Genomic DNA, 56,577 nt, shown 5'->3' with positions numbered 1-56,577 from the left:
GCCGCCGGTCCGGTGCCCGCGCGACGAGCGCCCGGTCCAGCGCCGCACCGGCCTCGTAGGCCACCAGGCCCACGGCCCAGCTGCCCGCCGCCACGGCCGCCTGCACCTCCTGCAGGGCCGGGACCACCTGGTCGAGCTCGTGGGCGGCGACCACGCGGCGGGGTGGGTGCGCGGCGTCGGCGAAGAGCAGCGCGCGACCGGCCTGGAGGTCGTCGGTGCGCAGCACGCCGGGGATTCTGCCCGACCGCCGCCCGCGGCCCGGTCGCTCGCCGGCTGGCCGGGTAGCGTCGACGGGGTGCCGGCCTGGACCGACGGCGCTCCGTTCTGGGGGCTGTTCGCCTTCTTCTTCGCCGTGGTCCTCGTCCGCACCCAGGCGACGTACTGGCTGGCCCGGCTGGTGGCCGCGTGGTCGGCCGACGACCGCCGGCGCGGCCCCGCCACCCGCCGCCCCCGCTGGCTGCTGCGCGCCGGCGGGTGGCTGCGCCGGGCCTCCGAGGGGACGGGCCTGCGGGCGGTGGAGCGCTGGGGGCTGCTCGCCGTGCCGGCGTCCTTCCTCGCCACCGGCACCAAGACGGCCGTCAACGGCGCCGCGGGGCTGCTGAGGATGCCGTTCGGGCGCTACACCGCCGCGATGCTCGTCGGCTGCGCGCTGCACGCGGCGATCTACGCCACGGTCGGCTGGGCGGCGTGGACGGCGGCGCTCTCGGCCGCGACGGGGTCGGTGTGGGGCGCAGCAGCGCTGACCGGGGTCGCGCTCGTCGTCGTCGTCCTGGTGGTGAGAGCGGTGCGCAGGGGCCGGCGCGGCTCAGGAGCCCGCTGAGCGCAGGTGGTCCAGGAGGGCGGCCACGTGGCGGGCGCGCGTCTCGGGGCGCTTGACGGTGTGCATGCGGTACAGCCACGGGTACCGGTCGCCCCGGGACATCGCCTCCCACGCGGCGGCGGACGCCGGGTCCGCGGCCAGCGCCTGCGCCAGCTCGGGCGGCGGCTCGATGGTGGCCGACCCGGCGTAGGCGCGCTCCCAGCGGCCGTCGGCCTGGGCGGCGGCCACCTCGGCGGCGCCTCGGGGCCGCATCCGGCCCGCGGCCTCCAGCGCGGCGACGCGCCGCACGTTCACCGCGGACCAGTTCGAGCGGGGACGGCGCGGGGTCATGCGGATGGCGTAGCTGACGTCGTCGCGCTTGGTCACCTGCCCGTCGATCCAGCCGTGGCAGAGCGCCTCGAGCACGGCCTCCTCGTAGACGAGCGCGGTGGGCTCGGTGGCGCCGCCCTTGGCGAGGGCCAGGCGGACGCCCGCGGAGGTGGTCGCGTGCTCGTCGAGCCAGGCGCCCCACGCGGCGGCGTCGGTGACCACGAGGTCGGGGAGCGGAAGGGCCACGGCAGGAGTGTGCCGCGCGGGGCCGACCAGAGGAAGCGTGTCGGGTTCCCCTGACTTCTTGTCGTGTCTACTTGACACCGTGTCAGGTCTACTCGACATTAGGGGGGTGGGCAGGATGTCGGCGCGAGGCCGCAGCAACGGAGTCCGCGCCGCGCGGGCGGTGCTGGGGCTGACCCAGGCGGACCTCGCGGCGGCGGCGGGCGTGACCCGGCAGACCGTCGTCGCGGTCGAGGCGGGCGACTACGCCCCGTCGGTGTACCTGGCCCTGGCGATCGCGGACCGGCTGGGCCGGACCGTCGAGGAGCTGTTCGGCGAGCACGAGGCGCAGGGGGCTGCCGGTGCGGCAGCAGGGAGGGAGCAGCGGTGAGCGAGCAGGTGCGTGACGGCTGGTTCGTGCGGGCGGCGGCGCGCGTGGGAGACCTGGGGAGCCCCTTCTACGACGAGGAGCACCAGCGCGACGTCTGGAACGAGGCCAGCGCCATCGGGTTCCAGCTGCTGCTGTGGCTGCTGCCGCTCACCGCGGTGGTGTCGGTGTGGGTGGGGGGCGCGACCGCGGTGCCGTACGCACTGCTCATGTTCGTCGCGCCGGGTGCGGCGTCGTGGGTGGTCTTCGGCTACGCCAGGGCCCACGGGGTGCTCGGGGAGGACACCCGCGGCGTGAAGCCGCTGCGGTGGCGCGTCCTGGCGTGGCTCGCGCTGGGCATCGCCCTGTGCGCCGGCGTCGTGCGGGCCCAGGGGGGCGGCGACGGCTTCGCCGGGGGCATGGCCACCGGCTTCGTCGTGGGCGGGGTCCTGGCGGCCGTGGCGATCGCGGTGAGCGGGCTGGTGGGGCGCCGGAGGGCGCAGCGCCTCAGCGCAGGTGGGAGGAGCTCATGACCCGGTCCACCGCGACCTCGACGACCACGCGCAGCGGGTCCTCCCGGGGCTCGCGCTCGTAGCGCACGGCGTAGCGGGCCACAGCGTCGGCCACGACGTCCGGCTCGTCCCGGACGCGCACGGGCCCCTCGAGCGTGAGCCACTGCGCCCGCTCGAAGGAGCACAGCACCGCCCGGCCGCCGGAGGTCTCGGCGAGCCGGGCGTTGCGCACCTTGCGGGAGGTCGACCGCGCGGTGACGCGGGCGACGCCGGCCTCGGCGTCCCAGGTGAAGCCCACCGGCACGACGTGCGCGGTGCCGTCGGGCCTGTGGGTGGTGAGGGTCGCGAGGCGCCGCTCGGTGACGAAGGCCAGCGCTGCCGGGGTGAGCTCCACGCCGTCCAGGGTGGCCGACCGCCCATGATCACGGACGGGGTGGGGTGGCCGACCCCTCATCACCGCCGTGATCATGGGCGGTTGGCCACCCCCTCAGGTCACAGGAGCGACCAGGCGCGGGTGAGCACGTCGCGCAGGGTGGCCTCGATGAGGTCGAAGTCGGCCTGGTCGGCGATGAGCGGCGGCGAGAGCTGGATGACGGGGTCGCCGCGGTCGTCGGCGCGGCAGTACAGGCCCGCCTCGAACAGCGCCGCGGACAGGAACCCGCGCAGCAGCCGCTCGGCCTCCTCACCGGTGAACGTCTCCCGGGTGGCCTTGTCCTTGACCAGCTCGATCCCGTAGAAGAAGCCCTCGCCGCGCACGTCTCCGACGATCGGCAGGTCGAGCAGCTTCTCCAGCGTCGCGCGGAACGCCGGCGCCTTCTCGTGCACGTGGGCGTTGAGGCCCTCGCGCTCGAAGAGGTCGAGGTTGGCCATGGCCACGGCGGCCGAGACCGGGTGCCCGCCGAAGGTGTAGCCGTGCGCGAAGGAGGTGTGGCCCTGCGCGAACGGCTCGTAGACCCGCTCGGAGGCGATGCACGCACCGATGGGGGAGTAGCCGCTGGTCATGCCCTTGGCGCAGGTGATGATGTCCGGGGTGTAGCCGAGGTCGGTGCAGGCGAACATCGACCCGATCCGGCCGAAGGCGCAGATGACCTCGTCGGAGACCAGCAGCACGTCGTGGCGGTCGCAGATCTCCCGCACCCGCTGGAAGTAGCCGGGCGGCGGCGGGAAGCACCCGCCGGAGTTCTGCACCGGCTCCAGGAAGACCGCGGCGACCGTCTCGGGTCCCTCGAACTCGATGGCCTCCTCGATGCGGTCCGCGGCCCAGCGGCCGAAGGCCTCCGGGTCGTCCCGCAGGTGCTCCGGCGCCCGGTAGGCGTTGGTGTTGGGCACGCGGAACCCGCCCGGGACCAGCGGCTCGAAGACGGCCTTGGCGGCGGGGATGCCCGTGATGGCCAGCGCGCCCTGCGGGGTGCCGTGGTAGGCCACCGAGCGGCTGATGACCTTGGTCTTCAGCGGCTTGCCCACCAGCTTGAAGTGGTTCTTGGCCAGCTTCCACGCCGTCTCGACCGCCTCGCCGCCGCCGGTCGTGAAGAAGACGCGGTCGAGGTCGCCCGGGGTGTAGGAGGCCAGGCGCTCGGCGAGGTCGATGGCCGGCGGGGTGGCGTAGGACCACAGCGGGAAGAACGCCAGCTCGCCCGCCTGCTTCGCGGCGGCCTCGGCCAGCTCGCGGCGGCCGTGGCCCGCCTGCACCGTGAACAGGCCGGCCAGGCCGTCGAAGTAGCGCTTGCCGGCGTCGTCGTAGATCCAGCAGCCCTCGCCCCGGGTGATCACCGGGACGCTGTGCTCCCAGGCGGACTGGCGGGTGAAGTGCCCCCACAGGTGGTCCCGCGCGGCCCGGGCCCGCAGGGTGCCCGCGGGCGTGAGGCCCCCGCTGGACGTCGCGGTGCCGGTGGAGGGCGTGCGGTCGAGCGGTGTCGTCGTCATCGGGTTCCCCAGTCGTAGCGCTGCTTGATGAGCTGCAGGTAGACGAGCGTCTCGGTGGACAGGACGCCCGGGACGGCGCGGATGCGCCGCGAGAGGAGGTCGAGCAGGCGGTCGTCGTCCTCGCAGACCACCTCGAGCAGGACGTCGAAGCTGCCGGCCGTCACCACCACGTAGGTGACCTCGTCGAGCTCGGCCAGTGCCGCGGCCACGTCACGGGTGTCACCGGAGCAGCGGACGCCGACCATCGCCTGGCGCGGGAAGCCGACCTGCAGGGGGTCGGTGACCGCGACGATCTGCATGACGCCGGCCTCGAGGAGCTTGGCCACGCGCTGCCGGACGGCGGCCTCGGACAGCCCGACGTCAGCGGCGATGGCGGCGTAGGAGCGCCGCCCGTCGGCCTGGAGGTGCTCGACGATGCGCTTGGAGATCTCGTCGAGCACAGGGGTGGAGCGGGCCGCCATGCCGCTGGAGCATGCCCGCTCACGGGCGCCCGCACAAGGTCGGGCGACGGTTTCCGTGGCATTGAGTGCTGTTCGCCACGGAAACCGTCGCCCGCCGGGGGTCCAGGACTGTCAGAGGCCGCCCACGGGCGGCGCACCCGTCTCGGGGACGAGCACCTCGGTCCTCTCGTTGAGGGTCTCGCCGCGGAAGAAGGCCCGGAGCCGGATGGCGCAGAGCAGCATCAGCGGCACGCCGAGCGCGAGCATGCCGACCCCCAGGACGAAGACGCCGCCGACGCCGCCGATGACCGTCTCGCCGTAGTCGCGGTGGGCCATGTCGTAGACGCTGTAGCCGAAGATCACCAGCATGAACAGGCCGCCCAGGAAGGGCAGGACCCCCCGCAGCCACAGGTGGGCCGCCGACTGCCGCAGCGTGCCGCGGAAGAACCAGACGCACGCGAAGCTCGTGATGCCGTAGTAGAACGCCACCGCGAGGCCGAGGCTGGCGATGGAGTCGGCCAGCGCGTTGGTGCTGATGAGCGAGAGCAGCACGTAGAAGCCGATGGCGGTGGCCCCCATGACGAGGGTGGAGAAGCTGGGGGTCTTGAAGCGCGGGTGGACGGTGCCGAAGCGCGCCGGCAGCGCCTCGTAGACCGCCATCGCCAGCGTGCCGCGGGCGGTGGGGAGGATCGTCGACTGGGTCGAGGCCGCCGCCGAGACGGCGATGGTGATCATCAGCAGGACGGCGAGGACGGAACCGCCGAGGGGGTCGCCGAGCACCGTGATGGTGTCGTCGGCGTTCTCGGGGTTGTTCAGGCCGATGCCCGCGTCGCCGAAGCCGCTGTAGGCCTGGATGGCCGTGGCGACGGCGGTGAACGTCACCACGAGGATGATCGTGGCGAGGGTGGCGGCGCGACCGGGGATGCGGTCGGGGTCCTTGCTCTCCTCGTTGACGGCCAGGCAGGCGTCCCAGCCCCAGTACAGGAAGATGCACAGCACGATGGCGGCCACCGCGTCGCCGAAGCCGATGCCGGTGGGGATGAACCAGCCGATCTCCGGGCGCACCGCCTGCGGGCCCGCGGAGCCGCTGTACACGGCGACGAGGGCCCACGCCGCGAGCACCACGAGGAAGAGGAACTGCCAGGCCACCAGCACGTTCTGCATCCGCTCGGACAGGAGGATGCCGCGGTAGCTCACGTAGGTCATGGCCGCGATGAACGCGACCGCGAAGGCCATCCGGCCCCACTGGCTCTCCGCGACACCGCCCAGGCCGACCACCTGCAGCGTGTAGATGGCGGCGATCTCGGCGACGTTGGCCAGCACGATGATGGCCGAGACGGCCACGCCCCAGCCGCCCATCCACCCGACGACCGGGCCGAAGGCCTTGGTCGCCCACGTGAAGGTGGTGCCGCAGTCGGGCACCGCCCTGTTGAGCTGCTGGTAGGCGATGGCGGTGAGCACCATGGGGATGAAGGCCACGATGAACATGGCCGGCGCCTTCTCGCCCACCCCCAGGTACCCGAGCGTGGCCGCCAGGCCGTACGCCGGGGCGGTCGAGGCGAGCCCGATGACGGTGTTGCCCCACAGCCCGAGCGTGCCGGTCGCCAGGCCCTTGCCCTCGCCCGTGCTCCTCGCAGCCGAGGCCCCTGCGCTGACTTCCGATGCCACGTCCACCTCCGGGTCGCCCTTCGCGGCCTGGGTTCACCGGCCTGAGGCGGCATCATGGCCCCCGGACGGCCGGAAGCGATAGCGGTCGAGCCCCAGAACAGCGATAACCTCCGCCGATGAGGATCCTGATCGTCGGTTCCGGAGGTGTGGGGGACGCGCTGGTGCGGATCCTCGCGCGCCGGTTCCGCACCGCGCCCTTCGCCGACGCCGTCGTCGTGGCCGACTACGACCTGGCCCGCGCCCAGCGCACCGCGGACGCCGTCCGCCAGCGCGAGGGTGCAGCCGCCGCCCGCTCCTTCAGCGCCGCGCGCGTCGACGCCTCCGACGCCGCCTCCGTGGAGGCCCTGGCCCGCGAGGTCGGCGCCACCCACGTCATGAACGCGGTGGACCCGCGCTTCGTCATGCCGATCTTCACCGGTGCTCTCGCCGCCGGCGCCGACTACCTCGACATGGCGATGTCGCTGTCGCGTCCGCACCCGACCGAGCCGTACGCGAAGACCGGCGTGAAGCTGGGCGACGAGCAGTTCGCCCTCGCGCAGCAGTGGGAGGACGCTGGCCGGCTCGCCCTGGTCGGCATCGGCGTGGAGCCCGGCCTGGCCGACGTCTTCGCCCGCCACGCCTGCGAGGACCTCTTCGAGACCGTCACCGAGCTGGGCGTGCGCGACGGCGCGAACCTCACCGTGGACGGCTACGAGTTCGCCCCCTCCTTCTCGATCTGGACCACCATCGAGGAGTGCCTGAACCCGCCCGTGGTCTGGCAGGACGGCGCGTGGAGCACGCTGCCCCCGTTCAGCGAGCCGGAGGTGTTCGACTTCCCCGGCGGCATCGGGCCGGTCGAGTGCGTGCACGTGGAGCACGAGGAGGTGCTCCTCATGCCGCGGTGGCTGCAGGCAGACCGCGTGACCTTCAAGTACGGGCTGGGCGAGGAGTTCATCGACGTCCTCAAGACCCTGCGCAAGCTCGGCCTGGACCGCACCGAGCCCCTCAGCGTCAAGGGCGTGCAGGTGAGCCCGCGCGACGTGGTCGCGGCCTCCCTGCCCGACCCGGCCACCCTCGGGCCGCTCATGAGGGGCGCCACCTGCGCAGGGCTGCTCGTCACCGGCACCGGGAAGGGCGAGGGCTTCGCGGGGCGCCCCCGCGAGGTCTACCTGCACCACGTGGTCGACAACGCGTGGTCGATGGAGGAGTTCGGCGCCCAGTGCGTGGTCTGGCAGACCGCCGTGAACCCCGCCGTGGCGCTGGAGCTGCTCGCTGACGGCCGCTGGTCCGGCGCGGGGGTGCTCGGGCCGGAGGCGCTGCCGCACCGGCCCTTCCTTGACCTGCTCGCCGCGGACGACGGCTACGCCAGCCCGTGGGGGATGCAGGAGCGGACCCCCTCGTCGTCCTGAGCCTCGGGCAGCCTGCTCGTCGTGGACACCTCCCGATGGGGCCTGCCGGTCGAGCGCGTGGAGCGCAACCCCCGCGCCGCACCGCTGCCTCCCGGGTCGTGGCCCATGACGGTGCCCGCGGTCGCGCAGCTGGTGGAGGAAGGGCTCGACCTGGGCCCGGCCACCGTGCTCGTGGGGGAGAACGGCGCGGGCAAGTCCACCGTGCTCGAGGGGATCGCCTGGGCCTGCGGTCTGGACAGCCGCGGCGGCTCGGCCAACACCCGCGCGATGGTCACCCAGGACGACCCCGACCCCGTGGGGCGGGTGCTGCGGGTGCGACGCGGGCACGGCGCAGGGCGGTGGGGGTTCTTCCTGCGCGCCGAGACCATGCACCAGGTGTTCGACACCGTCGGGGGGAGCCGCGACGACCCCGACGACTTCCACGCCATGAGCCACGGCGAGGCGTTCAACGCCCTGCTGGGCACCCAGCGCTACCTCGGTCCCGGGTTCTACTGCTTCGACGAGCCCGAGAGCGCGCTCTCGTTCACGAGCCAGCTGGCGCTGGTCGCGCAGCTTGCCGACCTGGCCGCCACCGGCACCGCCCAGGTGCTGGTGGCGACCCACTCACCGCTGCTGGCCGCCCTGCCGGGCGCCCGGGTGCTGCTGGTCGATGACGACGGGCTGACCGACGTCCCCTGGGACTCCCTTCCACTGGTGGCGCACTGGCGGGCGTTCATGGACGACCCCCGCCGCTACCTGCGCCACCTGTGACGGGCGCCCGGCGGGCTGGGTCAGGGACGCCCTCCGGCGTTGCTCCCGGTGGTCGGGGTGGTCGGGGTGGTCGGGGTGAGCGGGGTGGTCGACCCCGGCTGGGAGGTGCCCGCCGTCCCGGCGGTGGTGGTCGTGCTGGTGGTGGAGGTGCCGGTCGTGCCGGAGCCGGAGCCGGGCAGCTTGTCCTTCACCGACTGCACGGTGGAGCTGTTCGCCGCGGCGTCCTTGGCGCTGGCCGCGGCGCTCTTGGCGGTGTCGACGGCGGCGGTCTGGGCCTGGTCGACCTTGGACTTCACCTTCGGGTCGTTCCAGAGGCGCGAGACCTGCGCGGCGATCTGGTCGTAGCGCTCACGGCCCGCCCGGGCGCCGAGCACGTAGCCGATCGCGGCGCCGACGAGGAGCGACTTCTTGCCCACGGGGTTCCTCCAGGAGTGAAGAGGGCTGCTGTCCCGGTGTTCTCCAGGTGGACCACGTGTCTACCGCGAGAGGGGGCGCCTGGCACCCTGGCGCGGTGACGCAGCTCGTGCTGGTGGAGGCCGCCTACGACAGCCCGCTGGTGCAGGACCTCGTGGCGGAGGTGCAGGCGGAGTACGTCCAGCGCTACGGGGGCCCCGACGACACGCCCCTCAGCCCGGCCGAGTTCGCCCCGCCCGGGGGCGCCTTCCTCGTGGCGCTGCTCGACGGCGAGGCCGTCGGCACGGCGGGTCTGCGCGACCACGGCGACGGCGACGTCGAGCTCAAGCGGATGTACGTGCGCGCCGCCCACCGGCGTCGGGGCCACGCGCGCCGGCTGCTCGCGGAGGTCGAGGAGCGGGCGCGGGCGCTCGGCCACCGGCGGCTGGTGCTGGAGACGGGGCAGATGCAGCCCGAGGCCGTGGCGCTCTACCGCAGCGCGGGGTACGAGCCGATCGCGCCCTACGGCCACTACGCGGACTCCCCGCACAGCATCCACCTCGGCAAGGCCCTCGGCCCCGTCGGCTGACCGGCGGTCCACCGGCGCGGACGCCCGGGCCGTCCGACCACGGGATGACGCGGGCACCGGCCCGGACCCTCCCCGGGTCGGTCGCGCGGGCGCGCAGCGCCCCGGCAGGGTCGTCGTCGTGGTCGACCTGCGCCAGGAAGCCGGCAGCGGACCGCGGCCCGACGAGGCCGCGAGCTCGCTGCGCGTCAGCGTGCTCGAGCGCGAGCCGGACCTGCCGGGCTGGGCCCAGGCGGACCCGGCGTGGTCGCCGCTGGTGCTCGGCTGGAGCGACCCCAGCGGCGAGCCCGTGGGGGACGCGCTGGTGCTGCGCCGCCGCGTCCCCGGCAGCCGGCGCTTCCTGGCGCTGCTGCCCGAGCCCCCGCGGCTGGGCGGGCTGGAGCGCGAGGCCTCCCTGTGGCGCCCGCCGGCGGTCGCGCTGCTGAGGGCGCTGGGGGCGTTCGCCGTGCGGATCGGCCTCGGGGCGCCGTCGGCCTCGCACGCCGTGCCGGAGCTGGCCAGCGCCGGTGAGCCGGACGGGTGGCTCCCAGCGGATCACCGCTGAAGATCCAGCACCCTCTCAGCGCGCTCACGAGGATGGCCCCGTGAGCCTGACCGGGCCCCTCGTGCAGTGGGGGAGCATCGCCGTCGCCGCCGCGGCCTTCGTCGTCGTCGTCGCCCTCTGGGCGCGCCTGGCGCGGCGCGGGGTGCTGGCGGTGGTGGCGCGCGGAACAGCGCTCGTGGGGGTCAACCTGCTCGTGGTCTTCGCGATGCTCGTCTCCGCCAACGACCACTTCGCGTTCTACAGCGGCTGGAACGACCTGCTCGGCGCGAACGCCGACGCCGTGGTGCGCACCAGGGGGGCCGTCCGCGGCACCGAGACGGCCGCCCAGCAGGACGCCCTGCAGGCCGGCACCACCCACCCCACGAGCCCTCGGGGCACCCCCGTGGAGGGCTACGGGGACCGCGTCCAGCAGCTCACCGTCACCGGTGCGGACGGCACCACCGGCACCGTGCTCGTCGTGCTGCCGCACGGCTACGACGACCCCTCCCAGGCCAGCACCACCTACCCCGTCGTGGTGGCGCTGCACGGCTACCCGGGCGACCCCCGGCAGTGGCTCACCGCGCTGGACGTGCGGCCCGCCGTGGAGGTGGCGGTGAAGTCGGGCCAGATGGCCGACCTGATCGTCGTCATCCCGGACCTGGAGATCCCCGCCGGCCGCGACACCGAGTGCCTCGACGGCCCTCCGGGGCAGCCCCAGGTGGAGACCTGGCTGAGCAGCGCTCTGCCGAAGGCGGTCGAGGCCAGCTACCGCGCCCGGACCAGCCCGCAGGCCTGGGCGGCCATGGGCTTCTCCATGGGCGGCTGGTGCGCCGCGGAGATGGCGGTGCTGCACCCGCAGCAGTACGGCGCGGGCATCGTCATGGGCGGCTACTTCCGCTACGACCCGAGCAGCGACTACGTGCCGTTCTCCCCGGACAGCCCGCAGGCGCGGGCGCACGACCTCGTGGCCGTGGCCGCGGAGGCACCGCCCGCCGCCTCCCTGTTCGTGGCCTCCAGCAGGGACGACCCCGAGAGCTGGCCCAGCACCAAGGCGTTCCTCGCCGCCGTCAGGGCGCCGATGTCGGTGACCTCGCTCGTCGCCAAGACCGGCGGCCACCGCAGCGCGGTGTGGGCCGCGCAGATGCCGCAGGCGCTGGCGTGGCTGGGCAGGACGGTGCCGGGCTTCGCCCCGTCGGGCGCGCCCGCCCCGTAGCCGCCGGCCCTCAGAGCTGGGCGGCGCTGGTGTCGCAGGTGCCGGGGTCGCCCGAGTCGTAGCCGGTGGAGAACCACCGCTGGCGCTGCTCGGCGGTGCCGTGCGTGTACGTCTCCGGGTCGGTGCGGCCGGTGGCCGCCTCCTGGATCCGGTCGTCACCGACGGACGCCGCCGCTGACAGCGCGTCGGAGACGTCGGTCTGCGTCAGCGGCTGCAGCAGCGGCCGGCCGGTGTCCGGGTCGGGCGTGGACGCGGCGTGGTGCGCCCACACCCCGGCGAAGCAGTCGGCCTGCAGCTCGCTGCGCACCGCGGCCGAGTCCGCCCCGGCCCGGTCGCCCTGGACGGCGGCGAGCAGGCCCTGCTGGTCCTGCACGGCGTGCCCGAACTCGTGCGCCACCACGTACTCCTGCGCGAGCGGCCCGCCGCTGGCGCCGAACCTGTCGGTCAGCTCCTGGAAGAAGGCCGTGTCGAAGTACGCCGTCCGGTCGCCTGGGCAGTAGAACGGGCCCACCTCGCTCGTGGCGTCCCCGCAGGCCGTGCTGACGGCGCCGGTGAAGAGCGTGAGCTGCGGCGGTGCGTACTCACCGGGCAGCAGCTGCCCCCACACGGCGTCGAGCGACTCGGCGGTGGCGATGACGCGGCAGTCGACGTCCTCGTTGGCCGCCTGCCCGGACGTGCAGTCCTGGAAGGCCTCGTCACCGCTGACGGCCTGGCCCTGCTGGCCCCCGCCGGAGCTGGCCTGCTGGCCGCCGGTGATGCCGGACAGGTCCACGCCGAAGTAGGCGCCCACCAGCAGGAGCAGCAGGCCGCCGATGCCGCCCCCCACGGCGACGCCGCGCCTCCCACCGCCACCGCCGCGCGATGCGCGGCCGGGGTCGATCCTGCCGCCGGGGTCGAACGTCACCCCGGCAGCGTGGACCCGACCGGGTCAGCCCGCCAGCGCTGACAGCACCGCCGTCTCGAGGACGTCGAGGGCGTCGTCGAGGAGGGCCGGCTCGATGGTCAGCGGCGGCAGGAACCGCAGCACGTTGCCGTACGTGCCGCAGGTCAGCGTGACCACGCCGGCCGCGTGGCACGCGGCGCTGATGGCGGCGGCGCCGGCGGCGTCGGGCGCGAGCGTGGCGACGCCGCCCTCGGTCTGCACCACCTCGATCGCCAGCATGGCGCCGCGCCCGCGCACGTCGCCGATGCCGGGGCGCTGCGCCTTCAGCGCGAGCAGCCGCGGCACCATCCGCTCCTCGATGCTGCGGGCCGCGCCCACGAGGTCGAGGTCGGCCATCGCCTCCAGCGCGCCCAGCGCCGCGGCGCACGCCACCGGGTTGCCGCCGTAGGTGCCGCCGAGGCCACCGGTGTGCACGGCGTCCATGGCGTCGGCGCGCCCCACCACGCCGGCCAGCGGCAGCCCTCCGGCCACGCCCTTGGCGATGGTGACCAGGTCCGGGCGGACGCCCTCGCGCTCGCAGGCGAAGACGTCGCCCGTGCGCGCGAAGCCGGTCTGCACCTCGTCCGCGACGAACAGCGCGCCGTTCTCGCGGCACCAGGCGGCCAGGGCGGGGAGGAAGCCGGGGGCGGGCTCGACGAAGCCGCCCTCGCCCTGGACGGGCTCGATGACGACGCACGCCACCTGGTCGGCGCCCACCTGCGCCTCGATGACGGCGATCGCGCGGGCCGCGGCCTGCTCGCCGGTCATGCCCTCCGGGTCGCGGAAGGGGTAGCTCATGGGGGCGCGGTAGACCTCGCCCGCGAACGGCCCGAAGCCCTTCTTGTAGGGCATGGCCTTGGCGGTCATGGCCATCGTGAGGTTGGTGCGGCCGTGGTAGGCGTGGTCGAAGACGACGACGGCGTCGCGGCCGGTGGCGTGCCGGGCGATCTTCACGGCGTTCTCAACGGCCTCGGAGCCGGTGTTGAACAGCGCGGCCTTGGCGGGCCCGTCGACCGGGGCCAGCCGCACGAGCGCCTCGCACACGGCCACGTACTCCTCGTAGGGGGTGACCATGAAGCAGGTGTGGGTGAAGTCGGCCACCTGCTGCTGCACGCGGTCCACCACGCGCGGCTGGGCGTGGCCGACGTTCACCACCGCGATGCCGGCGCCCAGGTCGATGAGCTGGTTGCCGTCCGCGTCGAGCAGCACGGCGCCCTCGCCGCGCTCCACGAACACCGGCAGCGTCGAGCCGACGCCCCTGCTCACCGCGGCGAGGCGCCGCTCCTGCAGCGCCCTCGAGCGCGGGCCGGGGACCTCGGTGACGAGCCTGCGGACCTGCTCGAGCGGCTCGCGGGAGGTCCCGGTGGACGAGCGGGGGTCGGCCGTGGTGGTCATGGCGGCCAGGCTAGGCCGGTCGGCGCCTCCGGTGCAGCCCCCAGAGCACCCAGCCGCTGCCCCCGACCAGACCCAGGCTGACCGCCCGGTAGAGCACGTCGGCGGCCAGGGCCTCGCCGGGCGTCGCACCGGCCGTGACCAGCCCCACCGTGAGCGCGGCGTCCACCACGCCCAGCCCCGCCGGCACCAGCGGGAAGGACGCCGCAGCCATGGCCGCGGTGTAGGCCAGCAGCACGTGCTCGGGCCTCAGGTCGTCGAGGCCCGCAGCCGTGCAGCACAGCCACAGCGCCGCCGCGTCCAGCATCCAGTTGGCCAGCGCCCCCGCGCCCGCCCAGACCCACGTGACCGGGCGGACCCTCACCGCCGCCAGGCCGTGGACCCCCTCGTGCACCCGGTGTAGCGCGGCGCCCGTGCGGGGACGGCGTCCCGAGAGGCGCGCGAGCCCCGCGGTGGTGACGTCGTGGACCGTCGACGCCCACCCCCGGTGGGCGCCCAGCAGCCGCGCCGCCACCACGACGACGACGAAGACCGCGGCCGCCGCCAGCAGGTGCCCGAGGTCTCCGCGCGCGCCGGTCCAGACGCCGGCGGCCGCGCCGAGCAGGGCCAGCGCCGCCGACGAGAGCACCCCGCTGACGGCGATCACCCAGGTCGCCGTCGGGCGCGGGGCACCGAGCGCGGTCATCCGCGCGAAGTTGTGCGCGGTGGAGAACACCGGGCCGCCGGGCAGGGAGATGCTCAGCGAGTGCGCCTCGAAGGCGAGGGCGGTGGTGGGCCACCGCCGGGCCGAGCGCCGCGGCACGCCCGCACCGAGCAGCAGCCGCCGCTGCATCACCGCGTACGCCAGCATGGAGGCCAGGTCGACCACGGCCGCCAGCCCCAGCGCCCACCAGACCGGGTCGCTCACGGCGCGCAGCGCCCGCAGCACGTCGCGGCGACCGGCCACCAGCTCGACCACGACCACGCCCAGCAGCAGCACCACGAGCGCCCAGCGCGTGAGGCGCCACCACGAGGGGGCCGGTCTCGCCGCGACGGCCGTGCTGCTCACGGCCCCATCATGGGCGCGCGAGGATGGGTGCGTGAGCAGCACGCGCGACGTCGTCCTCCTCGGTTCCACCGGGTCGATCGGCACGCAGGCCGAGGACGTCGTCGTCAGCGCACCCGAGCGCTTCCGCGTGGTGGCCGTGGCCGCCGGCGGGTCCGACCCCGCGCGGCTGCGGCAGCTGGCCGAGCAGGCGGCGCGCCTGGACGTGCAGGCCGTCGGCGTGGCCGACCCCACCGCGGAGCCCGTGCTGCGCGAGCACCTGTCCACCGCCGCCCGCGAGGCCGGGCGCCCCGGCTGGGCGCCGGAGGTGCTGGCGGGGCCGGAGGCCGCGGTCGAGCTGGCCCGCCGGCCCGCCGACGTCGTCCTCAACGGCATGACGGGCTCGGTGGGCCTGCGGCCCACGCTCGCCGCCCTGGAGGCGGGCACCACCCTCGCGCTGGCCAACAAGGAGTCGCTGGTGGTGGGCGGACCGCTGGTCAAGGCCCTCGCCGCGCCCGGCCAGGTGGTGCCGGTCGACTCCGAGCACTCCGCCCTCGCCCAGTGCCTGCGCGGCGGCAGCCCCGACGAGGTGCGCCGGCTGGTGCTCACGGCGTCGGGCGGGCCGTTCCGCGGGCGCTCGCGGGAGTCGCTGGCCGGCGTCACCCCGGAGCAGGCGCTGGCCCACCCCACGTGGGCGATGGGCCCGGTGGTCACCACCAACTCCGCGACCATGGTCAACAAGGCCCTGGAGGTGGTGGAGGCGCACCTGCTCTTCGACCTCCCGCTGGAGCGCATCGACGTCGTCGTCCACCCGCAGTCGGTGGTGCACTCGATGGTGGAGTTCACCGACGGCTCGACCCTCGCCCAGTGCTCACCCCCGGACATGCGCCTGCCGATATCCCTGGGCATGGGGTGGCCCGACCGCGTGGAGCGCGCCGACTACGGCATCGACTGGACGCAGGCGACCGCGTGGACCTTCGAGCCGCTCGACGAGCAGGCGTTCCCCGCCGTGGCCCTCGCCCGGTCGGCCGCGACCGCGGGCGGGACCGCACCGGCGGTGTTCAACGCCGCCAACGAGGAGTGCGTGGCGGCGTTCCTCGCACGGAGGCTGCCCTTCCTGGGCATCGTGGACACCGTCACCGCCGTGGTGGGGGAGCACAGCGCGCTCCCAGGTGAGGGGCTGACGGTGGACGACGTGCTGGCGGCGGAGGACTGGGCGCGCACGCGCGCCCGCGAGCTGGTGGGGGTCTGAGGGGTGGGCTCGGTGGGCGAGGTCGTGGCGTGGGTCGTCGGGGTCGGGGTGTTCGTCCTCGGCCTGGGGGTCTCCATCGCGCTGCACGAGGTCGGGCACCTGCTGCCGGCCAAGCGGTTCGGCGTGAAGGTGACGCAGTACATGGTGGGCTTCGGGCCCACCCTGTGGTCGCGCCGGCGCGGTGAGACCGAGTACGGCGTCAAGGCCGTCCCGCTGGGCGGCTACGTGCGCATGGTCGGCATGTACGCCCCGCTCACCGCCGTGGTGGAGGAGCGCGTCGACGACGAGGCCCGCGCCCTGGAGGGCGACCGGGCCGCCGCGGACCGCGTGCGCCGCGAGCGGCGCCAGGGCCCGTTCGCGCAGATGGCCGCCGACGCGCGCGCCCAGGCCGCCGAGGAGGTGGTGCCCGGGGAGGAGCACCGCTCCTTCCACCGCCTGCCCGTGCGCAAGCGCATCGTCATCATGCTCGGCGGTCCGGTGGTCAACCTCGTCATCGCCACGGTGCTGCTCGGCGCCTACACCACCACCACCGGCCTGCCCGAGACCACGCCCGTGGTGAGCTCGGTCTCCCAGTGCGTGCTGCCCGCGGGCAGCACGCAGACCGAGTGCGCCGCCGACGACCCCGCCAGCCCCGCCGCGCAGGCCGGGCTGCAGCAGGGCGACCGCATCGTCTCCGTGGACGGCGTCGCCGCGGACGGCGACTGGACCCGCGTCCAGCAGGCCATCCGGGCCTCGGCCGACAGGACCGTCCCGATCGTCGTCGAGCGCGGCGGGCAGCAGCTCACCCTGCAGGCGCCGATCATCCCCAACGAGGTGGCGCGGGTCTCCTCCTCGGGCGCGGTGGAGACCGGCGCCGACGGGCAGGTGCTCACCGACCGGGTCGGCTTCCTGGGCGTCACGCCCACCACCGAGGTGGTGGCCCAGCCCGTCACCGCGGTCCCCGGGTTCGTGGCGGAGCAGACCTGGAGCGTCGCCAAGATCGTGCTGACGCTGCCGCAGCGCATGGTCGGGGTGGCGCAGGCCGCCTTCGGCGACGGGCCGCGGGACCCCAACGGCCCGATCGGCATCGTGGGCGTCGGGCGGCTCTCGGGGGAGATCGCCAGCAGCGACCTCTTCACCTCCACCGGCCAGCGGGTGGCCGCCATCGTGTCGGTGCTCGGGTCGCTGAACCTCGCGCTGTTCGTCTTCAACCTCGTGCCGCTGCTGCCGCTGGACGGCGGCCACGTGGCCGGGGCGCTGTGGGAGGGCGCCCGCCGGAAGGTGGCCTCCTGGCGCGGCCGCCCCGACCCCGGGCCGTTCGACCTCGCCAAGCTGCTGCCCGTCACCTACGCGGTCACGCTGGTGATCATCGCCATGTCCGGGCTGCTGCTCTACGCCGACGTCGTGAGGCCGATCACCCTGGGATGAGGCCCGCGGGCGGCGGGGGATACTGGTCGCATGGCATCGGTCCCGGTCAGCCTCGGCATGCCGAGCGTCAAGGAGGCGCCGCCCGTCCTGGCGCCCCGTCGTCCCACCCGGCAGATCAAGGTCGGCTCCGTCGGGGTCGGCAGCGAGTCGCCGGTGAGCGTGCAGTCCATGACGACGACGCCGACGACGAACATCAACGCCACGCTGCAGCAGATCGCCGAGCTGACCGCGTCCGGGTGCGACATCGTGCGCGTCGCCTGCCCCAGCCAGGACGACGCCGACGTGCTGCACATCATCGCCAAGAAGTCGCAGATCCCCGTGATCGCCGACATCCACTTCCAGCCGAAGTACGTCTTCACGGCCATCGAGGCCGGATGCGCCGCGGTCCGCGTGAACCCGGGCAACATCCGCAAGTTCGACGACCAGGTCAAGGAGATCGCCCGCGCGGCGAAGGACCACGGCACCTCGATCCGGATCGGCGTCAACGCCGGCTCCCTCGACAAGCGCCTCCTGGACAAGTACGGCAAGCCCACCCCGGAGGCCCTCGTGGAGTCCGCGGTGTGGGAGGCCTCGCTGTTCGAGGAGCACGACTTCCACGACTTCAAGATCTCCGTCAAGCACAACGACCCCGTGGTCATGGTGCGGGCCTACGAGCTCCTCGCCGAGAAGGGCGACTGGCCGCTGCACCTCGGCGTGACGGAGGCCGGCCCCGCCTTCCAGGGCACCATCAAGTCGGCCACGGCCTTCGGCGCGCTGCTGAGCAAGGGCATCGGCGACACCATCCGCGTCTCGCTGTCCGCGCCTCCGGTCGAGGAGGTCAAGGTCGGCATCCAGATCCTGCAGTCGCTGAACCTGCGCGAGCGCAAGCTCGAGATCGTGTCCTGCCCCTCCTGCGGGCGGGCCCAGGTGGACGTCTACACCCTCGCCGACGAGGTCACCGCCGGCCTGGAGGGCATGAGCGTGCCGCTGCGCGTGGCCGTCATGGGCTGCGTCGTCAACGGTCCCGGCGAGGCCCGCGAGGCCGACCTCGGCGTCGCCTCCGGCAACGGCAAGGGGCAGATCTTCGTCAAGGGGCAGGTCATCAAGACCGTCCCCGAGCACGACATCGTCGCCACCCTCATCGAGGAGGCCAACCGCCTGGCCGCCGAGATGGGCGAGGTCGAGGGCGCCGCTCCCTCCGTCTCCGTCGGCTGACGGTGCGCTGAGGGCCGGCTGGACGTGGTCGGTCGCCGGGCCGGCGGCGCGCTGGGCGGGCCGATCGGGAACCTCCCCGGTCGCGGGCTCCGCGCGGACCGGCAGGATGCCGCTGTGTTCCGCAGCCCGCTGCGCGTCCTCGACGACGCCGACCGCGCCGACGTCCTCGCGCTGTGCGCGCAGGACCCGGTGGCGAGCATCTTCGTCACGAGCCGCGTGGCCGCCGTGGGCGCTGCACCCGCCCGGCTGGGCGGGCAGCTGTGGGGCTGGGGCGGCCCGGGCCGCCTGACCGGCATCTGCTGGGACGGCGCCAACCTCGTGCCCGTGCTGAGCACCTCGATGCCGCCGGCCGAGCAGGCGCAGGCCCTGGACGCCTTCGCCGCGCGCGCACGGCGCGCCGGCCGCCGGTGCTCGTCCCTGGTCGGCTCGGCACCCGCGGTCCTGGGGCTGTGGGACCGGCTGCAGGGCAGCTGGGGACCGGCCCGCGACGTTCGGCCCGACCAGCCGCTCATGGCCATCCGCACCCCGCCGCTGGTCGCGCCCGACACCGAGGTGCGTCGCGCCACCGCCGAGGACCTCGACGTCCTGGTCCCCGCCTGCATCGCCATGTTCACCGAGGAGGTCGGCTACTCGCCGACGGTCGGCGACGGCGGCGCCACGTACCGCCGCCGGGTGGAGGAGCTGGTGACCGCCGGCCGCTCCTACGTGCGCATCGAGGGCACCGGGAGCTCGCGCGAGGTGGTCTTCAAGGCCGAGCTCGGGGCCGTCGCGCCCGGGGTCGCGCAGGTGCAGGGCGTGTGGGTGCACCCCGAGCACCGCGGGCGCGGCATCGCGGAGCCGGGCATGGCCGCCGTCGTCCTGTCGACCCAGGCTGCCGGGTACCCCGTGGTCAGCCTCTACGTGAACGACTACAACACGCGGGCGGTCAGGGCCTACGAGGCCGTGGGGTTCGAGCGCGTGGGCACCTTCGCGACCGTCCTGTTCTGAGGCCCGTCCAGCCCGCTCCCGCCGACCCACTAGCGTCTGCTGGCCGCGCAGCACGGGCGGCGGCACAGCACGGGTGAGGGTGAGGGTTCGTGGCGCGCACGGGCGGGTTCTGGCAGCTGCACGGGGACGGGCGCACCGTCGCGCCGGGGGCCGTGGTGGCGCCCGAGGAGCGGCTGAGCTGGCCGCGCACGGTCGGCATCGGGCTGCAGCACGTCGTGGCGATGTTCGGCGCGACCTTCCTCGTGCCGCTCATCACCGGCTTCCCGCCGTCGACCACGCTGTTCTTCTCGGCCGTCGGCACGGCGCTGTTCCTGCTGCTGACGCGCGGGCGCCTGCCCAGCTACCTCGGTTCGAGCTTCGCGTTCATCGCGCCGATCAGCGCCGCGCAGGCCTCGGGCGGCCCGGGCGCGGCGCTGGGCGGCGTCGTCGTGACCGGCGTGCTCCTGGCGCTGGTCGGCCTGCTGGTGCACCGTGCCGGGCCGGGGTGGATCGAGAGGCTGCTGCCGCCGGCCGTCACCGGCACGATCGTGGCCCTCATCGGCCTGAACCTCGCCCCCGCGGCGTGGAACAACGTCAAGGGCGGACCGGTCACCGCCGTCGTGACGATCGCCGCGATCGTGCTGGCGTCGGTGCTGCTGCGCGGTCTGCTGGGGCGGCTGTCGATCCTGCTCGGGGTGCTGGTCGGCTACCTCGTGGCCGTCGTGCGCGGCGAGGTCGACTTCTCGGCGGTGCGGGCCGCCGACTGGGTGGGCCTGCCGACGTTCTCCACCCCGGCGTTCGACCTCGCGGTCATCGCCGTCTTCGTCCCGGTGGTGCTGGTGCTCGTGGCGGAGAACGTCGGTCACGTCCGCTCCGTCGCCGCGCTCACCGGGCGCGACCTCGACCCCCTCACCGGGCGGGCGCTCGTGGCCGACGGCCTCGCCACCACCCTCGCCGGTCTCGGCGGCGGCTCCGGCACCACCACGTACGCGGAGAACATCGGCGTCATGGCCGCGAGCCGCGTCTACTCCACCGCGGCCTACGCCGTGGCCGCCGGCGCCGCGCTGGTGCTCAGCCTGTGCCCGAAGTTCGGCGCGGTCATCGCCAGCGTCCCCGTCGGCGTGCTCGGCGGCGCGGGCACGGTGCTGTACGGGCTCATCGGCGTGCTGGGCGCGCGGATCTGGGTGCAGGCCCGGGTCGACTTCTCCCGCCCGGCCGTGCTGACCAGCGCCGGGGTGGCGCTCGTCATCGGGATCGCGGACTACACGCTGACCGTCGGGGACCTGACGCTCACCGGCATCGCGCTCGGCACCGTCGCCGCCGTCGGGCTCTACCACCTCATGGCCGCGCTGGGCCGCTGGCGCGGCACCGACCCCGGCGCTGGGCCGGGCAGCGAGCCCGCCACTCCCGCCTACCGCCCCTGAACGTCCGGCCCAGCATGCAGAAGCACCCGCCGGCGGCCCTGCTGGGGGCTCAAGCCGACTTCTGCATGCTGGGCGGGACGGATGCTGACCGCGTGAGGAGCGCCTGGGTGTCGCGCAGCACGCCCGACACCCACCCCTGGTCGAACATGACCTGCTCCCACGCGAAGCGCAGGACCGTCCACCCGTCAGCCACGAGCTCGTCGTAGCGACGGCAGTCGGCCGCCAGCGCGGCCCGCTTGCCGTGCCACTCGAAGCTGTCGGCCTCGCTGACCAGCTTCAGGCGCCAGTCGACGAGGTCCGGTCGGACGAGGCCGCTGCGGACCTCGACCAGCACCTGCGGGCGCAGTCCGCTGACCCCGGCCTCGATCGCGATGCCGCGCAGCGCGGACTCGAAGGGGTTGGCGGCGTCGGGGCTGGCGTGCTCGGCAACCCTCTGCACCGCCGCGCGCCCGGCGCCGCGGGTGGCGTCCGCCCGGGCCAGCAGCTGCTCCTTCGTCACCAGCCCGCGGCGCACCGCCGAGTCCCCGACCGCCAGTCCCTCCGGGAACGGGAGCGTGCGGGCGCAGTCCACCACCGTCCGGAGGGGGGTGGTGACCATGCCGTCGACGTCGCTCTCCGGCAGGTCGCACCAGTGGGGGACGAGCCCCGGGTCCTGCAGGCGCCGGTTGCGGCGGACCGTGACGTGCGGGAGGGCAGGCGCTGTCACGAGGTCCATCAACCACAGCTGCGCGGCGCTGCTGTGGGAGGCGGTCCCTCGGGCACGCGCGGCCGCCAGCAGCGGGGGGTGCTGGCTGGAGAGGGCGTAGACGCCCCGTGACAGCCGCAGCACGCGGCCGCTGTCCAGCGCGCGGCGCATCGAGCGGCGGTCGACGGCCAGCTCGCCGCTCAGCGCCGTTCCGCCTCGACGCCAGAGCTCGCGGCACACCTCGGTGATCTCCACGCCCCGACGGTGGCGCGAGGGGGACCTCGGATGTGGATCTTGTCCACAGGCGTCCCGTCCAGCATGCAGAAGTGGGCGACAAGGCCGTCCGAGGGGCTCTGGGGCGACTTCTGCATGCTCGGTGGGACGCGCGGGGGCGGGGGAGGGGCGGCACTAAGGTCGGGGGGTGCTGTTGAGGACCTCCACGCTGCTCCTGCGCACCCTGCGCGAGGACCCGGCCGACGCCGAGCTGGCCAGCCACAAGCTGCTCGTGCGCGCCGGCTACATCCGCCGCGCCGCCCCCGGCGGCTTCTCCTGGCTGCCCCTGGGCCTGCGGGTGCTCAAGAAGGTCGAGCGGATCGTCCGCGAGGAGATGGACGCCATCGGCGCCCAGGAGGTCCACTTCCCCGCGCTGCTGCCGAAGGAGCCCTACGAGGCCACCGGCCGCTGGGAGGAGTACGGCCCCAACCTCTTCCGCCTGCAGGACCGCCGCGGCGCCGACTTCCTCCTGGCGCCCACCCACGAGGAGATGTTCACGCTCCTCGTGAAGGACCAGTGCTCGTCCTACAAGGACCTGCCGCTGAGCCTCTACCAGGTCCAGACGAAGTACCGCGACGAGGCGCGGCCCCGCGCGGGCCTGCTGCGCGGCCGCGAGTTCGTCATGAAGGACAGCTACTCCTTCGACGTCGACGACGCCGGCCTCGAGAAGGCCTACCAGCGCCACCGCGAGGCGTACGTGCGCATCTTCGACCGGCTCGGCCTGGAGTACGTCATCGTCTCCGCCGTCTCGGGCGCCATGGGCGGCTCGGCCAGCGAGGAGTTCCTCCACCCCAGCCCCCAGGGCGAGGACACCTACGTCCGTTCCGCGGGCGGGTACGCGGCCAACGTGGAGGCCGTCACCACGGTCGCTCCCGATCCCGTGAGCTGGGACGACGCCCCGCCCGCCGTCGTCCGCGACACCCCGGACACCCCCACCATCGACACGCTCGTGGCGGTCTCCAACCGGCTGCACCCCCGCGAGGACCGCCCGTGGGAGGCCGCGGACACGCTGAAGAACGTCATCGTGCTGCTGCGCCACCCCGACGGCTCCAGCGAGCCGCTGGCCGTCGGCGTGCCCGGTGACCGCGAGGTCGACGCCAAGCGCCTGGAGGCCGCCGTCTCCCCGGCCGCCGTGGAGCCCTTCGACGAGGCGGAGTTCGCCAAGCACCCCGAGCTGGTCAAGGGCTACATCGGCCCCGGCGCGCTCGGCCTGCGTCCCACCGGTGAGACCGGTGCCGACGGGACGCCGGTCACCACCGGCATCCGCTACCTGCTCGACCCGCGCGTCGCGCCCGGCACCGCCTGGGTCACCGGCGCCGACCAGCCCGGCAAGCACGTCTTCGGCCTGGTGGCCGGTCGCGACTTCACCGGCGACGGCACCATCGACGCCGCCGAGGTCCGCGACGGCGACCCCGCGCCCGACGGCTCCGGCCCGCTGGAGACCGCCCGCGGCATGGAGATGGGCCACATCTTCCAGCTGGGCCGCAAGTACGCCGAGGCCCTCGGCCTGCAGGTCCTCGACGAGAACGGCAAGCTCGTCACGGTCACCATGGGCTCCTACGGCGTGGGCGTCTCCCGCGCCGTCGCCGCCATCGCCGAGGCCGGCCACGACGAGCTGGGGCTGGTCTGGCCGCGCTCGGTCTCCCCGGTCGACGTGCACGTGGTCGTGGCCGGCAAGGACGCCGCGGTGGTCGAGGGCGGTGAGCGCCTCGCCGCGGAGCTCGTGGCCGCCGGCCTCGACGTCCTGCTGGACGACCGCCCCCGCGTCAGCCCGGGCGTGAAGTTCAAGGACGCCGAGCTCGTCGGCGTGCCCACCATCGTCACGGTGGGCAAGCGCCTGTCCGAGGGCGTGGTCGAGGTCCGCGACCGCGCCACCGGCGAGCGCACCGACGTGCCGGTGGAGGCCGCCGCGCACCACCTCGTCGCGCTCGTGCGCGGCTGAGCCCCGGGTCGGACAGGTCCTGCTCGGGCTCGAGGGGCTGACCGCCGAGGTCTTCGCGCTGCTCCTGCTCGCCGCGCTCGCGGCGGGCTGGGTCGACGCGGTGGTCGGGGGCGGAGGCCTGGTCCAGCTGCCGGCCCTGCTGCTCGTCCCCGGGATCAGCCCCGTCCAGGCCCTGGCCACCAACAAGCTGGCCGGGTTCGCGGGGACGACGACGAGCGCGGTCACGTACGCCCGCCGCGTGCGCGTCGACCTGCGCACCGCCGTGCCCATGGCGCTGGTGGCCGGCCTGGCCGCGGCCGGGGGAGCCGCGCTGGCGCACTGGGTGCCGGCCGGTGCGCTGCGCCCGGTGGTGCTCGTGGCGCTGGTGGCCGTGGCGGCGTGGACCCTGCTGCGGCCGCCACCCGCCGAGGCGGCGGCGCTGCGCTTCGACGGGCGCCGGCACGCCGCGGCCGCCGCGGCGCTGGGCGGGCTGGTCGGCCTGTACGACGGCGCGCTCGGCCCCGGCACCGGCTCGTTCCTCGTGGCCGGGCTCGTCGGGCTCGGGTACGCCTTCCTGCCGGCCAGCGCCGTGGCCAAGGTCGTCAACGCCGCCACCAACCTCGGGGCGCTGGCGGTGTTCACCCTGGCCGGCTCCGTGGTGTGGGGCCTGGGGCTGCCGATGGCCGCCGCGAACGTCCTCGGCGGCTACCTCGGCGCCCGCACCGCCGTCGCCCGCGGCAGCGGCTTCGTGCGGGTGGTCTTCCTCGTGGTGGTCGGCGCGCTGGTGCTGCGGCTCGGGTGGCAGGTGCTGGCGCCGCTGGTCGGCTGACCGCCGGTCCGCTCAGCGGCCGGACAGCCCCGGCAGGGCCACCAGCCCCGCCGTCCCCGCCGCGGTCCGCCACGCCTGCCACCGCTGGGCGGCGAGCCGCAGCTGCACGGCGGCGGCGGCCCGTCGCCCCCGGTCCGCGGCGGCCACCACGTCGGCCCAGGCCGCGGCCGATGCGGCCTCCAGCTGCTGGGCGAGCGCCAGCGCACCAGCGGCGTCACCCACCGGCGTCGGCAGCGCCCACGCGGGCCGCGGGGCGGGCGGCGCGGCGCCCTGGGCGAGCAGCTCCTCGCGCAGCAGCCCGACGAGGTCGGTGTGGGTGGCCAGGTCGGCGGTGGCGGCGTCGCGCTGCTCGCCGGCCAGCCGGACGGCGAGCACGCCGTAGCCGTACTGGGCGGCCTCCTCCACGGCGAGGGCCGCGACGAGCGCCTCCTGCTCCCCGGACGCCGCCGCCGCCGTGGGGGCGGTCGCGGGTGCGGAGGACGACGACGGCGAGGAGGCCTGCGACGAGGGCGGGGCAGCAGCCGCGCCGCCCTGCGGGGGCGCGAGGGCGGCACGCGTCCACCCGGCCGCGACGCCGCACCCGGCGGACAGGCACGCCAGCAGCCGCGCGGTGCCCCCGGCCACGGCGGCGAGGTCGGTGGAGGCCGTGGCGGCGGCGTCCTCGAGCAGGTCGGCCACCCGCTGGACCGCCTCCAGCGGGTCGGTCCCGCCGGAGGAGCGGCTGGCGCTCGGCGCTGCGCCGGCGGACGGGCCGCCCGTCGTCGTCGTGGACCCGGGGGTGGCGGACGGCGAGCCGGAGGTGGACGGCGCGGGCTCGCCGAGGGCGGTCAGCTGCTCGCCCAGCGCTGAGCGCAGAGGCCCGGCGAGCGGGGCCTCGAGCGCCCCGACCTGCGCCAGCGCCGCGCCGACCGCCGTCGCGGCGGTCGCCACCGCCAGCTCGTCGGGGCCCGGCGGCGCCGGGGTCGGCGGAGGGTCGCCCCCCAGCGGCTGCACGCGCAGCCGGCCCCACGGGGTCGAACAGCCGGCCACCGCCACCGCGGCGGAGGCGGACAGGGCAGCCAGCACGGCGCGCCGCGAGGGGGAGGTCGGCACGCCTGGTGATCCTGCCACCGGCGCCCGCCGCTCGAGGCGCTCCGGGCACCCCCGCGCGGCGACTAGGGTTCTCGGGTCGCCGCTGCGCCCGGGCCGCGTCCGCGCCCCGCCCGAGCCGGTCCGCGCGATCGCTGCTCAGTCCTCGAGAACCCCAGGAGCCCCGGTGCCAGCCCCCCAGGCCGTGCACGACCGCGTCGTCGCCGCCGTCCAGCCCGCCGTCACCAGCAGCGGCCTCGTGCTGGAGGAGGTCGAGCTGGCCCGCGCCGGTGCCCGCACGGTGGTCCGCGTGGTCGTGGACCTCCCCGACGACGCCGTCGGCGCGGTGTCCTCCGACCAGCTCGCCGCGGTCTCCCGCGCCGTGAGCGCCGCGATGGACTCCGTGGACGGCGTCCTCGGTGACCGCCCCTACGTCCTCGAGGTCGGGTCCCCGGGCGTCTCCCGCCCCCTCACCGAGCGCCGGCACTGGTCCCGGGCGCGCACGCGCCTCGTGGCGGTGCCCGTGGCGGGCGTCGCCACCACCGGCCGCGTCGTGGCCGTGGACGACGGCGGGGTCGTGCTCGACGTGGACGGCGAGCAGCGCCGCGCCGCCTGGGACGAGCTGGGCACCGGCCGCGTGCAGGTGGAGTTCGGCCGTGCGGCCGGGGCCGCCGCCGACGACGACGCCGACGACGAGATCGACGAGCTGGACGAGGACGAGGACTGACGTGGACATCGACATGGCGGCGCTGCGCGCCGTGGAGCGCGAGCGGGAGATCCCCCTCGACGTGCTGGTGACGGCCATCGAGCAGGCGCTGCTCGTGGCCTACCACCGCACCGAGGGGTCCGAGCCCCGCGCCCGGGTGGAGCTCGACCGGAAGACCGGCCACGTCGTGGTGCTCGCCGCGGAGGTGGACGAGTCCGGGCAGGTGCTGCGCGAGTTCGACGACACCCCCAAGGGCTTCGGCCGCGTGGCCGCCGGCACCGCGCGCCAGGTGATCCTGCAGCGGCTGCGGGCCGCCGAGGACGAGCAGGTGCTGGGCGCCTTCGCGGGCCGCGAGGGCGACGTCATCAGCGGGATCGTCCAGCAGGGCCACGACCCGCGCCTGGTGCACCTGGAGGTGGGCGGCGTCGAGGCGGTCATGCCGCCCAGCGAGCAGGTGCCGGGGGAGCGGTACGTGCACGGCCAGCGCCTGCGGGCCTTCGTGGTCTCGGTGCGCCGCACTCCCAAGGGCCCCTCCATCACCGTCTCGCGGACCCACCCGGACCTGGTGCGCGCGCTGTTCGCGCTGGAGGTCCCGGAGGTCGCCGACGGCACCGTGGAGATCATGGCGCTGGCCCGCGAGGCCGGGCACCGCACCAAGGTGGCCGTGCGCGCCACCCGCTCGGGCGTCAACCCCAAGGGCGCCTGCATCGGCCCGATGGGCGCGCGCGTGCGGGCGGTCATGACCGAGCTGCACGGCGAGAAGATCGACATCGTGGACTGGGACGACGACCCGGCCCGCTTCGTCGGCAACGCGCTGTCGCCCTCCCGCGTGGTGTCGGTGGAGGTGGTCGACGCCGCCGCTCGCGCCGCTCGCGTCGTCGTCCCCGACTTCCAGCTGTCGCTGGCGATCGGCAAGGAGGGGCAGAACGCCCGCCTGGCCGCGCGCCTGACGGGGTGGCGCATCGACATCCGCTCCGACGCCGAGGTCGACCAGGGCGGGAACCGGGCGGAAGCCTCCGGACGCCGGGAGCGTTAGACTGGTGAGCGCCGGCCCCTCCGCCGTGCATCCGACCACCCCGCGCGCAGCTCGCCTCGAGCCGCAGCGGACGTGCGTGGGCTGCCGCCAGCGGGGTGACCGGTCGCGGTTGCTGCGCGTCGTCGCGGACCGGAGCGGGGGCCCATCGGTCCTCCTCCCCGATCCCGGTGCCCGGCTGCCGGGGCGGGGAGCCTGGTTGCACCCCTCACCGGCCTGCCTGGACCTCGCGGAGCGCCGGCGCGCGTTCCCCCGGGCCCTCCGCCTGGCGGGGCCGCTCGACGCCGGCGCCGTCCGGGAGCACCTGCAGCAGCAGGCGGAGGCACCAGCACCACAGCACGACCAGCACCACCAGTCCGACCGTCCGACGAGAACCGAGAGCGGGTCATCACCTGATGGGCACCCGATGAGCCTCCAGCGATGAGCACCCCCCAGCACTGACGACGGTCCAGGCCTCTCCGGCCCGGACCGGATGAGGAGAGATGTGGCAAAGGTCCGGGTCTACGAGCTCGCCAAGGAGTTCGGAGTAGAGAGCAAGGCGCTCATGTCCAAGCTGCAGGACATGGGCGAGTTCGTGAAGTCACCCAGCTCGACCATCGAGCCGCCGGTCGTGCGGAAGCTGAAGTCGGAGTACGCCGCCGCGAACGGCGGTGGCTCGGCAGCGCCGTCCGCCCCCGCGCGCCAGGTCCCGACGCCGGGCTCCGTCCGCCCGGGGCCGCGCGCCGCCGCGCCGTCCGCCCCCGCGCCCAGCGCTCCGGCGGCCCCGCAGGCACCGGCGCCCTCGGCGCCCAGCCCCGCGGCCAGCGCGCCCTCGGCGCCCAGCGCCCCGGCGGCCCCGCAGCCGGGGCCGGCCCGTCCGGCAGCCGCGCCGTCCCCCGCGTCGGCGCGTCCCGCGGCGGCCTCCGCCGCTCCGGCCGCCCCCAGCGCTCCGGCGCCGGGTCGCCCGACGCCCGGTGGCTCCGCGCCGCGTCCGGGCGCTCCCGCCGCGCCGGGCCGTCCTGCCCCGGGTGGCTCCGCGCCGCGTCCGGGTGCACCCGGCGCGCCGGGCGGTGCCGCTCCCGGCGGCGCCCGCCCCGGTGCACCGGCCCGTCCGGGCAACAACCCCTTCGCGCCCAGCCAGGGCATGCGCGGCGGTGCGCCCCGTCCGGGTGCGCCCCGCCCCGGCAACAACCCCTTCGCCTCCAGCCAGGGCATGCGCACGAGCGCGCCGCGTCCGGGTGCTCCCGGCGGCGCCCCCGGTGCCCCCAGCGCTCCGGCGGCGGGTGCCGGTGACCGTCCGGGCGGCCCCCGTCCGGGTGGTCCGCGCCCCGGGGGTCCCCGTCCCAACCCCGGCATGATGCCGGGCCGCTCCAGCGTGGGCCGTCCGGGCGCTCCCGCCCGCGGTGGCGCTCCGGGTCGTCCCGGCGGTCCGGGTCGTCCGGGTGGCGGCGGCGGTGCTCCGGGTCGTCCCGGCGGCGGCCCCGCCGGTGGTGGCTTCGGCAAGGGCGGTCGCGGTCGCGGCGGCACCCAGGGCGCCTTCGGCCGCTCCGGCGGCCGTCCGGTCCGCGGGCGCAAGTCGAAGCGGGCCAAGCGCCAGGAGTTCGAGGCCATGCAGGCCCCGAGCGTCGGCGGTGTGCAGGTCCGCCGCGGTGACGGCACCACCGTCATCCGGCTGCGCCGCGGCGCCTCGCTGACCGACTTCGCCGAGCGCATCGACGCCAACCCCGCGTCGCTGGTCACGGTGCTGTTCCACCTCGGTGAGATGGCCACCGCCACCCAGTCCCTCGACGAGGACACCTTCCGCCTGCTCGGCTCCGAGCTGGGCTACGACGTGCAGATCGTGTCGCCGGAGGACGAGGAGCGCGAGCTGCTCGCCGGCTTCGACATCGACCTCGACGCCGAGCTCGAGGCCGAGGACGACGACGACCTGGAGGCCCGTCCTCCGGTGGTCACCGTCATGGGCCACGTCGACCACGGAAAGACCAAGCTGCTCGACGCGATCCGCTCCACCGACGTGGTGGCGGGCGAGGCCGGCGGCATCACCCAGGCGATCGGTGCGTACCAGGTGCACACCACGCACGAGGGTGAGGACCGCGCGATCACGTTCATCGACACCCCGGGCCACGAGGCGTTCACCGCCATGCGCGCCCGCGGTGCCCAGGTGACGGACATCGCGATCCTCGTGGTCGCGGCGGACGACGGCGTGATGCCCCAGACGATCGAGGCCCTCAACCACGCGCAGGCCGCCGGCGTGCCGATCGTGGTGGCGGTCAACAAGATCGACAAGGAGGGGGCGAACCCCGACAAGGTCATGCAGCAGCTGACCGAGTACAACCTGGTGGCCGAGCAGTACGGCGGCGACACCATGTTCGTGCCGATCAGCGCGCTGAAGCGGCAGGGCATCGACGACCTCCTCGAGGCCGTCCTGCTCACCGCCGACGCGGCGCTCGACATGCGGGCCAACCCCGACAAGGACGCTCGCGGCGTGGCCATCGAGGCCCACCTCGACAAGGGCCGCGGCCCGGTCGCCACGGTGCTGGTGCAGTCCGGCACCCTGCGCGTCGGTGACGCGATCGTGGCGGGCAACGGCTTCGGCCGCGTCCGCGCGATGCTCGACGAGAACGGCGAGACGGTCGAGGAGGCGACGCCCTCGCGGCCCGTCCTCGTGCTCGGCCTCACGGCCGTGCCCGGCGCCGGTGACACCTTCCTGGTGGCCCCGGACGACCGCACGGCCCGCCAGATCGCCGAGCGCCGCGAGTCGGCCGCCCGCGCCGCCAGCCTGGCCAAGCGCCGCAAGCGCATCAGCCTGGAGGACCTCAATGAGGCCCTCGCCGCCGGCAAGGTCGAGACCCTCAACCTCATCATCAAGGGCGACGGGTCCGGCTCGGTCGAGGCCCTCGAGGACGCCCTGCTGGGCATCGAGGTGAGCGACGACGTCGAGCTGCGGATCATCCACCGCGGCGTGGGTGCCATCACCCAGAACGACGTCAACCTGGCCACGGTCGACAACGCCGTGATCATCGGGTTCAACGTGCGTCCTGCCGAGCGCGTGGCCGAGCTGGCCGAGCGCGAGGGCATCGACATGCGCTACTACTCGGTGATCTACCAGGCCATCGACGACGTCGAGCAGGCCCTGCGCGGTCTCCTCAAGCCGGAGTACGAGGAGGTGCAGCTCGGCACCGCCGAGGTGCGCGAGGTGTTCCGCTCCTCCAAGTTCGGCAACATCGCCGGTTCGCTGGTGCGCAGCGGCACGATCCGCCGCAACTCCAAGGCGCGCCTCACCCGCGACGGTGTCGTGGTCGGGAACGACCTCACCATCGAGTCGCTGCGGCGGTTCAAGGACGACGCGACCGAGGTCCGCGACGGCTTCGAGTGCGGCATCGGCCTGGGCAGCTTCAACGACATCAAGGAGGGCGACGTCATCGAGACGTTCGAGATGCGGGAGAAGCCCCGCGCCTGACCCCTCCCGACCGTGATCATGGGCGTCCGCCACCCTCACCCGTGGCGGACGCCCGTGATCACCGGGGGGTCCTCCGTGCGGAGCCGACCACCGTGTACGTAGGCGCCCTCGTCGTCGACCTGCTCCTGGGCGACGTCCACTCCCTCAAGCACAAGCGGGCCGTGGTGCGCCCGCTGCTGGCCCAGCTCAGGCGGCTGGAGGTGAGCGCCGCGGAGACCGGCCACCAGGACCTGCACCGCCGGGCCGAGCTGTCGGTCGGCGTGGTCGCCGGTGACGTCTCCCACGTGCAGCGCGTCCTGGACGCCGCCGAGCGGGTCGTCCTCGACGACCCCGAGGTGCAGCTGCTCTCCGCCCACACCATGATCCACAGCGACGACGACTGAACCACCTGGAGGAAGCCGTGGCCGACCCGGCACGCGCCCGCAAGCTCGCCGACCGCATCAAGGTCGTCGTCGCCGAGACCCTCGAGCGCCGCATCAAGGACCCGCGCCTGGGCTTCATCACCGTCACCGACGCGCGCGTCACCGGCGACCTGCAGCACGCGACGGTCTTCTACACCGTCTACGGCGACGACGAGGCGCGCGCCGGCACGGCCGCCGCCCTCGCCAGCGCCAAGGGCGTGCTGCGCTCGGAGGTGGGCCGTCGCACCGGCGTCCGGCTCACCCCGACGCTGGAGTTCATCGCCGACGCGCTCCCAGAGACCTCAGCGCACTTCGACGACGTGCTCGTGAAGACCGCGGCCCGCGACGCCGAGGTCGCGGCCCTCGCGTCCGGCGCCACCTACGCCGGCGACGAGTACCCGTACCGCAAGCCCGTCGAGCACGACGACGAGGCCGAGACCGAGGACGACGCCGAGGACGGGGAAGACCGCCGCTAGGCGGTCACCGCGTCGAGGGCAGAGGCCGGCCCGGCCTCGGCGGTGGACCCCGCAGCCGACCACCGGGCGAGGAGCTGCCCAGCGCGCTCCGGGCGCCCGTAGTGGTACCCCTGGGCGTACCGGCAGCCCAGCTGGGCGAGCAGGCGAGCGTGCTCGGGCGTCTCGACGCCCTCGGCCACCACGTCCATCCCCAGGGCCGCGCCGACACCGAGGGCCGCCTCGAACAGCCTCCGGTGACGCTCCGAGGTGCTGGCCGCGGCCAGCAGGGCGCCGTCGAGCTTGAGGTAGTCGGCAGGCACCTCGGTCAGCCGGGAGAAGGTGGAGTAGCCGGCGCCGAAGTCGTCGACGGCGACCCGCACCCCCCTCGTGCGCAGGCCCTCCAGGGTGGTCAGCGCTGCCGCTGAGCTGCCCTCGACGACGCTCTCGGTGACCTCCACCACGAGCGACTCCGGGGGCAGACCCGCGGCGGACAGCTCAGCGAGCAGCGCTGCGGCGTACCCGTCGTCGACCAGCTCGTGACCGGAGGCGTTCACCGTCAGCACGAGGTCCGGGCGGTGGGTGCGCAGCAGCGCCACCTCGCGGAAGGCGCTGCGCCGCGCGAACGCGCCGAGCGAGCGGACGAGCCCCGCGCGCTCGGCGACGTGGACGAACTCCGCGGGCGGCACCGCGCCGCGCGCCGGGTGGTCCCACCGCAGCAGCGCCTCGACGCCCAGCGCCTCCCCGCTCGCCACGGCCACCACCGGCTGCAGGACGACGTGCAGCCCACCGCCGGCGGGGTCGGCCAGTGCCGCGGCGAGGTCTCGCGCCAGGTGTCCGCTGGCCGCGTCGGCCAGCTCGGACCTGTCGCGGCCCAGCTGCTTGGCCCGGTACAGGGCAGCGTCGGCCCGGCGCGCCAGCTCGCTCGTCGGCTCCTGCGGCAGCCGGCCCGCCGCGCCGAGGGAGAGGGGGTGCCCTGCGGCGGTCCGTGCGCGCTCGAGCACCTCCAGCGCCTTCTCCTCGGGCGTGCGCACCAGCAGCACCGCGAACTCGTCGCCACCGAGCCGGGCGACCCGTGCCTCGCCCGGCAGGTGCTCGACCAGGTGGCTCGCCAGGTGGCGCAGCAGCTCGTCACCGACGGCGTGCCCGCGGCTGTCGTTGACGCCCTTGAAGTGGTCGACGTCCAAGAGCGCGAGCACCACCGGGGAGCCGGTCCGCTCGGCGTCCGCGACGGCCTCGTCGACCGCCTCCTCGAAGCTGCGGCGGTTGAGGAGGCCGGTGAGGTGGTCCCGGCGCGCGAACGACGCGCGCGCGGCCAGGTCGCCGATGACGAAGGCCACCGCCAGCACCACCACCTCCAGCGCCGTCACCACGAGCGGAGCGACGCCGCGCTCCAGGCTCGACCACGCGGCCAGGGCGAGCAGGAGGGCCAGCTGCGCGAGGGCAGCACCACCTCGGAAGTAGTAGAAGACGTCGATCGCCACGAACGTGTAGACGCTCGCCAGCACCACCGCCGTGAGGCTGCTGGGGGCGGTGGACACCGCGGTGGCGATCAGAGTGCTGCCGGCCGCGACGAGGACGTGGAACGCGCCGTGCGGGATGCGCGAGCCCCAGCGCAGCACGACGCCACCCGTCGCGAGGGCCGTCGCGGCGACGGCGAAGAGCGCGGCGCTGCTCGCCGGGTCGGCGAGCGCGGCGAGCAGCGTGGCGAGTCCGCCGGCGGCGTAGAGCGCCCCCGTCGTGCGGGCGAGCACGTGGGGGGCGACCGCCACGGGCATCCCGGGGCGGCTCGCTGCCGAGCGCCGCATCACGTCCCCCTCATCGGTCCCCCGCGGGCTGGCCTCGAGGGGGTGGGTGTCGGCGCGCACGCGCGGGTGCACCCGTCCGGGGGACCCCTCGCAGCGCCTGGGAGGGTGGCCGCGTGCAGCAGCGCCGATCCGGCCCGGCCCCCAGCGGTCTCGTCGTCGTCGACAAGCCGTCGGGGATGACCAGCCACGACGTCGTCTCCCGCGTCCGCCGTGCCGCCGGCACCCGCCGCGTCGGGCACGCCGGCACGCTCGACCCCGCGGCCACGGGCGTGCTGCTCGTGGGCGTCGAGCGGGCCACGCGGCTGCTGACCCACCTCGTGGGCGCGGAGAAGGAGTACCTGGCCACGGTGCGCTTCGGGGTGGCCACCCACACCGACGACGCCGAGGGCGACGTGCTCTCGCGCGCGGACGCGTCCCACCTGGGCAGGGCCGACGTCGAGCGGGCTGCCGCGGCCCTCACCGGTGCCTTCGACCAGGTGCCCAGCACCGTCAGCGCCAAGAAGGTGGACGGGCAGCGCGCGCACGCCCTGGTCCGGGCCGGCCAGGAGGTGGTGCTGCAGGCGCGCCCCGTGGTGGTCAGCGCCTTCGAGGTGCTCGACGTCCGTCCCGCCCGCGACGAGCGGGCCCCGGACGTCGCCGCCCTGGACGCCGACGTCCGCGTGGTGGTCAGCTCCGGGACCTACGTGAGGGCGCTGGCGCGCGACGCCGGGGCGGCGCTCGGGGTCGGCGGGTCGCTCACCGCGCTGCGGCGCTCCCGCGTGGGCACCTTCGGCGTGGAGGGCGCCGTGGCCCTCGACCGCCTCGTCGAGGACGGCGCCGCGGCGCACCTGCTGGGGATGGCGGACGCCGCGCGGCGGGTCTTCCCCGTCAGCCACGTGGACGCCGTCCTGGCCCGGCGGCTGGCGATGGGGCAGCGGCTGGCGGCGGGCTCCCTCGACCCCGCGCCCGCCGTCCCCGGCGCCGACCCGGCCGGGCCGGTGGCGGTGCTCGGTCCCGGTGAGCAGCTGGTCGCCCTCGTGGAGGAGCGCGACGGGGCCGTCAGGCCGCTCCTGGTGCTCACGGACCCCTCCGACCTACCCTGACCGCAGGCCCGCGCGACGACGCCGGGCCGAGCGGCGGGGGAGGCCCTGTGACGGTGACGGTGGAGGCGCGGCGACGCCGCGCCGAGATCGCCTCGGCGCGCGGAGCGCTGCGAGCCCGGACCTCCGGCCCGGACGCGGTGCGCGAGGAGATCCGCGCCAGCTGGGCGCGGTCGGCCGCCACCGTGGCACCCGACCTGGACGTGGCGCCCATGGCGGACCCCCAGGACGTCGAGCGCGCGTGGCGCGGCTCGCCGCTGCAGCACGCCGTGCGCGTCATGGGGCCGCAGCTGGCTCGCGCCGCGGAGGACGGCGACCTCGTCGTCGCCGTCACCGACGCCTCCGCCCGCATCCTGTGGACCTCCGCCGGGCGGGTGATGCGACGGCGCGCCGAGTCCGTCGGCTTCGCGCCCGGGGGTCGCTGGGACGAGGCCAGCGTCGGCACCAACGCCCTCGACCTGGCCCTGCGGACCGGGCAGCTGTCCACGGTGTGGTCCGCCGAGCACTTCGCGCACGCCGTCGAGGGGTGGGTCTGCTGGGCGGCGCCGGTCTACGACGAGCGCACGGGCCGCGCCCTCGGCGTCGTCGACCTGTCCACCACCTGGGACCGCGCGCAGCCCCTGGGGCCGGCCACGGCCGGGGCGCTGGCCCAGCTGGTGCAGCACGCGGCGTCCACGGCCCAGCCGTCCTCGCCCGGCGCGTCCGGACCCGCCGGGCAGCCCGTGCTGGAGCTGCGACTGCTCGGGGCGGGGGAGGCGCGCCTGGGCGGTCGCCGCCTGTCCCTGACGCGGCGCCAGCTGGAGGTGCTCGCACTCCTGGCGCTGCACCCCGAGGGCCTCTCGCTGCCGGAGCTGCACGCCTCGCTCTACGGTGACGCCCCCGTCACCACCTCCACGCTGAAGGCGGAGGTCAGCCACGTGCGCGCCGCGCTCGGCGGTGCGCTGACCTCCCGGCCCTACCGCCTGGCGCTGCCCGTGCGCACGGACGTCGACGCCGTCCTCGACGCCGTCGCCCAGGGCGAGCCGACCGCGGCCGCCGAGCACTACGGCGGTGACCTCCTGGCCGGCACGGAGTCGCCGGAGCTGCGCCAGACCGCCAGCTACGTCACGTGCGCCGTCCGGGAGGCGCTGCTCGCCGCGCCGGCCGCGGAGGCGGCGCTGCGCTGGGCGCGCACCTGCCCGTGGGACGCCGAGGTGCTCGCCGCCGCGCTGGCCGCGGTGCCCGCGGGGGAGCCGTCCCGGGCGCTGCTGGCCGCGCGCCTGGCCGCCGCCGACCTGTGAGCCGCCGACACGTGAGCCGCTGAGGCGCACGCCGCCGCGGGGCCTGCCGGCCGCACCTCAGGCGGCCAGGTGCGCGGTGGTCCCGTCGCGCCGGTTGAGCCACCGGCCGAGCGCGACGAGCACCCGCTGGGCAGCGACCGGCGGCCCCACGAACACCGCGTCGCTGGCGGCGAGCATCCGCGCCAGCAGCAGCGGCCCCGGCTGTCCCGTGGCACCGCGGCGCAGCGCGCGTCGCACCTCCAGCCGGTAGAGCAGCTCGTGCTGCAGGGGCGGCTCGTTGGTCTGGCGCCAGCTCAGCACGCCGCCGCCGGCCTTCTCGAAGCTGTGCACCACGCCGGGCGCGGCAGAGGCGCGCTCCCCGGGCCCGATCTCCGTGGTGACCCCGTCCAGCGTCACTCGCATCCGGCCCGCGAGCACCTCCCAGGACTCCGTCATCGCCGGGTGGCGGTGCGGGGGAGGCCCGGCGAAGGAGGCCACGCTCCACTCCGAGACCAGGCGCCCGGAGCTGCCGCTCCCGGGCTCGACCAACCGCACCTCGTACTGCTCACCGGGCACCGACAGCACCTCGGGGACCCCGCCGGCCATGGCGGCGATGCTCCTCCGGGTCCCCGGCCCCGTCAACGACCAACCACCCGCCAACCGCCGGCGCCGCAGCATCGGGCCACCCCTTCCGGGGAGCACGACACAGTGGTCGAGCAGGAGGTTCGCGATGGCCTACGCCCAGCCCGGCACCGACGGCGCTCTCGTCAGCTTCGAGGAGCGCTACGACAACTACATCGGCGGCAAGTGGGTCCCGCCGGTGGAGGGCCGGTACTTCGACAACGTCTCGCCCGTCACCGGGCACGTCTTCACCCACGTCGCCCGGTCGACGAAGGCCGACGTCGACCTGGCCCTGGAGGCGGCGCACGGCGTCGCCCAGACCTGGGGCCGCACCAGCCCCGCACAGCGGGCCAACATCCTCAACAAGATCGCCGACCGCATCGAGGAGCACCTCGAGGAGCTCGCGGTCGCCGAGACGTGGGAGAACGGCAAGGCCGTCCGCGAGACGCTCAACGCCGACCTGCCGCTGGCCGTCGACCACTTCCGCTACTTCGCCGGCGCGATCCGCGCCCAGGAGGGCGGCATCTCGCCCATCGACGACTCCACGGTGGCGTACCACTTCCACGAGCCGCTGGGCGTGGTCGGGCAGATCATCCCCTGGAACTTCCCGATCCTCATGGCCGTCTGGAAGCTCGCGCCCGCGCTGGCCGCCGGCAACTGCGTGGTGCTCAAGCCCGCCGAGCAGACGCCCTGGTCGATCCTCAAGGTCGTCGAGCTCATCGGCGACCTGCTGCCCGACGGCGTGCTCAACGTGGTCAACGGGTTCGGGGCCGAGGCCGGCAAGCCGCTGGCCAGCTCCGACCGGGTCGCCAAGGTGGCCTTCACCGGGGAGACGACGACCGGGCGCCTGATCATGCAGTACGCCTCGCAGAACCTCATCCCGGTGACCCTCGAGCTGGGCGGGAAGAGCCCCAACGTCTTCCTGCCGGACGTCATGGCCTCCGACGACAACTTCCTCGACAAGGCGCTCGAGGGCTTCGCGATGTTCGCGCTCAACCAGGGCGAGGTCTGCACCTGCCCCTCGCGCGCGCTGGTCCACGAGTCGATCTACGACGAGTTCATGGACCGGGCCACGAAGCGCGTCGAGGCGATCGTCTCGGGAGACCCGCTCGACACCGCCACGATGATCGGCGCGCAGGCCAGCAACGACCAGCAGGAGAAGATCCTCAGCTACCTGCAGATCGGCCGCGACGAGGGCGCCACCGTGCGCACCGGCGGGGGGAAGCGCTCCGTGGAGGGCTACCCGGACGGGTACTACATCGAGCCGACCATCTTCGAGGGCTCCAACTCGATGCGGATCTTCCAGGAGGAGATCTTCGGGCCCGTGGTCTCGGTGACGAGGTTCAGCGACGAGGACGACGCCCTGCGCATCGCCAACGACACGCTCTACGGCCTGGGCGCCGGCGTGTGGACCCGCGACGCCAACACCGCCTACCGCCTCGGCCGCGGCATCCAGGCCGGCCGGGTGTGGGTGAACAACTACCACGCCTACCCGGCGCACGCGGCGTTCGGCGGCTACAAGCAGTCGGGCATCGGCCGCGAGAACCACAAGATGATGCTCGACCACTACCAGCAGACCAAGAACATGCTGGTGAGCTACTCCCCGGACAAGCTCGGCTTCTTCTGACGGGCGGATCATGACCACGGGTCCAGCAGGGGTCGCCGCGTCGAGGGTGGACATCACCCCCGAGGCGGCGGCCCTGGTGGCGCAGCTGGTCGAGCAGCACGGGCCGGTGATGTTCCACCAGTCCGGCGGCTGCTGCGACGGGTCGTCGCCGATGTGCTTCCCCGACGGCGACTTCATCACCTCCGAGGCCGACGTGCTGCTGGGGGAGGTGGCCGGGGCGCCGTTCTGGATGTCGGCGTCGCAGTACGAGTACTGGCGGCACACCCACCTCACCGTCGACGTCGTGAAGGGCAGGGGAGCGGGCTTCAGCCTCGAGGCCCCCGAGGGGGTGAGGTTCCTCATCCGGTCGCGGCTGCTCACCGACGACGAGGTGGCCCTGGCCGAGCCGGCGCGCGGCAGCCGCTGACCCTCCGCTCGTGACCGAGCAGAAGACCCGCACTCCGGCGCCCGGGGTGCGGGTCTTCTGCATGATCGGCTGGCCGGTCGTTCGCGCCCGGCGGGATACGGTCGACGCACTGCCACCGAGCCATGACGGAGCGCCACCGTGAGCACCCCGCCCCCGCACGACCCCTACGGACCGCCTCCGCCGCACGGCGTCCCGCAGTCCCCGCCCCCACAGCGCTACGAGGCGACGCCCGCCTGGGCACCGGGTTCCGCGCCGGCCCTCCCACCGGTCCAGCAGCAGCGCCAGCGGGGAGGCTTCCGCCGCGGGTTCGGCCTCGGGCTCGGCGCCAGCCTCGGCGCCGGCGTCGTCCTGGGCGGTGTGTCGCTGCTGGTGGGCGGTGTCCTGGTGGCCGGGCTGGTCGCGGGCGTGGCCGGGGTCGCCGGCAGCGGCGGGGAGACCGCCGCCGGGGCGCCCACCGAGACCGTCTGGGGAGACCCCGCCGCCAGCGGCCGCCTGCTGGCCGTGCCCGTGACCGGCACGATCCTGGGCGGTACCGGCGACGGCGCCACCTTCGGCGCCGCGACCTACGGCTACGAGGTGGCGCAGGCCATCGACGCCCTCGGTCCCGGCGACGCCGACGGCCTGGTGCTGGAGATGAACACCCCCGGCGGCACCATCCACGGCTCGCGTGCGATCGCCGACGCCGTCGAGCGCTACCAGCAGCGCACCGGCCACCGGGTCACCGCGTTCGTGCAGGGCCTGTCGGCCTCCGGCGGGATGTACGCCATGGCCGGGGCGGACGAGGTGGTGGTGGACCACGGCAGCCTGGTCGGGAGCATCGGCGTCATCTCCGGGCCCTTCGAGCGCTACCGGGACGTCACCGGCATCCCCGGGTCGCTCCTGGCGCCCGGCGTGACCACCGAGGGCGGCATCACCCAGGAGTACCTGTCGCAGGGGCGGGGCAAGGACTTCGGCAACCCCTACCGCGACATGACCGCCGAGGAGAGGGACGTCTGGACCAGGGGGCTGGCGCGCGAGTACGACGCCTTCGTCGCCTGGGTCTCGCAGGGCCGCGGGATCCCCGAGGCCACCGTCCGCGACCAGCTCGGCGCGTACCTGTACGACGCGCAGACGGCCGTGGACGTGGGGCTGGCCGACGCCGTCCTGGGCTACGACGAGACCTACCGGCGCGTCGCCGAGGGCGCGGGGCTGGACCCGGCCGACACCCGGGTGGACCGCATCACGGGGCCCGGGGCGCTGGAGTCGCTGCTGGGCCTGGCCGCGCCCGACCACGGGCGCGAGGCGCGCAGCGCCCTGGAGCCGGGCCGCAGCGCGGTCTGCGCCGGCGGCCCGGTGGTGCTCGCCTACCACGGCGACCTCGCCGCGGCGTGCGAGCCGCGGTGAGGCCGGGGGCGGTCAGCGGGTGGTGCCGCCCGAGCCGCCGCGACCGCTGAGCCGCGAGCGCAGCCCCTCGATCTTGGAGCGGTTCTTCGGGTCGCGGGCGTACTCCTGCGCCTTGCGGCTCGCGGTGCTGATGGCGCGCTGGCCCTTCGGGCTGCGGGCGAAGCGGGTGAGCTTGTCGAGGATGCCGGCCATCTCCCCATGATCGGGCGGGGCCGCCGCGCTCGCACGCCGACGGCTGGGCGGCCCCCCTCGGCGCCCTGCCCGCGGCGGCGGTCAGACTGTGCGTCGTGCAGCGGTGGTCAGGCCTCGAGGAGGTCCCGGCGGGCTTCGGCCCGTCCGTGGTGGCGCTCGGCAACTTCGACGGCGTGCACCGCGGGCACGCGAGCGTGCTGCGGGCCGTCGTGGCCCGCGCCCGCGCGCGCGGCGCCCAGGCCGTGGCCGTGACCTTCGACCCGCACCCGCTCGCCGTGCTGCGCCCGCAGGCCGCCCCGCCGCTGCTGACCACGCTGCGGCGCAAGCTGGAGCTGCTGGAGCAGACCGGGCTCGACGCCGTCCTCGTGCTGCCGTTCACCCCCGAGCTGGCGTCGTGGTCGGCGGAGCGCTTCGTGGCGGACGTCCTGGTGGGGGCGCTGGGCGCGGACGTCGTCTGCGCCGGCCGCGACGCGAGGTTCGGGCAGGGGGGCGCGGGCTCGCTCGAGCTCCTGCGGGAGCTGGGCGGGCAGCACGCGTTCGAGACCGTCGCCCTGGAGGACGTCCACGGGGAGCACGGCGCCCGCCACGGCGCCCAGGACGACGACGGCGAGCGCCGCTGGAGCTCGTCCTGGGTGCGCGAGCTGCTCGCCGAGGGCGACGTCGCGGGTGCGGCGGAGCAGCTGGGGCGGCCCCACCGCGTGGAGGGCGTCGTCGTGCACGGCGACCACCGCGGCCGCGAGCTGGGCTACCCCACGGCGAACCTCGGCCAGGTCGAGGTGGTCATCCCCGCCGACGGCGTCTACGCCGGGTGGCTGGTGCGCCTCGACCTCGCGGGCCTGTCCGACGCCGAGGCCGAGGCCCGGGGCGGGCGCACGCTGCCGGCGGCGGTCTCCATCGGCACCAACCCCACCTTCGACGGGCTGGAGCGCCGCCTGGAGGCGCACGCCCTCGTGGGCAGCCGGGCCTCCGCGGAGCTGGACCTGTACGGCGAGCGGGTGGGCGTCGACGTCGTGGAGATGCTGCGGCCCACGCTGCGCTTCGACTCGGTCGAGGCGCTCGTGGAGCAGATGGACGCCGACGTGGTCCGCTGCCGCGAGGTGCTCGCCGCCCACCCCGTGGAGTGCTGAGCGGCCTTCCACCCCGGCGGCTGACCGGGCGGTGTTCACGCGGCTGTAGCATGGACGTGCCGTCAGACCGGCCGCGGACCGAAGAGCCCGGGTGGACCAGCCCCGGAGCGCCGCGCAACGAAGACTCAGAGGAGTGCCGCCCCATGCCCCTGGACGCCGCCACCAAGCAGCGCATCATGACCGAGTACGCCACGGCCGAGGGCGACACCGGCTCCCCCGAGGTCCAGGTCGCGCTGCTGACGCAGCGCATCAAGGACCTCACCGAGCACTTCAAGGAGCACCCGCACGACCACCACAGCCGTCGTGGCCTGCTCCTGCTCGTCGGCCAGCGCCGTCGCCTGCTGCAGTACCTGACCAAGACGGACATCAACCGGTACCGCACGCTCATCGAGCGCCTCGGCATCCGCCGCTGACCCACCGCGACCCCCGGCTGGTGCCGGGGGTCGCTGCACTTCCCAGATCCCACCGGGTGGTGCGCGCGAGGCCCGGTCCTCGACAGTGGCCGCCGGAACCCCCGTCCAGCAGGGCGGGGGCGGACCGGCGGCTTCGATCGATGGCCGGTCAGCGCCCGCTCGCACCCGAGTGGTCCACCGCCATCGAGAGAAAGAGAGGGAACCCGTGGAGGGTCCCGAGATCTCCGCCAGCACCGCCGTCCTCGACAACGGCTCGTTCGGCTCCCGCACCGTCCGCTTCGAGACCGGCCGCCTCGCCAAGCAGGCCGCCGGCTCCGTCGCCGCCTACCTGGACGGCGAGACGATGCTGCTGAGCGCCACCACGGCCGGCAAGCACCCGCGCGACGGCTTCGACTTCTTCCCGCTCACCGTCGACGTCGAGGAGCGGATGTACGCCGCGGGCAAGATCCCCGGCTCGTTCTTCCGCCGCGAGGGCCGTCCCGGCACCGACGCGATCCTCACCTGCCGCCTCATCGACCGCCCGCTGCGCCCCTCCTTCGTGAGCGGCCTGCGCAACGAGGTCCAGGTCGTCATCTCGGTGCTCGCGCTGCACCCGGACGACCCGTACGACGTGCTGGCCATCAACGCCGCCTCGGCGTCCACCCAGCTGAGCGGCCTGCCGTTCTCCGGCCCGATCGGCGGCGTCCGCGTCGCCCTCATCGACGGCCAGTGGGTCGCCTTCCCGCGCCACTCCGAGATCGAGCGCGCCGTCTTCGACATGGTCGTGGCCGGCCGCGTCGTCGGTGACGACGTCGCGATCATGATGGTCGAGGCCGAGGCCACCGAGACCTCCTGGGACGCCATCAAGGGCGGCGCCCCGGCGCCGACCGAGGAGGTCGTCGCGCAGGGCCTCGAGGCCGCCAAGCCCTTCATCGCCGAGCTGTGCCGCGCCCAGGCCGAGCTGGCCGCCGCCGCGCAGAAGCCGGCCGTGGAGTTCCCCCGCTTCCTGGACTACCAGGACGACGTGCTCGAGGCCGTCAGGGCCGCTGGCACCACCGACCTGACCGCTGCGCTGTCGATCGCCGACAAGCAGGAGCGCGAGGCCGCCACCGACGCCGTCAAGGCGAAGGTCCAGGAGGCCCTCGCCGGCCGGTTCGAGGGGCGTGAGAAGGAGGTCTCGGCCGCCTTCCGCTCGCTGAACAAGTCGCTCGTGCGCCAGTCGATCCTGCGCGACGGCACCCGCATCGACGGCCGCGGCCTGCGCGACATCCGCCAGCTCTCGGCCGAGGTCGACGTGCTGCCCCGCGTGCACGGCTCGGCGCTGTTCGAGCGCGGCGAGACCCAGATCCTGGGCGTCACCACGCTGAACATGCTCCGCATGGAGCAGCAGCTCGACACCCTCTCGCCGGTGACGCGCAAGCGCTACATGCACAACTACAACTTCCCGCCGTTCTCCACCGGCGAGACCGGCCGCGTCGGCTCCCCGAAGCGCCGCGAGATCGGCCACGGCGCCCTGGCGGAGCGGGCCCTCGTGCCGGTGCTGCCGAGCCGCGAGGAGTTCCCCTACGCGATCCGCCAGGTCTCCGAGGCGCTGGGCTCCAACGGCTCCACCTCGATGGGCTCGGTCTGCGCGTCCACCATGTCGCTGCTGAACGCGGGTGTGCCGCTGCGCGCGCCCGTCGCCGGCATCGCCATGGGCCTCGTCTCCGCCGAGGTGGACGGTGAGACCCGCTACGCGGCCCTCACCGACATCCTGGGCGCCGAGGACGCGTTCGGTGACATGGACTTCAAGGTGGCCGGCACCTCCGAGTTCGTCACCGCCATCCAGCTCGACACCAAGCTCGACGGCATCCCCGCCTCGGTGCTGGCGTCCGCGCTGACCCAGGCCCGCGAGGCCCGCCTGCACATCCTGTCGGTGATGGCCGAGGCCATCGACAGCCCCGACGAGATGGCGGACACCGCCCCGCGCGTGATCTCGGTGAAGGTCCCGGTCGACAAGATCGGCGAGGTCATCGGCCCCAAGGGCAAGATGATCAACCAGATCCAGGACGACACCGGCGCCGACATCTCCATCGAGGACGACGGCACCGTGTACATCGGCGCCGTCGACGGCCCGTCGGCGGAGGCCGCGCGCAGCGCGATCAACGCCATCGCCAACCCGCAGATGCCCGAGGTGGGGGAGCGCTACGTCGGCACCGTCGTCAAGACGACCGCGTTCGGCGCCTTCGTCTCGCTGACGCCGGGCAAGGACGGCCTGCTGCACATCTCCAAGATGCGCGCGCTGGCCGGCGGCAAGCGCGTGGAGTCCGTCGACGACGTGGTCTCCGTGGGCCAGAAGATCCAGGTGGAGATCACCGAGATCGACCCGCGCGGCAAGCTCAGCCTGTCCCCGGTCACCGAGGACTCCGCGGACAGCTCCGCAGCCTCTGCCGATGCGGCCCCGGCCGCGGCGATCTGAGGGACTGACCCGCTGACATGACGGCTGTCCCCCTGCCCCTGGAGCAGGAGGGCACCCTGACCCTCTCCGGCCAGGACGCCGGCGCCACCGTGCGCCGCAGCGTCCTGGCCGGAGGCGTCCGGGTGCTCACCGAGTCGGTGCCCGGCCTGCGCTCGGCGACCCTGGGCGCCTGGGTGGGCGTCGGGTCGCGCGACGAGGCGGACGGCCACCACGGCTCCACGCACTTCCTCGAGCACCTGCTGTTCAAGGGCACGCGCAACCGCTCCGCGCTCGACATCGCCTCGGCCTTCGACGCCGTGGGCGGGGAGTCGAACGCCGCCACCGGCAAGGAGCACACCACCTACTACGCGCGCGTGCTCGACACCGACCTGCCGCTGGCGGTCGACGTCATCGCCGACATGGTCACCTCCGCCACCCTCGACCCCGACGACCTCGAGGGGGAGCGCCAGGTGATCCTCGAGGAGCTGGCGATGAACGACGACGACCCCGTCGACGTCGCCCACGAGCGCTTCACCGAGCAGGTCTTCGGCGAGGGCACCCCGCTGGGCCGCCCCATCGGGGGCACCGCGCAGACGATCCTCGACGTCCCGCGCGACGCCGTGTGGGAGCACTACCAGCAGCACTACACCGCACCCGGACTGGTGGTCACCGCCGCCGGCGGGCTCGACCACGACGCCCTGTGCGCGGCGGTGTCCGCCGCGCTGGCGGGAGCGGGCTGGCCGCAGGACGCCAGGACGCCGCTGGCGCGGCGCTCCTCCGGCGGGCGCGGGGACCGCGGCATCGCCGACGGGCTGCCCGGCGGCTCGGTGCTCACCGTGGACCGGCCGACCGAGCAGGCCAACGTGGTGCTCGGCGGTGCCGGGCTGCGCGCGGGCGACCCGCGCCGGCACGTCCTCGCCGTGCTCAACGCGGTCCTCGGCGGCGGCATGAGCAGCCGCCTCTTCCAGGAGGTCCGCGAGCGCCGCGGACTCGCCTACTCCGTCTACTCCTTCTCCTCCGGGTACGCCGACGCCGGGCTCTTCGGGCTCTACGCGGGCTGCACGCCGTCGCGGGTGCCGCAGGTGGTGGAGCTGCTGGCGCACGAGTGGGAGCAGCTGGCCACCGGCGGCCTGCGCGACGGCGAGCTGGAGCGCGCCGTCGGGCAGGTCAGCGGCGGCACCGTGCTGGCCTTGGAGGACTCCGGCTCGCGGATGTCGCGCCTGGGCAAGGCCGAGCTGGTGCACGGGGAGTACCTGTCCCTCGACGACGCCCTCGCGCGGGCCGCGTCGGTGACCGCTGACGACGTGCAGCAGCTCGCCGCGGAGCTGTGGGCAGCGCCGCACCACCTCACGGTGGTCGGGCCGTTCGACGCCGACCCCGTGGCGGTGGCCCCGTGACCCGCGTGCTGGTGGTCGGCGCCGGCGGGAAGATGGGCCGGATGGCGTGCGAGGCCGTGGAGTCGTCGGACGACCTCGAGCTCGTGGCCCGCGCCCACCGCGACGACGACCCCGCGGCGCTCGCCCGGGAGTCCGGCGCGCAGGTGGCGGTGGACCTGTCCGTGCCGTCCGCCTCGCCGGGCGTCGTCGAGGCCCTCGTGGCCGCCGGCGTGCACGTGGTGGTCGGCACCAGCGGCTGGGACGAGGCTGCGCTGGGCCGCCTGCGCGGGCAGCTGGACGACGCGCCGGAGGGGACCGGCGTCGTCGTCGTCCCCAACTTCGCGATCGGCGCGGTGCTCATGGTGCGCTTCGCGCAGCAGGCCGCCCGGTGGTTCACCTCGGTGGAGGTCCTCGAGGCCCACCACCCCGCCAAGGTCGACGCCCCCAGCGGCACCGCGGTGCGCACGGCGGAGCTCGTGGCCGCCGCGCGGCGGGAGGCGGGGACGGGCCGGGCGCCCGACGCCACGAGCTCGGCGCTCGACGGGGCGCGCGGCGCCGACGTGGACGGCGTGCCCGTGCACAGCCTGCGCATGGCCGGCGTCATGGCGGCGCAGGAGGTCTGGCTCGGCAACCACGGGGAGGTGCTCACGCTGCGCCACGAGGCGAGCGACCGCGCCGCCTACGCGCCCGGGCTGCTGCTCGCGGTGCGCGAGGTGGGTTCCCGGCCCGGGCTGACCGTGGGCCTCGAGCACCTGCTGGGCGTCTGAGGTGAGGACCAAGGTCGTCGTCGGCCTGCTGCTGGCGATGCTGCTGCTCTACCTCGTGCTGCTGGGGCAGCGCGGGGTGGTGCTCATCGCCGACGGCACGCCCGCCGGCGCGCTGCTCGGGGTGGGGGTGCTCATCCTGCCGGTGGTGGTGGTGTGGGCCATCGCCCGCGAGCTGGCGTTCGGGGTGCGCACCGAGAAGATGGCCCGCCAGCTCGAGCGCGAGGGGCGGCTGCCCCCGGACGACCTGCCGCGCAACGAGGCGGGCCGCATCGACAGGTCCGCCGCTGACGCCGCGTTCGAGCGCTACCGCGCCGAGACCGAGGCCGCCCCCGACGACTTCGGCTCGTGGTTCCGGCTGGCCTGCGCCTACGACGTCGCCGGGGACCGCAAGCGCGCCCGCGCGGCGATGCGCCGGGCGGGCGCGCTGCACCGGGCCTCCACGAGCTCTGCGAGCTCGTGAGACCCGTCCCTGCGAGCGGGGCGCGCGGCGGACGCCGGGCCGGTCCCCTCCTCCGGCCCGACGTCCTCGGTCCGCGCGTCCCGCTCGCGCGGGGTCAGCGGGCCAGCGGCACCGCGATGTCGGTCACACCGGCGGGCAGGTCGCCGACCTTGGAGGCCGAGCCGTTGACGAGGTTGATCTCGTACAGGCCCTGCTTGCCGCCCACCGTGAGCGAGGCCCACGCCTTGGCGCCGACGGCCTTGCCGTCGCGCAGCTCCGAGAGGACGTCGAAGCCGGCGTCGCCCTGCGCGTCCACGCCGAGGCCGCCCACGGGCACCAGCGAGCCGGAGTTGGCCGGGGACTGCAGGAGCAGCTGGTCGCTGGCGGTGGAGATGTCGTAGAGCACGGTGCCCGTGCTGTCGTTCAGGTCGTTGTTCGTGTACGCCGCACCGGTCACGCCGTTCGTGCGGTCGACGGGCGGGGTGGCCGCGGGGGAGTTGAGCGCCTTGTCGGCCACGGTCGCCGCGCCCGGGGTGGCGAACGGGTGGCGCAGGTTCTGGCCGGTGTCGCTGATGATGCGCAGCGCGTTGGCAGCGGGGTTGAAGTCCACGCCGAAGGCCGTGCCCTCGAGGGCGACGGTCAGCTGGGCGACCTTGGTGGCGGCGCCGCTGCCGGCGTCGAGGGTGTAGACGCCGCCCTTGTCGCCGACGCCGTAGAGCTTGCCGTCCTGCACGCGGTGGTCGATGCCGACGAGCTTGCCGTCGCCCTGCAGGCCGGTGACCTTCTTGGCCTCACCGCCCTGCACGCCCTTGCGCACCGTCAGCTGCACCAGCGAGGTGCCCTCGGAGGCGAGGCCGACCACGGACTGGCCGCCCCCGTGGCCCTTGCTCTTGCCCTCGTGCGCCTGGGCGGCTCCGATGCCGACGGCGGACAGGACGAGGGCTCCGGCGGCGGCTGCGGCGGCGGTGCGGGTGAGTCCCACGGTGTTCTCCTCTGTGGTCGCGGCCCCTCCTGGAGCGGAGGGGTTCACCCGGTCCTACGAAGGCCGCTTCGCCCGCGTTCACCGCGATCTGTACTTTTCGCGAGTCGGTCGCGGGCGACGGGGCCGAGGGCCGGGGATCGGGGGACGGGTGGGGCGCAGCGCCTTCGACGTGCGCGCGGCGTACGCCGAGCACGGCGCGACGCTCGTGGCCTTCGCCACCAGCGCCCTGCGGGACCGCGCCCTGGCCGAGGACTGCGTCCAGGAGGTCTTCGTCCGCGCCTGGCGGGCCTCCGAGCGCCACGACCCCGACCGCGGGTCGGTGCGGACGTGGCTGTTCGCCATCGCCCGCAACGTGGTGGTCGACGCCGCCCGGGCCAGGGCGCGGCGGGCGCCGGTGGTCGCCGACGGGTCCGTGCCGGAGGCCGCCGACCCGCGCGACGCCCACGCGGCGGTGGTGGAGCGGATGCGGCTGGCGCAGGCGCTCGCGGCCCTCAGCCCCGAGCACCGGCAGGTGGTGGTGCAGGTGCACCTGAACGGGCGCGACTACTCGGACGTATCACTGGAGACGGGCGTGGCCGTGGCCACGCTGCGCACGAGGATGTTCTACGCGCTCAAGGCCCTGCGGGCCGAGCTCGAGGCCGACCGGAGAGCCGACCAGGAGGGGGTGGACGACCGTGGACGACGCTGACCGCGCCCTGCTCGCCGCTGCGGCGACCGGCCACCTCGACGACGACGAGCGCGCCCGCCTGGACGCGCTGCTGGCCCGAGACGGGGCCGCAGCGGACGAGCTGGCGGAGCTGCGGGCGGTGCTGGCCGAGCTGGAGCCGCTGCGCGACCCCGCCGCGGCGTGGCGGGAGGACCCGCCGCGGGTCCCGGAGCCTCCCGCGCCCGCTGCCCCGGTCGCCCTGCCAGCCCCGGTCGCCCTGCCAGCCCCGGCCGACCCGGCCGACCCGGTGGTCCAGCTGCCCCGGCAGCGCCGTCCGGCTCGGCGGACCGCCGCCCTGGCGCTGGCGGCCTGCCTGCTCCTCGCCGTCGGCGGGGTGGGCGGGGCTCTGGTGCGCGGTGCCCTGGACGGGCGCGGGCAGCCGGCCGTCGTCACGGGCCCCCCGGGCGCGCTCGGGGCGGTGGAGCGCGTCTCGACCCGCACCAGCGCCGGGGTGGGCGCGACCGCCGCGGTGACGGCCCACACGTGGGGCACGGAGACGTTCCTCGACCTCACGGGCCTGGAGCCCGGCCGCACCTACAGCGTGGTGGTCGTCGACGAGGCCGGGCGGGCCGTGGTGGCCGGGACGCTGATCGGCACCGCCGGTCCCGTGGACTGCACGATGAACGCGGCCGTGCTGCGCGCCGACGCCTCCCGGGTGCAGGTGCTCGACGCCGACGGCACGGCCGTCGTGGACGCCGACCTCCCGCCCGTCACCGCCTGACCCACCCCGCGATCACGGAGGGGTGGGGGAGCGGCGCAGGACCGCGGCGCGGGCGGCGCGCGTGGCGCGGGCGGCCACGGCCTCCAGCGGTCCGCGCACCCCCGCCTCGCGCACCGCGAGGCCGATGACCACCGCGGCGGCGGCGTGGAACAGCCAGGCCGCCTCCCCGCCGAGCACCTCGCCGGTCGGGCGGGAGGTCACCACGTGCAGCGAGTACAGCGTCAGCGTCATGGCGCCCGCTCCCGCCAGCGGCGCCAGCAGCCACGGCACGGCCCTCCCCACGAGCAGCGCGGCGCCCAGCACGGCGAGCGCGCTGCCGGTGGTGCCGGCGAGGTCGAACGGGGTGGCGGAGTGGGGGGTGTCGACCAGCAGCCAGGCCCACGTCGTCGTCGGCGTGGCGCCGGGCAGGAAGGTGTCCAGCGCCAGCGGCAGGTCGGTGACGCCCCACGACGGCGGTGCCTGGCCCTGGAGCGCCCGCTCGCCACCGGCGGCGCCCAGCGCCGCCGCCGACGCCAGCGGCGCCGCGACGGCCACCACCGCACCGGTGGCCAGCAGCCACCCCGCCACCGCCGCGCGCTGCAGCGGCAGCCGGCCCACGGCCATCCCCACCAGCAGGTAGCCGGTCCACGTCAGCACCGGGTAGACGCCCGTCACGAGCAGCCCCGCGAGCAGCTCCAGCGGGTGCAGCAGCGAGGCCGGGTCCGGGACGTCGTAGGTCGGCGCACCACCGGGGCCGGACACCAGCGGGCGCACCAGCCTGGCCACCACGGGGCCGACCAGCAGCCACAGCCCGCCCGCCACCGCCAGGGCGCGGACGCGCAGCCCCACGAACAGCGCACCGACGGCGAAGAGCAGGGCGTAGTAGACGAGGATCACGTAGATGTAGCCGGGCGCCAGGCCCACGAGCAGGCCGACGGCCCCGACCACCCCGGCCCGGGCCAGCACCCCGGCGCGCGCGGCCCGCAGCTCCAGGCCGCGCGGGGGGTCGGTGCGACCGGTGGCCAGCGCCAGGCCCACCCCCGCCAGCACCGCGAACAGCGCCGACGCGCGGCCGCTGAACACCTCGTACACCCAGCTGACGCCGCCGTCGGCGGTGGTGCGGGAGACCAGGTGCGTGCCCATCATCCCCAGCAGGGCCAGGCCGCGGGCCGCGTCGACGCCCACGAGGCGCGCACGCCGCGGAGCGGCCACGGCCGGTGACCCTGCGCGGGCGGGCGGACCGGCGTGGGTGCTCACCCCCTCTAGTCTGCCCGCCGTGGACACCGAGCCCCTGCCCGCGCCCGAGGGCCTGCCCCTCGGCCTGGAGACCCTCACCGGACGGACCTTCGACGCCGTGCTGTTCGACATGGACGGCACGCTGATCGACTCCGGTCCGGTGGTGGTGCGCTCCTGGTTCCGCTGGGCGCAGGAGGAGGGCGTCGACCCGGCGCTGCTCGCCGGCAAGCACGGCATCCCGTCGGCCCAGATCGTCGCCATGCTCCTGCCCGAGGAGCGGCGCGCCTCGGCCGTGCAGCGCATCGACGACATCGAGGTGGCCGACACCGACGGCATCGTCGTCCTGCCCGGCGCCCGCGAGGCGCTCGCGGCGCTGCCGGCCGGGCGGGTGGCCATCGCCACCTCCTGCACCCGCCCGCTGGCGACCGCGCGCATCGGGGCGACGGGGCTGCCGGCGCCCGCCGTCGTCGTGACGGCCACCGACGTCGAGCGCGGCAAGCCCGACCCGGCCCCCTACCTGCTCGCCGCGCAACGGCTCGGGGTGGACCCGGCGCGCTGCCTCGTGGTGGAGGACGCCCCCGCCGGCATCACCGCCGGGCGGGCCGCCGGCGCCGCGACGCTGGCGGTCGCCTCCACGCACCGCGTGGGGGACCTGCAGGCGGCCGCTGCGGACGCGATCGTGGTCGACCTGTCCGGCGTCCGCCTGGTGGGAGACGATCACGGCGTGCGGGTGCTGCCCGCCTGAGGCACCATGGAGCGCTCCCGCGGCGCCCACCACGGACGCCGCCCGAGCCCCCACGGAAGGTCATGACCGCCTCGCGCGATCGCTCCCCGAGGTCCCCCAAGGAGCCTCGAAGTCCCCGCCCCACCTCCCTGAGGGCGGGTGGTGAGCGGTGAGCGCCGTGCTGCTCCTGCTCGCCGGGCTCGTCGTGGTGCTCGTCATCACCGCCGGCACCGCCTACTTCGTGGCCCAGGAGTTCGGCTACATGTCGGTCGACAGGTCGCGGCTGCGCGCCCGGGCCGAGAAGGGCGACGCCGCGGCGACGCGGGCCCTCGACATCACCCGGCGCACCTCCTTCATGCTCTCCGGCGCGCAGCTGGGGATCACCGTGACCGGCCTCCTCGTCGGCTACACGGCCGAGCCGCTCATCGGGCAGGCGGTGTCCCAGCTGCTGGGCGTCGCCAGCGTCCCCTCCGGCGTCGGCCTGGCCATCGGCACCGTCGCGGGCCTGCTGCTCGCCACCTTCGTGCAGATGCTCCTGGGCGAGCTGTTCCCCAAGAACTACGCCATCGCCCGCCCCGAGCAGACCGCCACGGTGCTCGCGTCCTCCACCAGGGTCTACCTGGCGCTGTTCGGCTGGGTGATCACGGTCTTCGACGCCGCGTCCAACGCGCTGCTGCGCCTGCTGCGCATCGAGCCCGTCCACGACGTCGACTCCACCGCCACCGCGCGCGACCTCGACCACATCGTCAGCGCCTCCCGCGACAGCGGCGACCTGCCCGCGGAGCTGTCGGTGCTGCTGGACCGCATCCTCGACTTCCCCGAGCGCGACGCCGAGCACGCGATGATCCCGCGGCCCCGCACCGACGTCGTGCGCGCCACCACCGCGGTGGACGAGCTGCGCCAGCTCATGGCCACCGGCCACTCCCGCTACCCGGTGGTCGACGACGACGAGGGCGTCGTCGGCGTGGTGCACCTGACCGACCTGCTCGCCGCCGGCCCGGGCGTGCGCACCGCGGCCGACCTGGCGCGCCCGCCGCACCTCGTGGCCACCAGCACCCCGCTGCCCGTGGCGCTGCGCTCCATGGCGGCCACCCGCGCGCAGCTGGCCTGCGTCATCGACGAGCACGGCGGCCTGGCCGGGGTGCTGTCGGTGGAGGACATCGCCGAGGAGGTGGTCGGTGAGCTGACCGACGAGCACGACGACCCCGCCGACGTCCCCGCGCGCCCGCTGCGGGCAGCCGGCGACGTCTGGGAGGTCTCCGGCCAGGAGCCGCTCGACGAGGTGGAGCGGCTGCTCGGCCACGACTTCCCCGACCAGGACGCCGAGACCCTCGCCGGGCTCGTCATCCACGCCCACGGGACCCTGCCGGCCGTCGGCGACCGCGTGGAGGTCGAGCTGCCGCCCGACCCCGGCGCAGTGCTGGAGGACGAGCCCGACGCCCCCTGGGTGCTGCGGATGGAGGTGCTCGCGGTCGAGCGCCACGTGCCGAGCCTCGTGCGGGTCGAGCTGGCCGGGGGACCCGCCGGTGACCGCGCCGGCCAGCGCTCCGGCGGGCGCACCGAGGAGGTGCCCGCATGAGCTGGCTCGAGGTCACCAGCTGGACCGCCGTCATCATCGCGCTGTCGGCCTTCTTCGTGGCGGTCGAGTTCGCGATGCTCGCCTCCAAGCCGTACCGCCTGGAGGACGCCGCCCAGCGCTCCCGCTCGGCGCGCGCGGCGCTGCGGTCGTCCAACGAGCTCACCGTGGTGCTGGCCGGCTGCCAGCTGGGCATCACCGCCTGCACCCTGGCGCTCGGCGCCATCACCAAGCCCGCGGTGCACTACGCCATCACGCCGCTGCTGGAGTCCGCCGGGCTGCCGTACTGGGTGGCCGACGTGGTGGCGTTCGTCCTCGCGCTCGTCGTGGTGACGTTCCTGCACCTCGTGGTGGGGGAGATGGCGCCGAAGTCGTGGGCGATCGCCCACCCCGAGACCTCGGCGACGCTCCTGGCCCTGCCGATGCGGGCGTTCATGCTGGCCACCCGGCCGGCGCTGCTGCTCATGAACGAGATGGCCAACGCCCTGCTGCGCCGCATCGGCGTGGAGCCGGTCAACGAGAAGCAGGACAGCTCGAACTCCGACGACCTGCGCCAGCTGGTGGAGCACTCCGCCAGCGTGGGGGCGCTCGACGCCAGCCACCGGGCGCGGATCACCGGCGCGCTCGACCTGGAGCGGATGGTCCTGGCGGACCTCCTGCCCGAGCGGCCCACCCTCACCGCGGTGCCGGCCGACGCCCCGGCGCGACGGGTCCGCGAGGTCAGCCGCGACTCCCAGCACCTGCGCGTGCTGCTGCAGGACGACGACGGCGTCCCCCGCCGCGTGGTCCACGTCCGGGACACGCTGCTGCTCCCGGACGACGCACCCGTCACCGAGCGTGCGGCCGGCGTGCTGGAGATGGCGCCCGACACCCCGCTCGGCACGGCGCTGGCGGCGATGCGCCGCACCAGCAACCAGCTCGTGCTGGTGCGCGCGGAGGGCTCCGCAGCCCAGGGCGTGGTGACGGTGAGCGACATCATCGGCCGGCTCTTCCCCGAGACCGTGCGCATGGCGGAGCCGGCGCGGGCCGGCGGGTCGCCGTCGCCGTCGCGCCGGGCCCTCGGGACCGCTGCGGCCTCGCCCGCCCGCTGAGCCCCACCCCGCCTCCGTCGCACGTCCCGCAGAGGGTGCGGCAGGGGCGGGGTCAGTGCAGGGCGCCGCCGGGGACGCGCAGGTCGTCCGTGTGGTCGAGCGCGGCGCGGACCACGGCCGTCAGCGCCTGCGCCAGCTGCTCCAGCGGCAGGTGCGGCACCCCCGGCGGGTGGGGCAGCTCGCTCGCCCACGGCAGGTGGACGAAGCCGCCGCGGGCGCGCTCGTCGTCGTCCTCGGTCTCGAGGTGGTCCATCAGCGCGGCGAAGACGTGGTTGCAGACGAACCCGCCCGCGCTCGCCGAGAGCTGCACCGGGACGCCGGCCTCGGCGACGGCGCGGACCGCCGCCTTCACCGGCAGCGTCGCGAACCAGGCGGCGGGACCCCCGGGCACCGCGGGGACGTCCACGGGCTGGCGGCCAGCGGCGTCGGGGATGCGGGCGTCGTCGAGGTTGACCGCCACCCGCTCGACGCGCACGGCGTCGGTGCCGCCGGCCAGACCGGCGCAGACGACGACGGCGGGGCGCACCTCCCGGACGGCGGCGCGCAGCAGCTCGGCGCTGCGCCCGAACTCCACCGGCAGCAGCCGGGTGGTCACCGCGAGCTGGCGCGGAGGCGCTGCGGCGAGCAGTTCCGCCGCCCGCTGCGCCGCGGGCCAGGAGGGGTTGGCCTCGTCGCCGGCGAAGGGCTCGAAGCCCGTGAGCAGCACGCGGGTCGCGCAGACGTCCACCCCTCCATGCTCCACCGCCCGCGCTGGGTGGATCTGCGCCACTCCCGCACTGGCACGGGGTGGCCCTGCGCCAGTAGGTCTGGCACAGGGCCACCCCGTGCCATCGAGGAGGGGGCGACGGCGGAGCGGCGGCGGCGGGGTGTCGCCCGCGCGGTCTAGCCTTCCGCGGTGACCTCGGAGCAGCCCGCGCCCGCCGACCACCGGAGCGACGGGCCCGTCGACCGGCAGTACGAGGACCTCCTCGCGCACGTCATGGCCCACGGCGCGGCCAAGAGCGACAGGACGGGCACCGGCACGCGCAGCGTGTTCGGCGCCCAGCTGCGCTACGACCTGTCGGCGGGCTTCCCGCTGGTCACCACCAAGCGCGTGCACCTGCGCTCGATCGTGCTGGAGCTGCTGTGGTTCCTGCGCGGTGACGGCAACGCCCGCTGGCTGCAGGAGCGCGGGGTCACCATCTGGGACGAGTGGGCGGCCCCCGACGGGGACCTCGGTCCGGTCTACGGGGTGCAGTGGCGCTCCTGGCCCACCCCCGACGGCGGCACCGTGGACCAGCTGGCGCAGGTGCTCGACACCCTCCGGCGCGACCCCGACTCCCGCCGCATGCTCGTCTCGGCGTGGAACGTGGCCGAGCTGCACAAGATGGCGCTGGCGCCGTGCCACGCCCTGTTCCAGTTCTACGTGGCCGACGGCAGGCTCTCCTGCCAGCTGTACCAGCGCAGCGCCGACCTCTTCCTGGGCGTGCCGTTCAACATCGCCAGCTACGCCCTGCTCACGCACATGGTCGCCGCCGAGGTGGGCCTGGGCGTCGGTGACTTCATCTGGACCGGCGGCGACTGCCACGTCTACGACAACCACGTCGACCAGGTCCGCGAGCAGCTCTCCCGCGACCCGTTCCCCTTCCCTCAGCTGCACCTGCGTCCCGCGCCGCTGTTCGAGCACGCCTACGAGGACGTCGAGGTGGTCGGCTACACCCACCACCCCGCGATCAAGGCGCCGGTGGCGGTGTGACCGGCCCGGCCAGCAGGGTCGGCGCCGTCTGGGCGCAGGACCGCACCGGCGTCATCGGCGCCGACGGCGCCGTCCCGTGGGACGTCCCCGAGGACATGAGGCACTTCAGCCGCACCACGCGCGGCCACGGCGTGGTCATGGGCCGCGCCACCTGGGACTCCCTGCCCGAGCGCTGGCGCCCGCTGCCGGGCCGGCGCTGCGTGGTGCTGACCCGCGACCCCGCCTGGTCCGCGCCGGGCGCCGTCACCGCCACCACCCTGGGCGGGGCCCTGGACGCCGCGAAGCAGCCGGGGGAGGGTTCCGACGGCGAGGTGTGGGTCATCGGTGGCGCGCAGGTGTACGCCCTCGCGCTGGCCGAGGGCCGCCTCGACGTGCTCGCGGTGACCGAGGTCGACGTGGAGGTCCCGGGGGAGCGCGAGCAGCTGGCGCTCGCCCCCGCGGTCGACCCGGCCACCTGGGTGCCGTCGCGCCACGAGCCGGACGGCGGCGGGTGGGCCACCGCGGAGAACGGCACCCGGTACCGCATCACCTGGTACGAGCGGAGCTGACGGCCCGGTGGGCCTGCGCAGCCGGCCGGAGTCCCTGGCCGTGGCCTCGCTGCTCGCCGCGACCGGAGGCTTCCTCGACGCCTACACCTACCTCGCCCGTGGCGGGGTGCTCGCCGCGGCGCAGACGGGCAACGTCGTGCTGCTGGCCGTCGCCGCTGCCGGTGGCGACGTGGTCCGCGCCCTCGGCCACGTGCCCAGCCTCCTGGCCTTCCTCGCCGGGGTGCTCCTCACCGAGGTGGTCGGCGGCCCGCGCTGGCGGCGCCTGCTGCGCCGACCCGTGCGGGCGGTCCTGCTGCTGCAGGTGGCGGTGCTGGTCGCGGTGGGGTTCGTCCCCGGTGCGCCCGCGGGCACCACCGCCACGTCCGTCGCCTCGGCCGGCGTGGCCTTCGCCGCCGCCATGCAGCTCAACGTCTTCAGGTCGGTGCGGGGCCTGACCTACGCGACCACCTTCGCCTCGGGCAACCTGCGCAGCTTCGTGGAGAAGACCTACGCCGTGCTGCGGCGCCGCGGTGACCCCGACAGCACCGGCCGCCAGGCCCGCGACATCGCCGCGGTGCTGGCCTCCTTCGTGGTCGGGGCGTTCGCCGGGGCCCTGGCCACCGACGCGTGGGGGGTGCGCGCGGTCTGGCTGAGCACCGCGCTCCTGCTGGCCGTGCTGGTGCTCGTGGTGGTCGAGACGCGGCGGCTCGAGCGCGGCTGAGGGGGAGGGCGCCGCGAGCCCCGCCCCTGGCCGCTCGGGCGAGGACGTGCTTGTCTGGGAGCTTGTCCGGCACCCCCTCCAGCGCGCGGCCCGCGCGGCGGGGCGCGCTCGTGACCGGCTGCGCCGTCGCGGCGCTGCTGGTGGTGCTCGCCGCCGCCGCCGAG

At 75.3% G+C, this 56,577-nt stretch carries 57 protein-coding genes and 1 pseudogene (1 of these 58 only partly in view); 40 read left to right on the top strand and 18 right to left on the bottom strand.

The features are described 5' to 3' along the window. Positions 1–226 carry the 5' end (the start) of a chorismate-binding protein gene (locus FHN55_RS16375; protein ID WP_218974743.1) on the bottom strand. The gene continues 1,628 nt to the left of window position 1, outside the view, so only the first 226 of its 1,854 coding nucleotides appear in the window; its start codon is at positions 224–226; its stop codon lies off the left edge, out of view. A gap of 69 nt (positions 227–295) precedes the next feature. Here FHN55_RS16375 and FHN55_RS16370 point away from each other — a divergent pair, with 69 nt between their 5' ends. Beyond that, a complete protein-coding gene (locus FHN55_RS16370; RefSeq protein WP_139713435.1) occupies positions 296–820 on the top strand; it encodes a hypothetical protein in 525 nt (174 codons plus the stop codon). Here the strand turns inward: FHN55_RS16370 and FHN55_RS16365 are convergent. Then, the gene (locus tag FHN55_RS16365; protein WP_139713401.1) at positions 806–1,375 is read right to left on the bottom strand and encodes a YdeI family protein; all 570 of its coding nucleotides are present in this window, start codon (positions 1,373–1,375) and stop codon (positions 806–808) included. The two genes, FHN55_RS16370 and FHN55_RS16365, sit on opposite strands and share 15 nt — an antisense overlap. A gap of 115 nt (positions 1,376–1,490) precedes the next feature. On the opposite strand from FHN55_RS16365, the gene FHN55_RS16360 reads away from it, so the two are divergent. Next, a complete protein-coding gene (locus tag FHN55_RS16360) occupies positions 1,491–1,742 on the top strand; it encodes a helix-turn-helix transcriptional regulator (RefSeq protein ID WP_139713400.1) in 252 nt (83 codons plus the stop codon). Then, positions 1,739–2,251, top strand: coding sequence for a DUF2029 domain-containing protein (locus FHN55_RS16355; protein ID WP_139713399.1), 513 nt, complete (start codon positions 1,739–1,741; stop codon positions 2,249–2,251). Before FHN55_RS16360 ends, FHN55_RS16355 begins: the two co-directional genes overlap by 4 nt. On the opposite strand, the gene FHN55_RS16350 is transcribed toward FHN55_RS16355, so the two are convergent. The 4 genes from FHN55_RS16350 to FHN55_RS16335 all read right to left on the bottom strand — a co-directional run bounded on the left by FHN55_RS16350 (position 2,226) and on the right by FHN55_RS16335 (position 6,261). Further along, on the bottom strand, positions 2,226–2,624 hold the full coding sequence (locus FHN55_RS16350) for a pyridoxamine 5'-phosphate oxidase family protein (protein ID WP_257571063.1): 399 nt from the start codon (positions 2,622–2,624) through the stop codon (positions 2,226–2,228). The two genes, FHN55_RS16355 and FHN55_RS16350, sit on opposite strands and share 26 nt — an antisense overlap. 98 nt (positions 2,625–2,722) lie before the next feature. Then, positions 2,723–4,153: an aspartate aminotransferase family protein gene (locus FHN55_RS16345; RefSeq protein ID WP_139713397.1), complete on the bottom strand. Its 1,431-nt coding sequence runs from the start codon at positions 4,151–4,153 to the stop codon at positions 2,723–2,725. After that, positions 4,150–4,614 (bottom strand): Lrp/AsnC family transcriptional regulator, encoded by a 465-nt coding sequence (locus FHN55_RS16340; protein WP_139713396.1) that lies wholly within the window; start codon positions 4,612–4,614, stop codon positions 4,150–4,152. Before FHN55_RS16340 ends, FHN55_RS16345 begins: the two co-directional genes overlap by 4 nt. A gap of 111 nt (positions 4,615–4,725) precedes the next feature. Continuing rightward, entirely contained in the window at positions 4,726–6,261 is a 1,536-nt protein-coding gene (locus tag FHN55_RS16335) for an APC family permease (protein WP_139713395.1), read from the bottom strand. 116 nt (positions 6,262–6,377) lie between these two features. Between FHN55_RS16335 and FHN55_RS16330 the strand changes: the two genes are divergently transcribed. Beyond that, a complete protein-coding gene (locus tag FHN55_RS16330) occupies positions 6,378–7,649 on the top strand; it encodes a saccharopine dehydrogenase family protein (RefSeq protein WP_139713394.1) in 1,272 nt (423 codons plus the stop codon). Between the two features lie 21 nt (positions 7,650–7,670). Further along, complete coding sequence (locus FHN55_RS16325; RefSeq protein WP_257571062.1) at positions 7,671–8,399, top strand: AAA family ATPase; 729 nt, start codon at positions 7,671–7,673, stop codon at positions 8,397–8,399. A gap of 20 nt (positions 8,400–8,419) precedes the next feature. On the opposite strand, the gene FHN55_RS16320 is transcribed toward FHN55_RS16325, so the two are convergent. Further along, entirely contained in the window at positions 8,420–8,815 is a 396-nt protein-coding gene (locus tag FHN55_RS16320; RefSeq protein ID WP_139713393.1) for a hypothetical protein, read from the bottom strand. A gap of 95 nt (positions 8,816–8,910) precedes the next feature. Here FHN55_RS16320 and FHN55_RS16315 point away from each other — a divergent pair, with 95 nt between their 5' ends. The 3 genes from FHN55_RS16315 (at position 8,911) to FHN55_RS16305 (ending at position 11,114) form a co-directional block, all read left to right on the top strand. Continuing rightward, positions 8,911–9,381 carry a GNAT family N-acetyltransferase gene (locus FHN55_RS16315; RefSeq protein WP_257571061.1) on the top strand — a complete coding sequence of 157 codons (471 nt, stop codon included), beginning with the start codon at positions 8,911–8,913 and terminating at the stop codon, positions 9,379–9,381. A 118-nt stretch (positions 9,382–9,499) separates the two neighbouring features. Further along, positions 9,500–9,922, top strand: coding sequence for a hypothetical protein (locus FHN55_RS16310; RefSeq protein ID WP_139713392.1), 423 nt, complete (start codon positions 9,500–9,502; stop codon positions 9,920–9,922). 40 nt (positions 9,923–9,962) lie between these two features. After that, positions 9,963–11,114, top strand: coding sequence for an esterase family protein (locus FHN55_RS16305; protein WP_139713391.1), 1,152 nt, complete (start codon positions 9,963–9,965; stop codon positions 11,112–11,114). A 10-nt stretch (positions 11,115–11,124) separates the two neighbouring features. Here FHN55_RS16305 and FHN55_RS16300 read toward each other — a convergent pair whose 3' ends face one another. Genes FHN55_RS16300 through FHN55_RS16290 form a run of 3 tightly spaced genes read right to left on the bottom strand, consistent with a single transcriptional unit; the run spans position 11,125 to position 14,476 of the window. Further along, the gene (locus FHN55_RS16300) at positions 11,125–12,018 is read right to left on the bottom strand and encodes a neutral zinc metallopeptidase (protein ID WP_139713390.1); all 894 of its coding nucleotides are present in this window, start codon (positions 12,016–12,018) and stop codon (positions 11,125–11,127) included. A 24-nt stretch (positions 12,019–12,042) separates the two neighbouring features. After that, a complete protein-coding gene (gene gabT, locus FHN55_RS16295) occupies positions 12,043–13,431 on the bottom strand; it encodes a 4-aminobutyrate--2-oxoglutarate transaminase (RefSeq protein WP_139713389.1) in 1,389 nt (462 codons plus the stop codon). 10 nt (positions 13,432–13,441) lie between these two features. Then, positions 13,442–14,476 (bottom strand): YbhN family protein, encoded by a 1,035-nt coding sequence (locus FHN55_RS16290; RefSeq protein ID WP_180357895.1) that lies wholly within the window; start codon positions 14,474–14,476, stop codon positions 13,442–13,444. Positions 14,477–14,507: 31 nt separating this feature from the next. Between FHN55_RS16290 and dxr the strand changes: the two genes are divergently transcribed. From dxr to FHN55_RS16265, 5 genes are all read left to right on the top strand, one after another. After that, the gene (gene dxr, locus FHN55_RS16285; RefSeq protein ID WP_257571060.1) at positions 14,508–15,704 is read left to right on the top strand and encodes a 1-deoxy-D-xylulose-5-phosphate reductoisomerase; all 1,197 of its coding nucleotides are present in this window, start codon (positions 14,508–14,510) and stop codon (positions 15,702–15,704) included. 12 nt (positions 15,705–15,716) lie between these two features. Beyond that, entirely contained in the window at positions 15,717–17,111 is a 1,395-nt protein-coding gene (locus tag FHN55_RS16280; RefSeq protein WP_218974741.1) for a site-2 protease family protein, read from the top strand. Between the two features lie 57 nt (positions 17,112–17,168). Continuing rightward, on the top strand, positions 17,169–18,305 hold the full coding sequence (gene ispG / locus FHN55_RS16275) for a flavodoxin-dependent (E)-4-hydroxy-3-methylbut-2-enyl-diphosphate synthase (protein WP_218974750.1): 1,137 nt from the start codon (positions 17,169–17,171) through the stop codon (positions 18,303–18,305). 114 nt (positions 18,306–18,419) lie between these two features. Continuing rightward, positions 18,420–19,292, top strand: coding sequence for a DUF4081 domain-containing GNAT family N-acetyltransferase (locus FHN55_RS16270; protein WP_139713385.1), 873 nt, complete (start codon positions 18,420–18,422; stop codon positions 19,290–19,292). Between the two features lie 89 nt (positions 19,293–19,381). Further along, positions 19,382–20,695, top strand: a complete 1,314-nt coding sequence (locus FHN55_RS16265) for a uracil-xanthine permease family protein (RefSeq protein ID WP_139713384.1) — start codon at positions 19,382–19,384, stop codon at positions 20,693–20,695. Positions 20,696–20,744: 49 nt separating this feature from the next. On the opposite strand, the gene FHN55_RS16260 is transcribed toward FHN55_RS16265, so the two are convergent. Next, complete coding sequence (locus tag FHN55_RS16260) at positions 20,745–21,635, bottom strand: type IV toxin-antitoxin system AbiEi family antitoxin domain-containing protein (RefSeq protein WP_139713383.1); 891 nt, start codon at positions 21,633–21,635, stop codon at positions 20,745–20,747. 166 nt (positions 21,636–21,801) lie between these two features. On the opposite strand from FHN55_RS16260, the gene FHN55_RS16255 reads away from it, so the two are divergent. Both FHN55_RS16255 and FHN55_RS16250 read left to right on the top strand, forming a co-directional pair. Next, entirely contained in the window at positions 21,802–23,595 is a 1,794-nt protein-coding gene (locus FHN55_RS16255; RefSeq protein ID WP_139713382.1) for a proline--tRNA ligase, read from the top strand. 19 nt (positions 23,596–23,614) lie between these two features. Further along, a complete protein-coding gene (locus FHN55_RS16250) occupies positions 23,615–24,403 on the top strand; it encodes a TSUP family transporter (protein ID WP_139713381.1) in 789 nt (262 codons plus the stop codon). Between the two features lie 12 nt (positions 24,404–24,415). On the opposite strand, the gene FHN55_RS16245 is transcribed toward FHN55_RS16250, so the two are convergent. Continuing rightward, entirely contained in the window at positions 24,416–25,495 is a 1,080-nt protein-coding gene (locus FHN55_RS16245; RefSeq protein ID WP_180357894.1) for a DUF4439 domain-containing protein, read from the bottom strand. A 163-nt stretch (positions 25,496–25,658) separates the two neighbouring features. On the opposite strand from FHN55_RS16245, the gene rimP reads away from it, so the two are divergent. The 6 genes and pseudogenes from rimP to rbfA all read left to right on the top strand — a co-directional run bounded on the left by rimP (position 25,659) and on the right by rbfA (position 31,526). Next, on the top strand, positions 25,659–26,198 hold the full coding sequence (rimP, locus tag FHN55_RS16240) for a ribosome maturation factor RimP (RefSeq protein WP_139713379.1): 540 nt from the start codon (positions 25,659–25,661) through the stop codon (positions 26,196–26,198). 1 nt (position 26,199) lies between these two features. Continuing rightward, on the top strand, positions 26,200–27,213 hold the full coding sequence (gene nusA / locus FHN55_RS16235; RefSeq protein ID WP_139713378.1) for a transcription termination factor NusA: 1,014 nt from the start codon (positions 26,200–26,202) through the stop codon (positions 27,211–27,213). A gap of 25 nt (positions 27,214–27,238) precedes the next feature. Then, positions 27,239–27,523: pseudogene (locus FHN55_RS16230) on the top strand (YlxR family protein); the annotation flags it as partial. 171 nt (positions 27,524–27,694) lie between these two features. Beyond that, positions 27,695–30,649 carry a translation initiation factor IF-2 gene (gene infB, locus FHN55_RS16225; RefSeq protein WP_139713377.1) on the top strand — a complete coding sequence of 985 codons (2,955 nt, stop codon included), beginning with the start codon at positions 27,695–27,697 and terminating at the stop codon, positions 30,647–30,649. Between the two features lie 92 nt (positions 30,650–30,741). Next, positions 30,742–31,032 (top strand): DUF503 domain-containing protein, encoded by a 291-nt coding sequence (locus tag FHN55_RS16220; RefSeq protein WP_139713376.1) that lies wholly within the window; start codon positions 30,742–30,744, stop codon positions 31,030–31,032. Between the two features lie 17 nt (positions 31,033–31,049). Beyond that, positions 31,050–31,526 (top strand): 30S ribosome-binding factor RbfA, encoded by a 477-nt coding sequence (rbfA, locus tag FHN55_RS16215; protein ID WP_139713375.1) that lies wholly within the window; start codon positions 31,050–31,052, stop codon positions 31,524–31,526. Here the strand turns inward: rbfA and FHN55_RS16210 are convergent. Then, positions 31,523–33,310, bottom strand: a complete 1,788-nt coding sequence (locus tag FHN55_RS16210) for a bifunctional diguanylate cyclase/phosphodiesterase (RefSeq protein ID WP_139713374.1) — start codon at positions 33,308–33,310, stop codon at positions 31,523–31,525. The two genes, rbfA and FHN55_RS16210, sit on opposite strands and share 4 nt — an antisense overlap. A 113-nt stretch (positions 33,311–33,423) precedes the next feature. Between FHN55_RS16210 and truB the strand changes: the two genes are divergently transcribed. Together truB and FHN55_RS16200 are read left to right on the top strand one after the other, a co-directional pair. Beyond that, on the top strand, positions 33,424–34,392 hold the full coding sequence (gene truB, locus FHN55_RS16205; RefSeq protein WP_139713373.1) for a tRNA pseudouridine(55) synthase TruB: 969 nt from the start codon (positions 33,424–33,426) through the stop codon (positions 34,390–34,392). A 47-nt stretch (positions 34,393–34,439) separates the two neighbouring features. Then, complete coding sequence (locus FHN55_RS16200; protein ID WP_218974739.1) at positions 34,440–35,669, top strand: helix-turn-helix domain-containing protein; 1,230 nt, start codon at positions 34,440–34,442, stop codon at positions 35,667–35,669. 57 nt (positions 35,670–35,726) lie between these two features. On the opposite strand, the gene FHN55_RS16195 is transcribed toward FHN55_RS16200, so the two are convergent. After that, positions 35,727–36,254: a cupin domain-containing protein gene (locus FHN55_RS16195; RefSeq protein ID WP_180357893.1), complete on the bottom strand. Its 528-nt coding sequence runs from the start codon at positions 36,252–36,254 to the stop codon at positions 35,727–35,729. A 124-nt stretch (positions 36,255–36,378) separates the two neighbouring features. Between FHN55_RS16195 and adh the strand changes: the two genes are divergently transcribed. The 3 genes from adh to FHN55_RS16180 all read left to right on the top strand — a co-directional run bounded on the left by adh (position 36,379) and on the right by FHN55_RS16180 (position 39,685). After that, on the top strand, positions 36,379–37,896 hold the full coding sequence (gene adh, locus FHN55_RS16190; protein ID WP_139713371.1) for an aldehyde dehydrogenase: 1,518 nt from the start codon (positions 36,379–36,381) through the stop codon (positions 37,894–37,896). 10 nt (positions 37,897–37,906) lie between these two features. After that, complete coding sequence (locus FHN55_RS16185; RefSeq protein ID WP_139713370.1) at positions 37,907–38,302, top strand: DUF779 domain-containing protein; 396 nt, start codon at positions 37,907–37,909, stop codon at positions 38,300–38,302. Between the two features lie 138 nt (positions 38,303–38,440). Then, on the top strand, positions 38,441–39,685 hold the full coding sequence (locus FHN55_RS16180) for a S49 family peptidase (protein WP_139713369.1): 1,245 nt from the start codon (positions 38,441–38,443) through the stop codon (positions 39,683–39,685). A 12-nt stretch (positions 39,686–39,697) separates the two neighbouring features. Here the strand turns inward: FHN55_RS16180 and FHN55_RS16175 are convergent, their stop codons facing one another. After that, complete coding sequence (locus tag FHN55_RS16175; RefSeq protein WP_139713368.1) at positions 39,698–39,877, bottom strand: hypothetical protein; 180 nt, start codon at positions 39,875–39,877, stop codon at positions 39,698–39,700. Positions 39,878–39,972: 95 nt separating this feature from the next. Between FHN55_RS16175 and FHN55_RS16170 the strand changes: the two genes are divergently transcribed. From FHN55_RS16170 to FHN55_RS16145, 6 genes are all read left to right on the top strand, one after another. Continuing rightward, the gene (locus FHN55_RS16170; RefSeq protein ID WP_139713367.1) at positions 39,973–41,004 is read left to right on the top strand and encodes a bifunctional riboflavin kinase/FAD synthetase; all 1,032 of its coding nucleotides are present in this window, start codon (positions 39,973–39,975) and stop codon (positions 41,002–41,004) included. A gap of 143 nt (positions 41,005–41,147) precedes the next feature. Then, the gene (gene rpsO / locus FHN55_RS16165; RefSeq protein WP_139713366.1) at positions 41,148–41,417 is read left to right on the top strand and encodes a 30S ribosomal protein S15; all 270 of its coding nucleotides are present in this window, start codon (positions 41,148–41,150) and stop codon (positions 41,415–41,417) included. Between the two features lie 205 nt (positions 41,418–41,622). Beyond that, the gene (locus FHN55_RS16160; protein ID WP_139713365.1) at positions 41,623–43,854 is read left to right on the top strand and encodes a polyribonucleotide nucleotidyltransferase; all 2,232 of its coding nucleotides are present in this window, start codon (positions 41,623–41,625) and stop codon (positions 43,852–43,854) included. 17 nt (positions 43,855–43,871) lie between these two features. Further along, positions 43,872–45,230 (top strand): pitrilysin family protein, encoded by a 1,359-nt coding sequence (locus FHN55_RS16155; protein ID WP_139713364.1) that lies wholly within the window; start codon positions 43,872–43,874, stop codon positions 45,228–45,230. After that, positions 45,227–45,976, top strand: a complete 750-nt coding sequence (gene dapB, locus FHN55_RS16150) for a 4-hydroxy-tetrahydrodipicolinate reductase (protein ID WP_218974738.1) — start codon at positions 45,227–45,229, stop codon at positions 45,974–45,976. The genes FHN55_RS16155 and dapB overlap by 4 nt, the downstream gene beginning before the upstream one ends. Before the next feature lies 1 nt (position 45,977). Beyond that, the gene (locus tag FHN55_RS16145) at positions 45,978–46,436 is read left to right on the top strand and encodes a hypothetical protein (protein ID WP_139713363.1); all 459 of its coding nucleotides are present in this window, start codon (positions 45,978–45,980) and stop codon (positions 46,434–46,436) included. Between the two features lie 94 nt (positions 46,437–46,530). Here the strand turns inward: FHN55_RS16145 and FHN55_RS16140 are convergent, their stop codons facing one another. Next, the gene (locus FHN55_RS16140) at positions 46,531–47,397 is read right to left on the bottom strand and encodes a DUF4394 domain-containing protein (RefSeq protein ID WP_139713362.1); all 867 of its coding nucleotides are present in this window, start codon (positions 47,395–47,397) and stop codon (positions 46,531–46,533) included. A 148-nt stretch (positions 47,398–47,545) separates the two neighbouring features. Between FHN55_RS16140 and FHN55_RS16135 the strand changes: the two genes are divergently transcribed. Next, on the top strand, positions 47,546–48,085 hold the full coding sequence (locus FHN55_RS16135; protein ID WP_180357892.1) for an RNA polymerase sigma factor: 540 nt from the start codon (positions 47,546–47,548) through the stop codon (positions 48,083–48,085). After that, positions 48,072–48,824 (top strand): hypothetical protein, encoded by a 753-nt coding sequence (locus FHN55_RS16130; RefSeq protein WP_139713360.1) that lies wholly within the window; start codon positions 48,072–48,074, stop codon positions 48,822–48,824. Before FHN55_RS16135 ends, FHN55_RS16130 begins: the two co-directional genes overlap by 14 nt. 12 nt (positions 48,825–48,836) lie before the next feature. Here the strand turns inward: FHN55_RS16130 and FHN55_RS16125 are convergent, their stop codons facing one another. Next, a complete protein-coding gene (locus tag FHN55_RS16125; protein WP_180357891.1) occupies positions 48,837–50,060 on the bottom strand; it encodes a heparan-alpha-glucosaminide N-acetyltransferase domain-containing protein in 1,224 nt (407 codons plus the stop codon). Positions 50,061–50,079: 19 nt separating this feature from the next. Between FHN55_RS16125 and FHN55_RS16120 the strand changes: the two genes are divergently transcribed. The 3 genes from FHN55_RS16120 (at position 50,080) to FHN55_RS16110 (ending at position 53,430) form a co-directional block, all read left to right on the top strand. Next, positions 50,080–50,784: an HAD-IA family hydrolase gene (locus tag FHN55_RS16120; protein ID WP_306821817.1), complete on the top strand. Its 705-nt coding sequence runs from the start codon at positions 50,080–50,082 to the stop codon at positions 50,782–50,784. A gap of 148 nt (positions 50,785–50,932) precedes the next feature. Then, on the top strand, positions 50,933–52,342 hold the full coding sequence (locus tag FHN55_RS16115) for a hemolysin family protein (protein WP_139713358.1): 1,410 nt from the start codon (positions 50,933–50,935) through the stop codon (positions 52,340–52,342). Beyond that, the gene (locus FHN55_RS16110) at positions 52,339–53,430 is read left to right on the top strand and encodes a CNNM domain-containing protein (protein ID WP_139713357.1); all 1,092 of its coding nucleotides are present in this window, start codon (positions 52,339–52,341) and stop codon (positions 53,428–53,430) included. The genes FHN55_RS16115 and FHN55_RS16110 overlap by 4 nt, the downstream gene beginning before the upstream one ends. A gap of 52 nt (positions 53,431–53,482) precedes the next feature. Here the strand turns inward: FHN55_RS16110 and pcp are convergent, their stop codons facing one another. After that, the gene (gene pcp, locus FHN55_RS16105; protein ID WP_139713356.1) at positions 53,483–54,157 is read right to left on the bottom strand and encodes a pyroglutamyl-peptidase I; all 675 of its coding nucleotides are present in this window, start codon (positions 54,155–54,157) and stop codon (positions 53,483–53,485) included. 252 nt (positions 54,158–54,409) lie between these two features. Here pcp and FHN55_RS16100 point away from each other — a divergent pair, with 252 nt between their 5' ends. Genes FHN55_RS16100 through FHN55_RS16090 form a run of 3 tightly spaced genes read left to right on the top strand, consistent with a single transcriptional unit; the run spans position 54,410 to position 56,413 of the window. Further along, entirely contained in the window at positions 54,410–55,165 is a 756-nt protein-coding gene (locus FHN55_RS16100) for a thymidylate synthase (RefSeq protein ID WP_139713427.1), read from the top strand. Continuing rightward, a complete protein-coding gene (locus tag FHN55_RS16095) occupies positions 55,162–55,713 on the top strand; it encodes a dihydrofolate reductase (RefSeq protein ID WP_139713355.1) in 552 nt (183 codons plus the stop codon). Before FHN55_RS16100 ends, FHN55_RS16095 begins: the two co-directional genes overlap by 4 nt. 7 nt (positions 55,714–55,720) lie before the next feature. Further along, complete coding sequence (locus tag FHN55_RS16090) at positions 55,721–56,413, top strand: YoaK family protein (RefSeq protein WP_139713354.1); 693 nt, start codon at positions 55,721–55,723, stop codon at positions 56,411–56,413. The last annotated feature ends 164 nt before the right edge of the window (positions 56,414–56,577 follow it).

The organism is Streptomyces sp. NP160 (assembly GCF_006335115.1).
GTDB lineage: Bacteria > Actinomycetota > Actinomycetes > Actinomycetales > Quadrisphaeraceae > Quadrisphaera.
Note: the sequence above shows the minus strand (reverse complement) of the source record. Positions and strands in the feature narration are given on the sequence as shown.

Excerpts from the sequence above, each read along its gene's own strand:
- FHN55_RS16360 (WP_139713400.1), top strand. The coding sequence starts at position 1,491 with ATGTCGGCGCGAGGCCGCAGCAACGGAGTCCGCGCCGCGCGGGCGGTG.
- FHN55_RS16345 (WP_139713397.1), bottom strand. The coding sequence starts at position 4,153 with ATGACGACGACACCGCTCGACCGCACGCCCTCCACCGGCACCGCGACG.
- FHN55_RS16340 (WP_139713396.1), bottom strand. The coding sequence starts at position 4,614 with ATGGCGGCCCGCTCCACCCCTGTGCTCGACGAGATCTCCAAGCGCATC.
- FHN55_RS16330 (WP_139713394.1), top strand. The coding sequence starts at position 6,378 with ATGAGGATCCTGATCGTCGGTTCCGGAGGTGTGGGGGACGCGCTGGTG.
- gabT (WP_139713389.1), bottom strand. The coding sequence starts at position 13,431 with ATGACCACCACGGCCGACCCCCGCTCGTCCACCGGGACCTCCCGCGAG.
- ispG (WP_218974750.1), top strand. The coding sequence starts at position 17,169 with ATGCCGAGCGTCAAGGAGGCGCCGCCCGTCCTGGCGCCCCGTCGTCCC.
- FHN55_RS16210 (WP_139713374.1), bottom strand. The coding sequence starts at position 33,310 with ATGCGGCGCTCGGCAGCGAGCCGCCCCGGGATGCCCGTGGCGGTCGCC.
- FHN55_RS16195 (WP_180357893.1), bottom strand. The coding sequence starts at position 36,254 with ATGGCCGGCGGGGTCCCCGAGGTGCTGTCGGTGCCCGGTGAGCAGTAC.
- adh (WP_139713371.1), top strand. The coding sequence starts at position 36,379 with ATGGCCTACGCCCAGCCCGGCACCGACGGCGCTCTCGTCAGCTTCGAG.
- FHN55_RS16185 (WP_139713370.1), top strand. The coding sequence starts at position 37,907 with ATGACCACGGGTCCAGCAGGGGTCGCCGCGTCGAGGGTGGACATCACC.
- FHN55_RS16175 (WP_139713368.1), bottom strand. The coding sequence starts at position 39,877 with ATGGCCGGCATCCTCGACAAGCTCACCCGCTTCGCCCGCAGCCCGAAG.
- rpsO (WP_139713366.1), top strand. The coding sequence starts at position 41,148 with ATGCCCCTGGACGCCGCCACCAAGCAGCGCATCATGACCGAGTACGCC.
- FHN55_RS16155 (WP_139713364.1), top strand. The coding sequence starts at position 43,872 with ATGACGGCTGTCCCCCTGCCCCTGGAGCAGGAGGGCACCCTGACCCTC.
- FHN55_RS16110 (WP_139713357.1), top strand. The coding sequence starts at position 52,339 with ATGAGCTGGCTCGAGGTCACCAGCTGGACCGCCGTCATCATCGCGCTG.
- FHN55_RS16100 (WP_139713427.1), top strand. The coding sequence starts at position 54,410 with ATGGCCCACGGCGCGGCCAAGAGCGACAGGACGGGCACCGGCACGCGC.